Consider the following 57,671-nt stretch of genomic DNA (forward strand, 5'->3'; position numbering starts at 1 on the left):
ATACTACCGCGCTTCGCTTGCTTGCCCTGTCTTTGGTGTTGAAGTCTTGCGACTTCAACACCAAAGACAGGGTATATGTTCTCCCACAAACATTTTACTCTAACATTTAATTTAAATTATTCTCTGTAGAACACTTTCATTCAGAATCTACTATAAACCTACAATTATTTAATTTCCAACCTTTGCCAACTCTAAATATTGCCATTGCGAAATTAAATCAAACGATACATAATAAGACTAGATTGATAGAAGATTTCGGCAAATACAATTCAAAAAAACGGTAAAGAATTGCAGACCAATCATACTTACTGTTTGTGGAGTGTCAGGAAACAAAAGCGATACTTATTTCAAAAGACAAATTAACCTGCAATCCATTTATATTGTATAATAGAAAAGATTATATACGAGAGGGTGACGTAAATGAAAAAACAGCCAAGTAACATACCCATTTCCAAACTGGAAGATTTACATACTGCAGGAGCGGGTTTTGATGTGCTACGCTATATAGCGCTACCCGACCTTTTAGGGGAAGAATCACCTACCCTTTTATATTTCATAGGTAGAAATCTGGCTCGTAAATTTGAGATGGAATCCATAGATGATATCACAGTTATTTTTGATACATTAGGCCTAGGTAAATTAGAGTTAGTAAAAGAAAAGAAAAAAGAAAAGATTTTCCACTTACTTTCAGACTCAGTCGTGTTACGTCTCAAAGGTCCTTTCAATGCGGATTTCCGTTTGGAAGCGGGATTTTTGGCGGAAGCTATGCAACGTGTTGAAGGCGTTGAATGTGAATGTAGAGAAGAAATCAATCAGCGCATTCATCAAGTTCAATTTTCCGTACTTTATACAAATTAAGATTCATGAAAAAATGCGCACTGCTTTTTGATCATTCAAAAGTAGTGCGCATCCTTCATGGTGTCGGTTTGGTATCGCCTGTTTCAACAGCATCTGATTCATTCAAATGTTTAATAATCTCCATCGCTGTATTGGAGGGAATGCCTAGTTTTGTAATATCCTCTACACTAGCCATCTTCATTTCTTTCATAGATTTAAAATGTCGTAATAATAGTTTCTTGCGCTTTTCCCCGACACCCGGAATTCCATCAAGAGCTGATTGGAATAATCCTTTACTTCGAAGGTTTCGATGAAATGAAATAGCAAAACGGTGCACCTCATCCTGTATACGCTGCACAAGATAAAACTCATGCGATTGCCTTTCTAAAGGTACTATTTGTGGAGGAGAACCATATAACAATTCACTTGTTTTATGTCTATCATCCTTTACAAGACCCGCAATTGGAATATCCAATGCTAATTCATTTTCCAGAACATCTGTTGCAGCGCTGATCTGTCCTTTACCCCCGTCAACGATAATCAAATCTGGCAACGGTAAACCTTCCTTCAATACCCTTGAATATCTTCTACGGATCACCTCTCGCATCGTTTCATAATCATCAGGTCCTTCTACAGTCCGTATCTTATATTTACGGTAATCCTTTTTACTAGGTCGACCATCGACAAATACAATCATGGCGGATACTGGATCCGTTCCTTGTATGTTGGAGTTATCAAAGGCTTCAATTCGATGAGGAGTCTCAATGTTGAGTATCTCACCGAGTTTTTCAGTTGCGTCGATTGTTCTTTCCTCATCTCTTTCTATAAGCAGGAACTTCTCCTCTAATGCGATTTTTGCATTTTTTGTCGCCAATTCCACTAATTCTTTCTTTCTGCCTCGAAGTGGGGTTAGAGCTTGAACTCCCAACAACTCACTAACCAATTCTCGCTTGGTCCCAATCGGTAAAAGTATCTCTTTCGGTTTCAAGTGATTTTGATGGAGGTAGAATCTACCAATATAACTGAGGAATGCTTCTTCAGGATCATCATAAATTGGAAAGTGGCTTACATTCCGTTCAATTAGTTTTCCTTGTCTCATAAAGAAAACTTGAATACACATCCATCCTTTATCATAGGTGAAACCGAAAATATCACGATCTGTCCGGTCAGTCATTGTCATCTTTTGTTTTTCCATGACTACCTCGATATGCTGGATTTGGTCACGTAATTCCTTTGCTCTTTCAAAATTAAGTGCTTCACTAGCCTCAAACATTTTATTTTTTAGTTTTTCTTTTATATCTTTAAATCCACCTTGTAAAAATGAACTGATTTCTTGTACGATTTCCGCATAATCATCTTTTTTTGGAGGATTCTCACTACAAGCAAGACATTGATGCATATGATAGTATAAACAAGGTCTTCCTGGTGGATTATTGCATTTACGTAAAGGATACATCCGATCTAACAACTTTTTCGTTTCTCTTGCCGCAATGACATTCGGATACGGGCCAAAATATTTACCTTTGTCCTTTTTCACTTTCCTTGTTATTAGTAAACGTGGATGTCTTTCATTGGTTATTTTTAAATATGGATACGATTTATCGTCCTTCAGCATTACGTTATATTTGGGATCATATTTTTTTATGAGATTCATCTCTAAGATAAGCGCCTCTAATTCAGACGATGTGACGAAATACTCGAAATCGACTATTTCCTGTACAAGTCGTTGGGTTTTTCTATCATGTGCTCCTGTAAAATAGGAACGTACACGATTACGGAGCATCTTTGATTTACCGACATAAATGACCGTTCCATGCTTATCTTTCATGAGATAACAGCCGGGATTGACCGGGAGTATTTCTAGCTTTCTTTTTATGATTTCGTTCATACTCAATCATTCCTTTAAGTTTAAAAATCCCTTGTTCTGATGCAACAAGGGATTTTAAATTCTCGACTATTTAATTTTACACGAATTAAGCATGTTTGTTAATTAAATTCGTTAATGCTTCTTTTGGCTGGAAGCCGATTACTTGGTCAACAACTTCGCCATCTTTAAATAATAATAAAGTTGGAATGCTCATTACTCCAAATTTGCTTGCAGTTTCTTGGTTTTCGTCTACATCCAACTTAACGATTTTCACTTTATCAGACATTTCGCCATCAATTTCTTCAAGTACTGGAGCGATCATTTTACAAGGTCCACACCAAGGTGCCCAAAAATCAGCTAGTACTAAGCCTTCAGAAGTTGCTTCAGCGAAACTTTGATCTGTTACATTTTCAATTGCCATAAAATATTTCCTCCTTTATAGAAAATCAGCTTACTTTATAAGAGTATATCACCGTTATTATTTACTTCCTAATGATTTGCTTATTCATATAAAAGAGGGATAAAACAGACAAGAACTCTCTTTGTCCAGGAAATAATGCAGAATAGATTAGGCTTCTACGGTTACTGCTTTAATCTCCTCTATCAATAGCGGAATAACTTCAAACAAATCCCCTATAATACCATAATCAGCGATATTAAAAATATTCGCTTCTGGGTCTTTGTTAATCGCAACAATTACTTTTGAGTTGGACATTCCAGCAAGATGCTGAATTGCTCCTGAAATACCTACTGCGATATAGAGATCTGGAGTAACGACTTTACCGGTTTGACCAATTTGCAACGAATAGTCACAGTATTCAGCGTCACACGCTCCTCGGGACGCTCCAACCGCTCCACCTAAAACTTCCGCCAATTCATATAACGGCTTAAAACCATCTGCACTTTTAACACCTCGACCACCTGCGACTACTACTCGCGCTTCCGATAAGTCAACACCTTTACTTGCTTTTCGAACTACATCTTTAACAATTGTACGAATATCGGCAACATCGACTTCTTTTGTCGTTATATCACCACTTCTTGACTCATCTCGGTCGAGGATTGGAATGTTGTTCGGACGGATCGTTACAAAGGTCAAACCGTCTGTAATGATTTTCTTTTCAAAGGCTTTTCCTGAGTATATTGGTCTCGTATATTCCACCCGGTCTCCATTCACTTCAATATCAACTACATCGGATACAAGACCTGTATCCAATTTCGCAGCAAGTTTTGGAGTTAAATCCTTTCCGATCGATGTATGACCCATGACAATTCCGTCTGGTGATTCATCATTAACAATTGCGAGCACTGCCTGACCATAACCTTCTGAAGTATAGTTTTGCAACTTCTCATGAGCAATTGTAACAACACGGTCAGCACCATGGTAAATCAGTTCATTTGCTTTATCTTCCAGGTCATCTTTTCCCAAGACAACGCCAACAATCTCAGCATCCGATTTAATCTTTTTTGCAGCTGCAATTGCTTCGAATGAGACATTACGTAAAGCACCATCTCTACCTTCTGCGATAACTAATAATTTACTCATCACTCTTCCCCTCTCTCTATGATTTCCGTTTATAGTACTTTCTTCTCGTTTTTCAATAAGGAAACTAATTCTTTGACTTGATCTTGAACATCACCTTCAAGAACTCTTCCCGCCTCTTTCGCAGGAGGTAGAAAGACCTCAATTGTTTTTGTTTTCGGTTCTACGTCATCTTCGTCTAAATCAAGATCATCCAGCTCTAATTCTTCCAATGGTTTTTTCTTTGCTTTCATAATCCCCGGAAGTGATGGGTAACGCGGTTCATTTAAACCTTGTTGGCAAGTAACGAGTAGAGGCAAGGTTGTTTCTATCCTTTCTACATCCCCTTCTACATCCTTTTCAATACTTACATCTTCCCCATCAATGGTTAAGTTAGTGATAGTAGTTACATATGGTATACCAAGCGCTTCAGCCAACCTTGGCCCCACTTGTCCACTGGCTTCATCAATCGCAACATTACCAGCTAAAATAAGATCAACTTCTTTATCTTCAAAATACGCTTCTAGAATTTTAGCTGTTGTATATTGATCACCATCTTCAAGGTCTTCCTCCGTATTGATGAGAACAGCTTTATCGGCTCCCATAGCTAATGCCGTCCGTAACTGTTTTTCGGAATCCTCATCACCAATTGTAACGACTATAACTTCTCCACCATGTTCATCTCTTTGTTTGATAGCTTCTTCTACTGCATATTCATCATAAGGATTGATGATGAATTCTGCTCCATCATCATCAATCCTACCATCGTGAAGATTAATCTTCTCCTCTGTGTCAAATGTCTTTTTTAATAACACGTAAATGTTCATAATTGAGTCCTCCTCAGCCTATTATTTATCAATAAATTTAGGTTTTCTCTTTTCAATAAAGGCCTGAACGCCTTCTTTAGCATCTTCGGTACCAAACACTTTTCCAAATGCTTGTGCCTCCGCTTCGACACCTTTCAAGAATTTATCGGAGCGGCTATAATTCACAAGTTCCATGACTTGATTGATGGTAGGCCTACTTTTTGCCGCAATTTTCACAGCTAGTTGAGTAGCTGCTTCTAATACTTTTTCTTCGTGAACAGCTTGATTAGCCAGTCCGAAAGCAACTGCTTCCTCACCCGAAATTGGTTCACCTGTCAATATCATTTCATATGCTTTAGCAGGACCAACATATCGTGGTAATCGTTGAGTGCCAGCAAAGCCAGGTATGATTCCCAAATTTAATTCTGGTAAGCCAATTTTGGCGTTCTCAGCTACGACTCGCATATGGCAAGCCATGGCAAGTTCCAATCCTCCACCCAATGCTGCTCCGTGAATGGCCGCGATTACAGGTATCTTGAAATCTTCTAATCTTTGAAACACCCTTTGTCCATTTTTAGCCAGCTTTTCATAGTCTGAATGCGCTTGCAAAGAAGTGAACTCTTTAATATCAGCTCCAGCGGAAAAGAAACGTCCCTCACCGTGAAGGACAATCGCTTTCACTGTTGGATTTTCCTCAATTTGATCCAGAAGCTCATTCAAGTCCTTAATGATTTGACTTGAGAGCGCATTTGCCGGTGGACTCTGAATCGTCAAATACGCGATATGGTTTTCTACATTCAGAACAATTGTACTCAATGCCATCCCCCCTTGAATTCTATATTAATCGAAAAACAATTATATTGAAAATATTAACTATAAAAATCTATTTGTTTTTCTGTTCAACTACCCTACAAATTAATTAAATTAACTTCAACCCTTGTTTTAAAAATTTATGAACTTCTTCCGCTTGATCACCTAATTTATATTTTCTGTCTTTCATGATCCAATTTGTAACCACTTCATCCAACGTTCCGAAAATCATTTGCCGGATAAGCGCAGGATTGATGTCATCGCGAAATTGCTTATTATTTATTCCTTCTGCAATGACTTCATCTATCACAGTCAAGTAAGCCTTTAATACGTTATTAATTTGCATCCTCAATGTATAGTTTGATTGTCGAAGCTCAAGTTGAGTAACTATCGCAAGGTCTGGATTTTCTTCTAGTTGGGAAAAATGCATATTGATGAGGACCCTCAATTTACTTTCAGCATCACTTTGTTCACTAGTCGCCTTAGCAATCTTATCAATGAACTGTCCCATTTTTTCTTCAAAAACTGAAACGAGTACATCCTCTTTGTTTTTAAAATAAAGATATATCGTTCCATCAGCTACTCCCGCTTCCTTTGCAATCTTTGAAACTTGAGAAGCATGATATCCATTTTCTGCAATAACTTTCACTGCAGCTTCAATTATTTGTTGATACTTCGGTTTATTACTTTTCATCTTTTTCTCCTTAATAAGTAGAACGGAAATATGAATGACCATTCATTCATATTTCCATTTTATAAGTTTCTTACTTATCTGTCAATCATTTTAATACATGATCAAATATTATTCAGAAATCAATTGGTCTTCCTGTTTCTTCACCTCTTCTTCTATCAATTGCCTTCTTAAAATCTTTCCAACTACAGTTTTGGGAAGCTCCTCACGATATTCGTAACTGCGTGGAACCTTATAAGCAGCAAGATTCTCACGGCAAAAACTATTTAATTCATCTTCTGTTACTTGTTTCCCTTCTTTTACAACGACAAACGCTTTTACTGTTTCTCCGCGATATGGATCTGGAACTCCCACGACAGCCACTTCTTGGATTGCCGGATGTTCAAAAAGAACCTCTTCGACTTCTCGTGGATAAATATTATAACCACCTGCGATAATCATGTCTTTCTTTCGATCAACTATATAGAAGTAACCTTCTTCGTCCATATATCCCATATCACCAGTATAGAACCAGCCATCACGCAATACATTTTCCGTTTCCTCTGGATTATTCCAATAGCCCTTCATGACCTGCGGACCTTTTACAGCTATTTCGCCAACTTCGCCAATGTCTGCTTCTTCATCCGTACCTGCTCTTACAACTTTTGCATCTGTATCTGGCCAAGGCAATCCTATACTCCCATTTATTCGTTTCTCCCATACTGGATTAGCATGGGTAACTGGAGATGTTTCGGTCAGTCCATAACCCTCCACTAATCTACCACCACTGATCTTCTCAAACTGTTCTTGAACTTCAATCGGTAATGGTGCCGACCCGCTTAGACATGCCTTAATGGAAGATAGATCATATTTCTTTAAATCTGGATGATTTAGCAGTCCAATGTAAATCGTTGGAGCACCCGGAAACAGTGTTGGTTTCTGCTTATCAATAACTTTTAGTACATCCTCAGGATTGAACTTAGGCATCAGAATAATTTTCGAAGCTTGCTTGATTCCGAAATTCATTACAGTTGTCATACCATAGACATGGAAAAAAGGAAGCACAGCAAGTACAGTTTCCTCTCCAGGTTTAGATTTATATAACCACGCTTCGCTCATTTGAAGATTAGCCACCAAATTATAATGAGTTAACATAACACCTTTCGGAAACCCGGTTGTTCCACCTGTATATTGTAAGAGTGCCAGGTCTTCTTTCGGGTTAATATCTCTTTTTACGTAATTCGAATCAGCCGTTTTCATAATATTTTCCCACACATGTGTATCTTTGCTTTGCTCCACTTTTACGACCATATTGTATTCACGCTTTTGGATATACGGATAAATCAAGTTTTTAGGAAATGGCAAGTAATCTTTGATAGCGGTTACAATTTTGTGTTCCAGATTAGATTTTTTCTGTACCTTACTGACTCGTGGAACTAAAATATCCAAACAAATGATGACTTTTGCTTCCGAGTCATTAACCTGATACTCCAACTCCCTTTCTGTATATAGTGGATTAGTTTGCACTACAATAGCGCCAGCCATTAGTATCCCATAATAACTAATGACTGCTTGGGGACAGTTCGGTAACATAATTGCGACTTTATCATCCTTTTCTACTCCGAGCGATTGCAAATAATTGGCAAACTTTTTCGCTTGGTCAGAAAGCTCAGCGTAGGACATTTCTTTACCCATAAAATGAAGCGCTTTCTTTTCTGGGTACCGAGAAGCAGTTTCTTCAAGGTAAGCATATAAAGGCTTCTCATCGTACGGAATGCTTTTGGGAATCTCCTTTGGATAATTATCGTACCATTTCTTCACAGCTTCCAAATCATCTCCTCCTTTGTATATACTATAACCATTATACCGAGTAATTTCTATTTTTAGAAATTTTATTTATCTTTTTCAAGAAAAAATTATTGTATTTGTCAATTAAAGATATAGTATACACCAACAAGTAAAAATACAATCGCTACTCCGAACAAAATCTTTGCTAATCGCTCAAATACCACGCTGTCTCCTCCTTAAAAAGTAATGCTTGCACCAATTACAAAAGAAATCCCAATAGAAAAAACCATCGACAATAAACCAACAGCAATATTCCCTTTTCCTATTTCCTCATCAACTTTAATCGTTGGCAATAGAAATTCAAAAATGAAATAGGCAAACAATAAAAGGATAAAACCTAAGGTTCCCCAGCCAATCATTTGCAGCATAGAATCGTTATGTTCGATGGAATACCGGAAAATCGTAGCAATGCCAAAGATTTTCCCACCTGTGGCCATTGCTACGGCTACATTTCCTTTACGGATTTCTTCCCAATTTTTATACGATGTGACAAGTTCAAATATAGCTAGAAAAATAAACGTACATAGCACAACAACACTGTAACGTGCAGCTGTTACCACAATAATATGGTCCCAAAATCCCTCCATGTTAACATCCTCCAGTTATACTATTTCAACTCCAAGACGGTAACACCACTACCACCTTCACCACTGCCACCAGGTCTTGCTGACGAAATCGCAGGATGGTTTTTAACAAAAGTTTGTACACCTGTACGAAGTGCTCCGGTACCTTTACCATGAATGATTGTTACTTGGGAATACCCGGCAATCAAACAATCATCAATATATTTTTCCAATAGATGAATGGCATCCTCGTATCGTTCTCCCCGTAGATCGAGCTCTGTTTTTACGCGGTGACTTGAGCCCCTAATGGTTGTGACAACTCTTTCTGTTTCTAGCTTCTGTTTTCCAATATATTGCAGATCTTTACGTTTAGCCTTTACCTTCATAATTCCCACTTGAATCAAGTATTCTGAATCACTTAACTTCTCAAGAACAACTCCTTGCTGGTTGACTGTCAATAATTTGATCTCATCACCCGGAGTAAGAGACCCTTTTTCATCATTTTGATTTTCAGATGTTGCCTTGGATTTTTTGTTTAAATGCGGTTGCGCTTCCTCCAGCATTTTTTTCGCTTCGATCCATTCGTGTTCTTTCAATGCGGTATTATTCTTCATTTGCCGGATTTCATTAACAATAATCTCGGCTTCTTCACGTGCTTGAATAAGAGCTTTTTCAGCCTTTTCCTCTGCTTTCCTAAAGAGTTCTGCTTTTTTCTGCTCGAATGTTTGCCATTCTTTTTCAATTTCTTTTCTAAGTCTTTCGCTTTCTAGCAAGGTTTGATATGCTTCTTCATACTGCCTTTCTGCAGCGATTTTAGATTTTTCCAGAGAAGCTATCATATTTTCAACACTCTTGGAATCTACACCAACCAAGCTTTTTGCATAATCTATTATTTCAGGTCGCAATCCTAATCGTCTGGAGATATCGAATGCATTACTTCTTCCCGGTACCCCGATAAGCAAACGATATGTTGGCTGAAGAGATTCTACATCAAATTCTACCGATGCATTGACTACATTTTCACGATTATATCCATATGCCTTCAATTCCGGGTAGTGGGTGGTTGCTATTACCCTTGCTTTCCGATCGATAACTTCGTCTAAAATCGCCATGGCGAGTGCCGCTCCTTCACTTGGATCTGTTCCGGAGCCAAGCTCATCAAAGAGGACGAGAGACTTTTCGTTAACATGTTCCATTATCGAAACTATATTTTTCATATGAGATGAAAATGTACTTAAGTTTTGTTCAATGGACTGTTCATCCCCTATATCCGCAAAAACTTCTTCGAAAACAGCCAGTTGGCAATCATCAAATGCTGGTATTTGGAGACCGGATTGTGCCATTAAGGTGCAGAGTCCCACCATTTTTAGGGTTACAGTCTTTCCACCTGTATTTGGACCAGTAATAACTATCGCAGTATAATCCTCACCAATTTCAATATCATTGGCGACCACCTCATCTTCCGGAATAAGCGGATGGCGGGCTTGTTTCATTTTTATTACACCAGAATCATTCATAGTTGGTTTACTAGCTTTCATTTTCATAGCTAGCTTTGCTCTTGCATGAATAACATCAATCTTAGCTAAAATATCCAAGTTATACGTAAGCGCATGTTCAACCTCAGCAATTTGAACAGATAATTCGGATAGAATCCTTTCAATCTCTTGCCTTTCATTTAGAACTGCCTGCTGAAGTTTATTGTTTAAATCTACAACTGCTCTTGGTTCCATGAATAGTGTCTGTCCTGAAGAAGATTGGTCATGTACAATTCCACCAATCTGAGCTCGATATTCTTGCTTCACAGGTAATACATAGCGATCATTTCGGATAGTTACAATTGCATCAGAGAGCATTTTACTATGACTTCTCGTATAACTTTCTAGCTTTTCTCGTACATTTGCTTCAAATGCTCGGATTTGAGAACGGATGCTTCTTAATTTACTGGAGGCATTGTCTAACACTTCTCCATTATCATCAATGCAACGTCTAATAGCTTGTTCTAATTCCCTCAAGGAGGCGATATCATCCACTAAATCTTTCAGAATTGGTAACTCTTCTTCGAGACCAGTAATAAAGTTCTTCACTTGTCTGCCACCATAAACCGTATTAGCAATATCTAAACATTCTGATGCAGTTAGCACACCACCAATGACACTACGCTTCAGGCTTTCTCGTACATCACGTATGCCACCAAACGGAATTGCTTTATTTAGGCGTAGAATTTGAACAGCTTCATCGGTTTCTTCTTGCAATACATTTACTTTGGAAAGTTCTATCTCAGGGACGACCCTGCTTGTTTCTTCCTTTCCAATAGAAGTCTCAGCTTGCTCAATCAATTTATCAATTATTTTATTATATTCAAGTACTTGAAGTACACGTTGGTTCATAAATCCACCTCTATTTATTTCTACCTAGGAATTCTTTGATTTCAGTGAGAGGCATCGTATTTAACACTGTATCTTTTTTAATCCAACCTCTCTTAGCAGTACTCACACCATATTTCATAAACCTCAAAGTTTCGTAGCTATGTGCATCTGTGTTGATAGCAAGTTTCACACCTGCTTCTTGCGCTTGCTTTGCGTAATAGGAAGCAAGATCCAATCGATTCGGGTTAGCATTAATCTCTAAGGCAGTATCTGTTTCTTTCGCTTTTTCAATCAGTTTTTCTATATTTACCCGATAACCGTCGCGACGTCCTAGAAGTCTTCCAGTTGGGTGAGCTATTAAATGTACATAGGGATTTTCCAATGCAGTATATAACCGCTCCATAATTTTATCTTCACTTTGATTGAAGCTCGAATGAATAGAAGCTATGACAAAATCCATCTCTTTTAAAAACGAATCATGAAAATCAAGTGAACCATCAGGTAGGATATCCATTTCCACACCTGCAAAAATTTGAATCTCTGGATACTTCTCATTGAGAATTTCAATTTCTTCTCGTTGTTTTCGTAAACGATCTTCATCTAAACCATTTGCAACTCGTAAAAATTTGGAGTGATCTGTAATCGCAATGTAATCGTATTTTTTCTCAATTGCTTTGCGCACCATTTCTTCTAAACTTTGTGCTCCATCACTCCAAGTTGTATGCATATGCAAATCTCCACGAATATCCGAGAGTTCAATAAATTCTTGTTTATCCTTAAATAGTTTAAGTTCTCCAGCATCTTCCCTAATCTCCGGAGGGATGTAATGAAGATCAAAATGTTCAAAGAATGCTTGCTCATCAGTAAATGTCAAGACTTCTTTAGTGTCTTCCACCTCTACTCCATACTCACTAATTTTTTCTCCTCGGGATTTTGCAAGCTGGCGCATCGCGACATTATGTTCCTTTGAACCAGTAAAGTGATGTAAGGTAGTTGTGAATTCATCATCCTTAACGATTCGAAAATCTACATTGATGTCATATACTTCTTCCAAGGTAACAGATACTTTGGTCTCACCTTTAGCAATGATTTCCTTAATGGTAGGAAGTAATAACAACTCATCCCTTACTTCCTCAGGGTTATCTGTAGAAATGATGAAATCAATATCCCTTACCGTCTCTTTCATTCGGCGCAAGCTACCCGCAATGGAATAGCGTTTGATGCTTTCTATATTTGATAAAAATTGCTCGATTTTTTCCGCAACAGGTAGCATGATTGCTATGGATAAACGTTCAGGGCGTTTACCCACTTCCTCTAAAGCGGTCAAAATATTTTTCACAGTTTTAGGACCAAAGCCTGCGAGCTTTTCAACTTCTCCATTTTCACATGCAGCCTTTAAACTGTTTGCATCAATAACATTCAGTTCTTTATATAACTTGGATAATTTCTTTCCGCCAAGTCCTGGCAGTTGTAGTAATGGTATCAGACCTGCTGGAATTTCTTTTTGGAGTTGTTCAAGTTCTGACGATCTGCCTTCCATTATGTATTCATTAATGATTGCTCCTGTTCCTTTTCCAATGCCTTTTATTTTTGTTACATCATCAATCTCATCCAATGAGCGTTCGTCTGTTTCCAAACTCTGAGCAGCTCTACGATATGCACTTATCTTAAATGGATTGTCTCCTTTCAGTTCAAGATAAATTGCAATCTGTTCCAATAATTTTATGACATCTTTTTTATTAATCGCCAAAACACTCACCTGCTTAATATTTTTTACCTAAAAAAAGACCGATCCGGTATTGTTACTACTATTGTAAATGAAATCGAGTAGTAATACTAATACGACGAATTGATCTATGTTTATATCTGTTGAAGAATTATATGACATGAATTTAGTATCCTCTCTGGATTCGCAGCCCCCGATACACCTTCGCTTTCTGTGGGCGGCTGGTGAGCCTCTGACGCACAGAACGTGCTAGTGCAGACGTTGCCACAGGACGTGGCGGTTTTAGTCTGCCTCAGGCGCACGCGCCTTGCGGGGTCTCACCGATGCCTTCGCTCCCACAGGAGTCTCCGGTGTATCGGGGGCTGCTCCGAGGAGAACTATTAGCTGGTTCATTGCATACCATTTTTTGCATATACATTCGCAATATCCGGGAAATACTATTCATACCTATAAAACATTATATCTGTTATTAAAAATAAAACACCCAACGTCCAATTTACTATCGTCTGGGTCCAGTCAAATACCTCGAGACTCCTTCAAGAGAACAGTCCAAAGTGAGCCCCCGTCGCCTAGCACCGCGAGGTTAATTAGGAAAACTAGAAATACTTGGACTGGGGATCAGGATTGACTTCTTTGCTATTCAATTAGCTAGTTAACATCTTGTATAAGTATGTAAATAAGTTACTTATTTAGTTTTGATTATCCATAACATATGTTTGGATTAGTTCAAACAGTTTGTCTGAGAAATATGGTGTTTTTTCCAGCATGAATATTGCAATGGAAGAATCGTTAATCAATGTCTGAATAGTTTCAACTGGTGTTAATGCAAGTACAAATAAAATAACAAATGCGATTAGATAAATTTCCAAAAATCCTAAAGCTGCGCCTAATATTTTATTGACTGATTTGATTACTGGAATGGCAGCAACAAAGTCAAGCATAGTCGCAACAATTTGAAGGATTATTTTTACGACGAAAAATATGATTGCAAACGATACAATACTGTAAAAAGCAGATTCCACAGGCAGCATTTGTAAGAAGTCGGGCCACAATTCATGGTTGGTCAGCTCCTGATATGGAATCCATAATTTCAACTCTTCTGCAAGCTTTCCATAATACATCGCAGCAACAATAAAAGCCGTAATGAATCCAATTAAATGAAAGAATTGCAATATAAATCCTCGATTAAGTCCAATAAACAGACCAAATAATAATAAGATAAATAATATTAAATCAAGCATCAGCTACTTATCCTCTTTCCTCTTGATCGACCCTACCAATTTAGCGTAATCAGCTTTTAATTTCACATAGTCGTTCATTGTATTAACTGCTGTCAGTACTGCAAGTCTTGTAGTATCTAAATGTCCATTATGGCGTCTGATCTCATTCATTTTCTGATCGACAAGATCAGCAACTAGCTTCACATGACTAGCTGGTTCATCACCCATTATGGTATAGGTTTTATTATATATTTCTACGGTAATTCTATTTTTATCAGGTTCTGTCATGCTGTTCTGATCCCCCCGCCAAAATTACTACCATTTATCATATCATTATTTGTTTGTAAAAAGAAGTATTTTTACGGTATAGCCTATAGTAAATATCATGTTTTCCAGGATTCTTCGTTTACATATACGCATAAAAAAACACTTCAAACATGTAGAAAAAAGCGTTGTTGCCACATGACATGCAGCAACAACGCAGGATCCTTTACGATCTGACATAACCATTGAATTGACTTTCGACAGCCTTGACAATTTCTTGATATGAAGCTTCAACCTCTTCGTCTTTTAACGTCTTCTCTGGATCTTGATAAACGAGATGATAAGCGATTGACTTCTTACCAGTTTCTAAGTGTTCACCTTCATACAAATCAAATATTTCAACGGATTGAACCAATGGTGCGCCAACACTTTCAATTAGATTCTTTACATCACCCGCAGAAGTGCTCTTATCTAAGATAAATGCAATATCTCTGGAAATCGCTGGATATTTAGGAATCTCAACGTAGCTTGGCTCATTCTCATAAGCCTCGAGTGCTGAATCAAGATTGATATCAAATACGTATGTTTCTTTCAAATCAGCCTCTTTGGCGAGAATCGGGTGTAGTTGACCGAGAAAGCCCACAACTTGATCCTCTAACTTAATGACTGCGGTTCGCCCTGGATGCATATCTTCTAATTTAGCTTGCTCAAATTTCACTGTTAATTTTAATTGTTCAAATAACCCTTCCACAATTCCTTTTACTACGTAGAAGTCTACTGGCTTTACTTCACCTTGCCACTTATGATCCACCCAGTTACCCGTGACAGCACCAGCGACTCGTAAATTCTCCTGTGGCTGTTTCGTAATCTTCTCTTCCTTTGAGATGTAGACAGCACCTGTTTCATAATATGCAACATCTGCATGATTCCTTGCCAGATTGTATGTTAATGAACGGACTAAACCAGGTAAAATACTCAAACGAAGGTATTTGTGATCTTCACTCATCGGCTTGGCAAGCGCAATAGGAACCGGGTTCTGTTCACGAATTTCAGGGCTAATCAATTTATTTACGTCATGTTCACTGATTAGGGAATATGTTCGGTTTTCCATTAGACCGACACCTTGCAGATAAGCTCTAATTTTACGCTTCAATTGTTGATATTCAGTTAAAGCACCAACTTGGCCAGTTCCTTCAGGCAACGTAAATGGTAAGTGATCATACCCGTAGATTCTTGCAATTTCTTCTAGCATATCTTCAAATATCGAAATATCTTGCCTTCTTGTCGGAACATGAATCGTAAACTCGGATCCATCTTGTTCAAATGAAAATTGCAACCTTGATAAAATAGCAGCTATTTCATCATCTGAAATGGAAGAGCCCAGTCGGTTATTAACATGATTCGTTTCAATGACGACTGTTTTTTCTGAGTAATCAAGATCATCATATTCACTAACACCTTGAAGCACTTTACCCTCAGCATATTTCTCTAATAGGTAACAAGCTCTTAATCCAGCTCTTTTTACGCGTTCAGGATCTACTCCCTTTTCAAATCGTGTACTTGATTCACTACGTAAACCGGTTTTCTTAACAGTCCTTCTAACTGTAGTGCCATCGAAGTAAGCTGCCTCTAGCAAGATGGTTGAGGTTTCATCTGTAACCTCAGAATCCAAACCTCCCATTACACCAGCAAGTGCTGTCGGTACCAAACCATTCGTAATAACAAGGTCATCATTGCTAAGCTTTCTAGTTTGTCCGTCTAGTGTTACGATCCCTTCGCCATCATTTGCACGACGTACAAGTACTTTATCCGATGCAAATTTATCATAATCAAATGCATGCAGTGGCTGGCCATATTCCAACAGAACATAATTCGTTATATCAACGACATTGTTGATTGGACGGATACCCGCTGCCAATAAATAATTTTGCATCCAAAGTGGTGATGGCTTAATTACAACATCCTTAATGATAAAAGCACTATAGTATTTGTTGAGGTCATTTGCCTCCACTTCAACCGAAATATAGTCTTTAGCATCCTCAGATTCATTACTATTTGTGGTTTCTGTCGGCAAATCGACAGGTTTATCAAGGATAGCAGCCACCTCATAGGCCACTCCAAGCATACTTAATGCATCAGCGCGGTTTGCAAGAACATCAAGCTCAAGTACAGCATCATTTAGATTCAGTAATGGCGTGACATCTTGCCCAATCTCAACATCATCCTGGAAAATATAAATACCGTCTACAAACTCTTGTGGAACAAACTTCTCTTTTACACCCAACTCTTGGAGAGAACAAATCATACCATTCGATTCTACACCACGCAGTTTTACTTTTTTAATCTTAAAACCACCTGGTAAAACTGCTCCTGGCTTCGCGACTGCCACCTTCTGTCCTTCAGCGACATTTGGAGCCCCGCATACGATTTGTAACGTTTCCGTTCCAACGTCCACTTGGCAAAGACTTAACTTGTCTGCATTCGGATGTTGTTCGCATGATAAGACATGACCTACCACTACATCCGTAACTTTTTCACCAAAATATTCAATTCCTTCTATTTCAATTCCAGATTTTGTAATTTTCTCAGCTAGTTTTTCAGGAGATATTCCTCCCAAGTCAACATATTGGTTCAACCAATTATAGGATACGTACACTGTCATTTCCTCCTTAAGCGTGATGGTATTGTTTTAAGAAACGGATATCATTCGTATAGAAACTCCGAATATCACTAACACCGTATTTCAACATGGCAATTCTTTCTGGTCCCATTCCAAATGCAAATCCACTATATACCTTAGGGTCATATCCTCCCATCTCTAGAACCTTCGGATGAACCATACCGCCGCCTAGAATTTCAATCCATCCTGTCCCTTTACAAATGCTGCAACCTTCGCCGTTACACACCTTACAAGATATATCCATTTCAACAGATGGTTCTGTGAACGGGAAGAAACTTGGGCGTAAACGGATTTCACGGTCTTCACCAAACATATGTTTAGCAAACTTATCGAGAGTTCCTTTTAAATCACTCATGCGAACGTTCTTATCGACAAGCAGTCCTTCAATTTGAGTGAATTGATGTGAATGCGTTGCATCGTCACTATCCCGTCGATACACTTTTCCAGGGCAGATCATCTTGAAAGGTTTTTGACCCTTATAGGCTTCCATCGTACGCGCTTGTACAGGGGAAGTGTGGGTACGTAGCAATAATTCATTTGTGATATAAAACGAATCCTGCATATCACGAGCTGGATGGTCTTTCGGTAAATTTAATGCTTCAAAATTATAATAGTCCGTTTCTACTTCAGGACCTTCTTTCACTTCATACCCCATTCCTATAAACAAGTCTTCAATTTCTTCAACAATGCTGGTCAATAGATGCGGCCCACCAACATTGACCTTTCGACCAGGAAGAGTCACATCAATGGTTTCTTCTTCCAATTGCTTATTTAACGCAATTTCTTCAAGTTCAGCTGCTTTCTCTTCGACCGCTTCTGTAATCGCATTGCGTACATTATTAGCAACCTCCCCAATTACCGGGCGTTCTTCTGGAGAAAGTTTTCCCATTCCTTTTAAAACTTTTGTGATAGAACCTTTCTTGCCTAAATAAGCTACACGGATATCCTGAAGGTTTTTCATTTCATTTACGTCATTAATTTTTGCCAACGCCTCTTGCTGGAGTGCTTCCAACTGTTCCTTCATTACAAATTCCTCCTTTATTTAACCCAATTAAAATAAAAAAGCAGTGATGCTCGTCAGATTTACAAAATGGACAGACAGTGTAATAGCCGTTCTTGAAGCTCAGTTAAACACAAAAAAGCCCCATCCCTGAAAAGGGACGAGGCTATTGATCGCGGTACCACCCTTGTTGACAGTCATATAACTGTCCAACTCCATTTTGATAACGGACAAAAATCCGGATTCACTTTTACTTGCAAATGTGCAAGGTCCTAGTGCCAGCTCCAGAGTGAATTGGTCATATTCCAACATTAGAAATGTTTACAGTCTAGGACATTTCTTCCCTGTAATGTTGCTGTGAATACAACCGAGCTCCTTCAATGCTTTAAAATATTTTTATTGTTATTATTTATCACTAAATGTATTATAGATAATTTGCAACAAGCTTGCAAGCCTATTGTTTGATATGATACATCAGAATACCTGCTGCAATGCTGACATTTAACGATTCTGCTTTACCATAAATGGGTATCTTGATTCGCTTATCGGCAAGCTCAATTAAATCCGGATGTACTCCAGCACCTTCATTCCCCAAAATGATTGCAACCTTATCAGGCACCTCTACTTCATGATAGTAGTCTGCTTTTTCCAGAGCAGTTGCCCATATGTCGAACCCACCTTTTTGGAGCTCATCCACTTTATGCACTAAATCCGCTTCATAAATCGGGATATGAAACAGCGATCCCTGAGTCGCCCGAACAACTTTATCGTTGAATATATCTACAGTACCCTTTCCTAAAATAACAGCATCCATACCAGCCGCGTCAGCGGTTCGAATGATTGTGCCCAAATTTCCTGGGTCTTGAATGGCATCGAGTAAGACAAATTGATTACCTTTCATTTCCCGTTGTGGCTGAATTTGTACAACTGCTGCGATTCCTTGTGGTGTCATCGTTTGAGAAATATGTTCAAACACCTGTTTTGAAACCCGTTCTACCGGTATATTTCCACTCCATCTTGGCAATTCAACTGTTTCTTCTGCAATGATTTCTATAATAACTTGTTTACTATTCCAAGCTTCTTCGATCAAATGGAGACCTTCGACTAGAAATACTTTATTTTCTTTTCTTCCTTTTTTCTTATGCAGTTTTCGCCAATATTTCACTTTTTCATTTGTTAACGATGTAATCAACGTCTTCATCCTCTGACTCTTTTTTTATTATCATACATACTTTATCATCAATCGGTCAAACTAATCCTAATGATTACGAATCAAGGAGGAAAATTTTATGGATTTAAATTTACGAAAAGCGATACTCAGCAACATTTCTACAAATGACCAATCTCAGCTGGAAGCTACAATTGTTGATGCCATCCAAAATGGAGAAGAAAAAATGCTCCCTGGATTAGGTGTGTTGTTCGAATTAATTTGGCAACAAGCTGACGAAGAGATGAAACAAGAAATGGTAGAAAGCTTAGAGTCTGGAGTAAAAGAAGCAGCTGCACAAGGGTAAAGTGAGAAACCATATAATGAGCAAATCTTACTGTACATTTCCTTGACAAGGAATAAAAGCTAACAATTATTGAGAAAATCAATGATTGTTAGTTTTTTTAATTTCTTGGATTTCAACATATGAAATATTCATGATAAACTGGTGGTAAATCAACAAAAAAACGAAAGGGGTTATTTATATGTACAGAAAAGTAGACGACTTTATTAATGATTGGACATCGGCAAGTAATGGGACATTAAAAGTATTGGAGGCTATGACAGACGAATCGTTGAATCAAGCGATTGTAGAAGGTCATAATACTCTAGGCTGGCTCGGATGGCATCTCACTACTGCACCAGTTTACTTTGCGGGTCTTTTAAAACTAGATCTTACGAATCCAGATAATGGACAGAGCGTTCCAGCAACTGCCAGCGAAATTGTAAACGGCTATCAAGCGGTCAGCAGTGAATTAAGCGAGCTTGTAAGGAAAGAGTTTAACGATGCAAGTCTGATTGAAGAAGTAGACCAACACGGAAGACCGACTGCTCGAGGAGAAATACTTCGGACGTTAATAGACCATCAAACTCACCATCGTGGGCAAATGACGGTACTGCTCCGCCAAGCAGGACTTAAAGTTCCGGGAGTCATGGGACCGACAAAAGAAGATTTAGGAAAATAGATTCATTTAAAATAAAGCCTTACAGACTTATTTCTGTAAGGCTTTTGTCACGAAGCATTGAACTTCTTTCTAATAACTAGTAAAATGGTTAGTAGAAAAGGTAGGGATGACTCTCATGGAAATCAGAGATTTACAACAGGTTATGCAGTTCCAAGTATTACAAACAATGACTTCAAGTCCTTCCAGGACAAAGTCCACAGCTTCGTTTGCAGAACTTGCTTTTAAACAACTGCTTCAAGAAAAGATTAACCAAGCTAATATAATGAATCATTCAAGCATGACGCAAAACACTACTATGAAGCCCATGCAGTTGAATTATATCCAGCCAACCTACTATCCGACTCAAGTGAGCACTCAAAAATCAACTGATTTTGACGATTATATTAATGAAGCCAGTGAAAAGTATAAGGTCGATAAAAGCCTCATATACAGTGTGATTAAAGCGGAATCCAGCTTCAATCCTAACGCGACAAGTTCTTCTGGAGCTCAAGGTTTAATGCAGTTGATGCCCACCACCGCTCGAGGATTAGGTGTTGTGAATTCATTTGATCCTCGTGAGAATATTCTTGGGGGAACCAAATATTTAAGACAGATGCTTAATCGCTATAATCAAAATATTGAGCTGGCTCTTGCCGCCTATAATGCCGGACCAGGAAATGTCGATAAATATCAAGGTATACCGCCATTTTCAGAAACAAGAAATTATGTATCAAAGGTTATGAATAGTTATTTAGCATAGTAGAAAAAGCAAGGTGCTGAACCACCTTGCTTTTTCTACTTGTTTTATGCTAAAATTAACTCTTTTACCGTATCTCTATCAAGCTTTTTAATTACTTCCACGATTAATTTAACCGCATTTTCAAAATCATCCCGGTGCAGAATACCAGCATGGGAATGGATATAACGAGTTGCCACTGTAATAGACAATGATGGTACTCCATTTGCTGTTAAGTGGATTGCACCTGAATCTGTCCCTCCACCAGCAATCGATGTGTACTGATATGGAATCTCATTTTCATCCGCTGTTTTTACAACTAAATCACGTAAGCCTTTATGGGAAACCATAGAAGCATCATAAAGAACGATTTGCGGGCCTTTACCTAGTTTACTATCCGCTTCGTGAGAAGAAATACCAGGTGTATCACCAGCAATCCCTACATCGACTCCGAATCCGATATCCGGTTCAATTTGGTGAGCAGAAGTTCTCGCACCGCGGAGACCAACCTCTTCCTGAATTGTACCTACTCCATAAACTACGTTAGGATGATCAACATCTTTAAGTTGTTTTAAAACCTCAATCGCAATCGCCAAACCTATCCGGTTATCCCAAGCTTTAGCCATTAACATCTTCTCATTTTTTAATGGAGTGAACTCGAAGTATGGTACGACTGATTGTCCTGGTAATACACCGAACTCTTCTGCTTCTTCCTTACTTGAAGCTCCAATATCAATGAACATATTTTTGATTTCATATGGTTTTTTACGAGCTTCCGGCGAAAGTACATGAGGTGGTTTAGAGCCGATGACACCTGTAACATTCCCTTTCGAGCCCATGATTGTCACCCGTTGGGCAAGCATTACTTGATTCCACCAGCCACCAACCGTTTGGAAATATACAAACCCTTTGTCATCAATACGTGTTACCATAAACCCAATTTCATCCAAGTGACCCGCGACCATTATTTTAGGTCCATTTTCATCGCCTACTTTTTTCGCAATAGAACTACCTAGGTTATCTGTTGTCACTTCATCTGCATAAGGAGTAATATACTTTTCAAAGACTTCCCGCACTTCTCTTTCATTACCAGGAATTCCATTAGCATCTGTCAAATCTTTCAACATCGTCAATGTCTCATCTAATTTTGCCATAATTGTACATCCTCTCTTCTTAATCCTCCACTAGTATAAACCTATATCAGAGAAATATCAAAAATGAAAAAATTTTTATATTAGTAACCTTTGTCTTGTCGTTCAAAGTTAATTTCATTCTTTTTGACATACGCTTCATATACTTCTCTCTTTGTAAATCCGAGGACTTCTCCAAGGTTAATATATTCCTCGAATAAATTTTCATAGTTTTGGAAGGTAGGCTGTTGTTTAAACAATGCCCCAATCGAAAACACCTCATTAAACTGTTCTGTAGCTGTATTTTCTTTACCCTTTGAATCCAGTTGTTTAATCTGGTAACCAGTATCTAAACCGATAGATAATAAAAAGTGAATACCATCCACGTATTCTGCAAGAATTTCTTGTCTTTCACTAGATTTTTTTGTACTCCAATACTTAAAACAGCGCGTTTCATTGGCAAGTTCACCTAACTCAACAAGAAATGCTAAGTACTTTTCATTAAATAAGTCCCTATCTCTTAAATCATGATTTTCAAGTATGTAAGTATCAAGTTCTTTCTGCATGGAATAAAGTTTTTCCCAGTTCATTATATACACCTCATTTTTATCATTGTAGCATGTTTTTTTTATAAAAGTGAAACCTTTCTATCCCCTAATTCGTAGTGGAACTAGATAACAAGTAAGGAGACGATCACACATGCTTGTACTATTATTTCGTATTCTTATTCTGCTTGCAATTATTCTCCTTGTTTATACATGGGTTGAATACCTAAGAAGTCCAGAAAGAAAAATGCGGATTGCGAAGGATTTAAAACAATTTTATCTTTATGATGAACAGGGCAATAGTAAAAAAAATCTACGCTTCGTATATAAAGGCTGCGCGTTTGAAGGAGAAAAATATGTAGGAGTTGCAGAAAACTCTTTTGAAGTGACTAATATCCATATTACTGTGTCTAATTCTATTGAGTTAAATGGAATCACGAGAGAAGATTTGTATTTCTTAGAAAATGAATTACTTATCCGGTATCCATATGCAAAAATTGAATGGAAGCATCCGATCAGCAAGCTAGTCCTGACACCGATAGATTAGTGCAAGTCTCCATATGAAAAAAACACACATCAAGCTTTGATTGATGTGTGTTTTGCATTTTCTATAGAGAAAAAGTCTTGCCATTTAATAATAATTTCTCTTCTACGCAATAAATAAAGGAACAGTAATAACAGGGCCAATAATGCGGTAATCATGTATGGAGATAAATTAGATATCGTTCCACCAATGGATGTGTAGACAAATGCTAAGGGGATATTTGATAATACGGAGGCTTTTGTGTAATCTCTAAAACTGGATGAAATCTCTATTAGGCAAAGGGATAATAAATGAAAATGAATAAATGGCACTAATCGCAGCAAGATAATTTGTGACCTGGTGAACGCTTTATTTTCACCGATAATACGCTGTTTCAACCGAAGGATTCTTTGCATTGCTTTTGGCATTTTCGTATACATTCCATAAAACAAGATACTTGATAATGTAATACCTACCAATGAGTACAAACTGCCGGCAACAGGTCCAAAAATAACCCCGCCAGATATACAAATGAACACGACGGGAATGAAAAATAACGGCCTCAGCAAATGAAAGCAAATAAATAACAGCGGTGCGAATAAACCTCCAATTTCCACATAGGTGAGAAGATTCGCTCCCAACGCCTCCATGCCTCTCCTCCTTCCTTCGTATTCAATTTGATACTTATCTATATGACGGACTCTGTCTAGATTATGCCACATTGCTGATTATGTAGATAAATGCAAAAGCATTCCAAATAATTAAGACCGGTATACCAATTGTGAATCTCTTATGTTTTGTTTTATGTCGAAATAGTTTCATCCCTAAAAAAGTACCGATGGCTCCACCTAAAAAGGATAATAAAAAGAATGTCCTCTCCGGGATCCGATACTGTCCTTTTATTGCTTTTTGTTTATCTATCCTCATTAGGAATAACGTAAACACATTTACAGCAATCACAAATAAAAGAATCGAATCATTCATCATAAAGCTCCTTTTTCTGTTATTTTCTTAGTTTATCATAAACAAATTACTTAAGATAATATTTAAATAGATTGAAGACACTTTCTTCCCGAGGCTCGCATCCCCCGATACACCTTCGCGCATCCTAAGGCGGCTGATGAGCCTCCTCGGGCTATCGCTCTGCGGGGTCTCATCGATGACTATCCTCCCGAAGGAGTCTTCGGTGTATCGGGGGCTGCTTCCAGTGAAAACATATTTGGATCATGGTTCCAATTTATTGAATAACTCATAGTGGTTTATTTAAATTTCACGGAAGTAGACAGTCATTTTTATTAAACAAAATCCGCTGAGCTTAAAAAACGTATAGCATGGAGCAGTCCAAATACCTCGAGACTCCTGCGGGAGTAAAGGCCAGGCGAGACCCCGCAGCGAGCTTGCTCGCGAGGAGGCTTCCCAGCCGCCCGCGAAAAGCGANTGTATCAACATCATAAATATCCTAATTAAAAAAGGTCAAATTCCAATTAAATGGAACTTGACCTTTGAATTATTTGCTTAGAGCTTCTTTAGCTTTATCAGTTAGTTGTGTAAATGCTTGTGCGTCACTGATTGCAAGTTCAGAAAGCATTTTACGGTTAATATCAATGCCAGCTAATTTTAGACCGTGCATTAATTTGCTATATGAAATATCGTTCATACGTGCAGCAGCGTTAATACGTGCGATCCATAATTTACGGAAATCACGTTTTTTCTGTCTGCGGTCACGATATGCATATTGACCTGATTTCATTACTTGTTGTTTTGCAACTTTAAATAAATTACCTTTTGAACCATAATAACCTTTTGCTAATTTAAGTACGCGTTTACGACGCTTACGTGTTACTGTTCCACCTTTTACACGTGCCATTTTAAATTCCCTCCTAGTACAATTCTAATCCGATTTATTTCAGTTTCTCCACAACTTAAGGAATCATGGAGTCGATGCGACGTTGGTCTCCTGCAGAAACCATTGCACCTTTACGTAGTTTACGTTTTTGTTTTTGAGATTTGTTCGCAAATAAGTGACTTGTATATGCATGAGATCTTTTAATTTTTCCAGATCCAGTTCTCTTAAAACGTTTTTGTGACCCTTTGTGGGTTTTCATCTTTGGCATGCTAAATTCCTCCTAAAGTAAAATTAAACAGTTATTGCTGTGATTATTTTTCGCTTAATGGGGCAACCATCATAAACATATTACGGCCTTCCATTTTAGGCTTTTGCTCAACTGTTGCAATATCTTTTACTTCTTCAGCAAAGCGGTCGAGAACTTCACGTCCTAACTCTTTATGAGTGATTGCTCTACCTCGGAAGCGAACTGCAACCTTGACTTTATCGCCTTTTTCAATAAATTTTCTAGCATTTTTTAGTTTTGTTTCAAAATCATGGTCACCAATTCCAGGTGTAAGGCGCACTTCTTTCACATTAATGACTTTCTGTTTTTTACGTGCTTCCTTTTCCCTCTTCTGCATTTCGAAACGGAATTTTCCATAATCCATGATTCGGGCAACTGGCGGTTTCGCATTCGGAGCCACTAACACTAAATCCAGATTTCTCGTTTGGGCTATTTGCATCGCCTCTTTATGCGACTTAACACCAAGTTGATCACCATTGGAATCGATTAGACGCACCTCTCTAGCGCGAATCCTCTCATTAACTAAATTATCTTTGCTAATCTCTAGCCACCTCCAAATAATTTTTGTTACTGATCATTTAGACAATATATTATTACTCACATAAAAAAAGTGTCGGTACACAATGCACCCACACGTCTCCCCATCATTTAAGAACAAACTTATCAGGAACCAGTCAACTGCACATCGGCGTCGATCAGGTGAGAAGCGGGTGCTTCTACTTGTCTTCAGATCATATTAAATTGATTCAACTTTTAAAGTATAGCACGGATAGATAAACATGTCAACATTCCAATTTGAAATTCAATAAAGCGCTATGTTCAACCACCTTTAGCTACTTGTCCATCTTATCATAGGTCATTCTAACATGCAAACTGCTATCTTCCTTATCTTTGAAGATTTTAATAGTTTACTATATACTACAAATGTTAGATAAATCGAGGTGGATGGTATGAATATGAAAGAAATCAATTGGCCTTTATTTTTATTAGCATTATTAGTTGTTGCTATGTTCTTTGGAGTAGGATTTGCAATTGCCTTGCGGAATATCTGGTTGATTATCCTATTTCTTCTGCTCGGTTTTGCATTGATGGGGTATGGAATTTCATTAAAAAGAAAACGAAAGTGACTGAACCCGAACAGTCACTTTCTTCCTTTCTTAATATAGGTGAGCAACTGCTCTTGAATTTGTGGATTGCATGTCAATAAACTATTAATTTCTAGTAAATTTAGTGGTTTACCATCAAGGTTTGTTGAAATTCCGCCAACCTCATTTACAATCACAATGCCTGCAGCGATATCCCAAGGTGCCAAACGCATTGATAAGTATCCATCAATAATTCCTTCTGCTACATATGCGAATTCCAATGCAGCAGATCCATATGTCCTACTTCCTCGCACAGCACGAATGAGCTGTTGCATGACTCCCTCATCCACCATACGATTTTGACAGAGGAAATAATGGTTCATACCTAACAACGATTCTTCAAACTTCAAATCCTCATTTAGAGCCGAAAGCTTTTCCTCATTTTTGTAAGCACCTTCTGAGCGCTTCGCATGATAGAGCACATCAGACATCACATCATATATTAACCCAATTTCACCTACACCATCCTGAAAAACACCAACTGAGATGGCGAAATTTTTCCGTTGATGGACAAAGTTCATTGTCCCGTCAATTGGGTCAATGATCCAAACCGTGCCTTCCAATGAAGTTAATTCATCACCATAACCCTCTTCCCCGATAATACAGTGTTCAGGATATGTTTCTTTAATCTTCCCAACCAGAAAGGCCTCAATTTGTTTATCCATCTCTGTCACAAGATCATTAGGGTTTGACTTTGTCCCAATGATCCTCGGCTCATTAATTTGGTTTCTAATCTGTTGTCCCGCTTCCAAAACCCACGCTCTAGCATTGAGATATATACTGTTTCTTTTGTCGTCTATCATCTATTATTCCCCCATTTAGTGCCACTTATATAATTGTACCAAAACATTGGATTATATTTACAGCAAAAGGACTTCGCATTTATTAGACCATCGTGACCCGATACCCGAATAAATACGAAGTCCTATTAGCAGTTACTCATCTTCATCCTCAGTAATTTCAATTAATTGATGACGCAGTTCGCTAAGTCGTTGTTTGGCCTTGATGATTCCCGTCTTATCTTCCGCTTGCATGGCATCATAAAGATTCATTAGTTCGTAATCTATTTCCATTCGAATGACCGGTAACTTTAATTTTGCTTCTTGTTTTTCAATTGCCTGCATTAGATATTTCACCTTCATCACACCTTTCTAAGTGCTAACGTATGACTTTACTTTAGTTTATGAATATTTTTGAAGGAAGTTCGTCTATTTTTTAGCTATCTTCTTAGAAATAGCTTTACCCAAAATGAAGCCCATTTAAACATAAATGGAACTCTTACTTAGTGCCTATCCGTTGACAAATGAACATATTAGCTTAATAATAATTATTATAAATTAGTAGAAAGGATGGATAGAATGAAATTCACGGGGTTTAATAAAGAAGATTTCGATACGTTTTTAATAGATGGTCTTGATGCAAGAATGGAAGCAATACAAACTAGAATTCAACCAAAGTTCCAAGAAATTGGTACAGAACTTGCTGATGACCTTTCCATGAAATTAGGTAATGAAGTTTATTTACATATAGCGAAACATGCCCGAAGAACGGTAAATCCACCAAACGATACTTGGCTTGCTATCTGCGATAATAAGAGAGGTTATAAAAAACATCCGCATTTTCAAGTTGGTCTGTTTGATGATCGCCTATTTATTTGGCTTGCACTTATTTACGAATTACCAAACAAAAGTAAAATAGCAGAGGCTTTCATCGAACAATTTGACGTCATCAAAAGTCTTCCGGAAGACTTTGTAATATCCCTTGATCACATGAAAAAAGACTCCATCCCGCTGAGCGATTTAGATTACTCACACCTAGAACGTTTTCGTGATGTGAAGAAAGCAGAGTTCCTGATTGGAAGGAATTTGGATAAAGATGATGCGCGAATAAAAGATGGAGAGAAGCTATTAGATACGGTAAAGTCAACGTACGACGATTTGATACCACTATACCAATTGGCATTAAAAGAACGTTAAAAAGGGAAACTGCATTCAGCTTCCCTTTTACATTTTTATCGTTTTACTTTGAGAATCTCTTGCTTTCTTTATCACTTGATATGGTGTGTAGCCTGAGGATTTATTGAACTCAGCAAACAACTGCTTTTCCTCACTTTTCGATGGAACGATTTCTTTAAAACGGCGGTAAACCGTCAACAAATCTTCCCTCGACACCTGATGTTCATAAGCCTTCTCAATTAAAGAAAAGAAATTAACAACATCGATGATTTCCTGTTTAGACCAGGATTCATCGAAAGGATAAGAATAACTCATTTTTACACCTCAACTTTAGCCCATTTTTCGCGTATTTGATTTGCCTCTCGAATAATCATTTGAATTAATTCTTCGACTGGAAGGATTTCATTGATTCTCGCAACAGACTGGCCTGCCCAACCAAATCCTTCAGCATCGTTTCCTTCAAGAATATATTTCTGATTGAATTTTCCGCTAATGTAATCTTTTAACGACTCATAACCAAGATTTTTTTCTTCTATTTCTAATATTTTATCTGTCCATGGTCCTATTAAAGCACGGGCAGGCGCACCAATGGAACGCTTAATTACAGTCGTACTATTTTCATCAGCATCAAGTATTGCTTGTTTATAATTATCATGTGCATGACATTCTTTAGTCGCAATAAAACGCGTTCCCATTTCTATTCCTTCTGCTCCCAAACTGAAAGCAGCCATAAGTCCTCTACCATCTGCGATACCTCCAGAGGCGATAACAGGTATGGAAACAGAGTCAACTACCTGTGGAGTAAGAACAAGGGTACCAACATCACTTCGCCCCAAATGTCCACCTCCATCTTGACCAACGACCATGACGGCATCTGCCCCTAACTCTTCTGCCTTTACCGCTTGTCTCCGAGCAGCAACAAGCACAAGTTTCTTTATATTATGCCCTTGGACCATGTCAAGTACACCTTTAGGATTCCCGCCTGTAACAGATATAGCAGGGACCTGTTCCTCTATAGCTACATTCACCATCTCTTCAAACGGTCTGCCATGTTGTCCTATCGCATAATTTACTCCAAACGGCTTGTCTGTCAAGGTTCTTACTTTCCTGACTTCTTTCCTCAACGCATCAGGTGAAGGAAGAGTCATCGCAGTTATTTGACCGAGCCCTCCTGCATTGGATACTGCTGCAGCCAAATCAGCATACGCTAGGTAAGCCAGCCCTCCTTGTATAATCGGGTACTTAATATCAAGCAGTTTTGTTACTCTTGTTTCAAAAACCATCTTCACTTTCCCCTTTCTCTGTATTAAAATGTTAACAAATTGAAATCATTCACTTTCCTCATTTAACAACCTAATGAGATTCGGATCCACAATTTCATAGCCTTGTTCTCGAAGCCCGTTTACAATTCGCTCAAGCGCTTCATTTGTCCACTCCCGATCGTGCATCAATAAATTTGCTCCAGGCTTTAATAAAGAATACGAAACACCAACTTCAGGGCCTTCCCCTGTTATCATGGCTTCTGCCAGTTTATCGGCATCCATATAGGGTTGAAAATAATCATAACCGTAAGTCCAATTCATCAACACCATTTCTTCTTCAGCTGCAACTTGCTCGGAAAAATCTGTATTCATTCCATTTGGTGCCCGGAAAAATTTAGGTCTCTCCCCGATGATTTCTTCAACTCGATCACTTAGTTTTACGATTTCTTCACGCTGCTCATCCTCTGAAATATCTGTTAGTAATGGATGATTATATGTATGGTTTCCTATTAAAAACCCCATTTCGTGAAGTTGTTTCAGTGCTTCCTCCTCTTCTGGAGTATCAAGATAATGTCCATTTACAAAGAATATTGCATTGGCATCCAACTTCTTCAAAGTTTCAGCTATTTCCAATGAATAGGTGTGAGGCCCATCATCAAACGTTAAAAGTACAACTTTTTCATTGACATCTTTTGTTATAGGGACGACTGTCGCATCATCTGAAATATAATATTCCGGGTCTATTGATGCACCCTCAGTACCCTGAACAGCGTCCTCAGCCGGCATCTCCTCTTCCTGTTCTTCCGACTCATGCTCCTTAGAACTATTTTTAACTGTTTCCTCTTGCTCATTTTCACCGTTACACGCTGAGATAAAAAGCATTGCAATAAGTGTGATGATGATGAATTTTCTCATTTTGCATCCTCCTGGTGTCTATTTGCTTCAATTATAGTAGTGATAAAATATGATGACAATGAAAAGCCATATCAAACTACTAAACTGTCATAAAAAAATGGCGGCTAATATATATAGCCACCATTTTAAAAACTATTTTATAACATATGAATTGGTTTTCCGAGCGCAACTTCTGCTGCTTCCATTGTGATTTCACCTAATGTTGGGTGTGGGTGAATCGTTAGCGCAATGTCTTCTGCAGTCATGCCGGCCTCAACAGCAAGGGCGATTTCTGAAATCATGTCACTCGCATTAGGACCAGCGATTTGACCGCCAAGTACAAGTCCATCTTCTTCACGTGTGATCAGTTTCAAGAAACCATCCGTGCTGCCTAGTGATAGAGCACGTCCATTTGCGCCGAATGGGAATTTACCTACTTTAACTTTGTATCCTTTATCTTTTGCTTCTTGTTCAGTCAAACCAACTGTCGCTAGCTCTGGATCTGTAAAGGCAACTGCTGGAATACCGATATAGTCAATCTCAGATTTCTCACCGCTGATTGCTTCTGCTGCAATTTTACCTTCATAAGAAGCTTTGTGGGCAAGCTGAGGTCCTGCTGTAACATCACCGATTGCGTAGATATTATCAACAGAAGTACGGCATTGTTTGTCAGTCTTGATAAGACCTCTATCGTCAAGTTCAATACCAACTTGTTCTAAGCCGATTTCTGAAGTGTTTGGTCTGCGTCCCACAGTGACAAGTACGTAATCAGCTTCAACAGTTTCTTCCTTACCTTTAACTTCATACGTTACTTTCACACCATTTTTTGTTTCCTCTACACCTTTTGCCATCGCTTCTGTAACAATTGTTGCACCTTTTTTCTTAAGGCGTTTCTTCACAAGTTGTGTCATTTGTTTTTCGAATCCACCTAGAATATCTTTCGTTCCTTCTAGGAAAGTTACTTCAGTACCAAAATTCGCATACACAGATCCGAGTTCACTTCCAACGTACCCGCCGCCAATAACAACAAGCTTCTCAGGAACTTCTTTCAAATTCAGAGCACCTGTTGAATCTAAAACACGCTCAGAAAACTTAAAGCTCGGGATTTCGATTGGACTTGAACCAGTCGCGATAATACAGTTTTTGAATTTATAAGTCTGCGAGCTTTTATCATCCATTACTTTAGCAGTATTGGCATCTACGAAGTAAGCTTCGCCACTTACGATGTCCACCTTATTACCTTTCAGTAAGCCTTCAACACCGGAAGTAAGTTTATTTACGATAGAATCTTTCCATTCTTGAACTTTGGAGAAATCAACGGAAACATTCTCTGCTTTTATACCAAGTTCATCAATCCCTTGGGCTTCTGCAGCTTTATGTCCTGCAGAAATTAAAGCTTTAGAAGGAATACATCCTACGTTCAAGCAAACTCCGCCTAAAGCACCTTTGTCAACGATAGTTACTTTTTGACCAAGCTGTGCAGCACGGATTGCAGCAACGTATCCTCCAGGACCAGCTCCTACAACAAGTGTGTCTACTTCTACTGGAAAATCTCCTACTACCATATTCTTACGCCTCCATCATTATTAATTGTGGATCATGTAGTACCCGTTTAATTTGGTTCATTGCAAGTTGTGCGGTTGCACCATCAACGATACGATGATCAAAGCTTAAAGATAACGCAAGTACTGGAGCAACAACAACTTCTCCATTACGGACAATTGGCTTCTCAGCAATTCTACCAATTCCTAAAATTACCGCCTCAGGATAGTTGAGTACTGGTGTGAACCATTGACCACCAGCAGAACCAATATTCGAAATCGTGTTTGAGGCTCCTGACATCTCTTCAGGTTTCAGTTTACCATCTCTAGCTTTTTCTGCCAAGGAGTTGATTTCTGCTGAGATTTCAAAGATAGATTTTCTGTCTGCATCCTTAACAACAGGTACGAGTAATCCTCTGTCCGTGTCTGCAGCAATTCCAATGTTATAGTAATGCTTCTGGACAATTTCATCCGTCTCTTCATCGATTGAAGAATTAATAATCGGATATTTTTTAGACGCAGAAATCAATGCTTTCACTACATATGGAAGATAAGTTAGTTTCACATCTTGTTCCGCAGCAATAGCTTTGAATTTCTTACGATGCGCAACAAGTTCTGTAACATCGATTTCGTCCATTAACGTAACATGTGGTGCTTTTGTTTTCGAATTGACCATTGCTTTAGCAATTGCTTTTCGGATGGATGACATTTTTTCACGAGTTTCTGGATATGCTCCTTGTGGTGCAACGATTTCTTTTTCAGCTGTTGTTACAGTTTCTTCAACTTTTTCTTCAGTTACTGCCTCAGGTTGAGTATCACCACTTAAGAAAGCGTCAATATCCTCTTTAAGAATTCGGCCATTTTTTCCTGTTCCTGTTACTTCCTTAATATTAACTTCTTTTTCACGAGCATATTTCCTTACAGAAGGCATAGCAATGACACGATTTGTCTCGCTATCTTCTTGGTTGTCAGCTGACTGTGCTTCTTTCTTCTCTTGAACTTCTTCTTTCTGTTCTTCCGGTTCTTTAGACGCTTCAGTTTCATCACTTTCATCCGACTCATAACCTTCTGCGTCAATCGTAACAAACACATTACCTACGTTTGCTACTTCCCCTTCTTGAACATATATTTTTTTGATTGTGCCATCTACTGGAGAAGGAATTTCAACTACCGCTTTATCATTTTGCACTTCAACGAGAACATCGTCTTCTTTCACTTCATCGCCTTCAGCAACGAACCACTTGACAATCTCGCCTTCAGCTATACCTTCACCGATGTCTGGAAATTTAAATTCAAATGCCATACTATTTTACCTCCTGTACGAATTTTAGAAGTTGATTACTTGATTTACTTTTTCAACGATGTCTTTATGGTTTGGCAACCATACTTCTTCTGCTTCTGCAAATGGGTAGACAGTGTCTGGTGCAGTTACACGCAACACTGGCGCTTCTAAATGCAGAATAGCTCTTTCTTGGATTTCTGCCGCAACAGCCGCTGCTACTCCAGCTTGACGTTGCGCTTCTTGTATAACGACTACACGATTTGTCTTCTCAACGGAAGTGATGATTGTCTCATAATCTACCGGAGATACTGTACGAAGATCGATAACCTCAGCTTCAATTCCATCTTCGGCAAGTTCATCCGCCGCTTTCAGGGCAGCATGTACCATTGCACCGTATGCAATCAATGTAACATCCTTACCTTCTCTTTTCACAGCTGCTTTTCCTATTGGAATCGTATATTCTTCCTCTGGTACTTCTTCACGGAAGGAACGATAAAGTTTCATATGCTCCAAGAAAACAACTGGATCATTATCACGAATTGCAGAAATCAATAACCCTTTTGCTTCATATGGAGTAGATGGGATTACAACTTTAAGACCTGGTGTCTGTGCAACCAATCCTTCTAACGAGTCCGCATGAAGTTCTGGTGTACGAACACCGCCACCGAATGGAGCGCGAACCGTAATTGGTGAGTGATGTGTGCCACCTGAACGGAAACGTGTTCTTGACATCTGACCAGCTATGGAATCCATTACTTCAAAAAGGAAGCCGAAAAATTGAATTTCAGGGACTGGACGATATCCTTGAGTGGCAAGTCCAATTGCAAGCCCCCCGATACCTGATTCAGCCAGTGGGGTGTCAAATACACGCTCTTCTCCAAACTCAGCTTGAAGACCTTCTGTCGCTCGGAAAACTCCACCATTTTGTCCAACGTCTTCACCGAAAACAAGTACGTTTGGATCATTTTTCAGTTCAGTACGCATTGCATCTGTAATTGCTTGAATCATTGTCATTTGCGCCATGATTTATTTCGACTCCTTTGCTTCATATTCTTTCAGCTGCTCCTGTAAGTTAAGTGGGAGCTCTTCATTCATATAATTAATAAAATCAGTAACTTTTTGTTTTGGATATTGGTCAGCTTTCTTGATTGCTTCTTTAATATCCTCTTTCGCTTCTTCGATTACTCTATTTTCATCTTCTTCGCTCCATAATTTTTTCCCTTCAAGGAATTTACGGAAACGTACAAGTGGGTCTTTCTTTTCCCATTCTTTATCAAGATCGTCTGAACGGTAGCGAGTCGGGTCGTCCCCTGACATCGTATGTGGACCGAAACGATAGGTCATTGTCTCGATTAATGTTGGACCTTCACCGTTAACTGCGCGATCACGAGCATCCTTCGTCGCCGCATAAACTGCAAGCACGTCCATACCATCAACTTGAATACCTTCAATTCCTGCAGCAACAGCTTTCTGTGCTAGTGTTTTTGCAGCAGTTTGCTTTTCAACTGGTACAGAAATAGCAAATCGGTTATTCTGCACGATGAAAATTGCCGGAGCTTGGTAAGCACCTGCAAAGTTGATTCCTTCATAGAAATCCCCTTGAGATGTTCCACCATCACCAGTATAAGTAATTGCAACATTCTTCTTACCACGAAGCTTCATACCTAAAGCAACACCGGCTGCTTGTACATATTGTGCACCGATAATAATTTGAGGAGCAAATGCTTGCAGTTCCTCTGTATATTGGTTTCCATGAAAATGTCCTTTAGAGAATAAGAAAGCTTGATACAATGGCAGACCTTGCCAAATTAGCTGTGGCACATCACGGTAGCCAGGTAGGATGAAGTCCTCTTTCTCAATAGCAAAATGACTTCCTAACTGTGAAGCTTCTTGTCCTGCCGTTGGTGCGTAGAAACCTAGTCTTCCTTGACGGTTTAGAGCGATGGAACGTTGGTCTAGAATTCTTGTATATACCATACGACGCATTAATTCTCTTAACTCATCATCGGATAGATCCGGCATAAACTCTTTATTAACAACTTCACCATCTTCATTTAGAATCTGGAACATTTCAAATTTGCTTTCCACATCTTTTAATACATGTTTCAAGGTGGTCACCTCTCCTTATAAATAGATTATTATGATTGGAAGCAGGGAACTTCCATTTGCTTCTTCCATATTATTTCACAGTTCTCCTTTTTTGAAACTGTTATATAGTTTCGCTAAAAAATACTGGTACAAACTGTGTACTACTAAATACTAGCTCATAATCGCATTTAGGTCAAACACTTTAACTCAGGCGAATTATATAACATGTAAGCCTAACCATTCTTTACTGTTGTAACACACCGTTCTTTTCTGTATCTGTTTCATGACAGAAAGTCGATAATAACTAGTACAGATAAAACACTCCTTACCTCTCCATACCATTTATGGAGAATTGTTAAACAAAAAGGACTTTATGCAATAAATATTTATTGCATAAAGTCCTTATTAATCTTCCCCTTCAAAGGTTACTTCTATACCAGCCTCTTCATAGAATTCTTGCTTTAAGTTATTGTATTCTATCGTCAGCTCATTAAATTCATCATTGGCGTCCAAAATCTTTCCATATGTTTCATTAACCATCTCAATATGATCATTTAATTCCTGTTGCTCTACTCCTTCTTCTTGGAGCATCGTATAAAGTTCATTTTCTAGTTTGAGGGATTCCTTATATGCTTCATACAATTCGTCATAAATGTCATATCGTGCAACCATCGTTTGATACATTTCTTCCCCTTTAGTTCGTACGTTCTCTGCTTCAATATCTTCAAGGAGGCCTTCAATCTGCTCGAACTCTTCTCTCGCACTGACAATACTTTCTCGTTCAGCGTCAATTTTTTCACTGCGTTCCTCTATAATCTTAATCGCTTCCTGTGAAAGTTCGGTAATCTCATCAAATTCTTCCATACTTAAATCAATAACTTGAGCATAGATTTCTTGTTCCTGCTTTTCCAGTTCCGTGATATCACTTTGTTGAGCTTCAAACTCCTGTTCTAATACGACCGTTTCCTCTAAATGGGAATGTATTTGTTCTTCTACTCTTCCACCACTACACGCTGATAATATAATCAAGAAGAGTCCAATTGTAAGTAAAACTTTATTCCGTGACATCCACTGTTACCTCCTAAAGTCATAACGTAATTATGGAATGAGTATATCATAAAGCCTCTTAAATTCGATAGGCCCAAACTCAAACATTCCATATAGTAGAAAAGATATGCTATAACTATTTCATATATGATAAGATAGAGCAAGAAATAGTTTATAACAACCAGACTAATTCAAGGTCAAAGTGCCTCTGGTTGTACGTGAAAAAAATAAAGTAAGGAGTAATAAATATGATTACAATGAAGGATATTGTTCGTGAAGGTCACCCTTCCTTGACAAAAGTCGCTCAACAAGTCGACATTCCTATTACTGAAGAAGAAAAACAACTTTTGAAAGATATGCTTACTTTCTTAAGAAATAGCCAGGACGAAGAGATAGCAAAAAAATATAAATTACGAGCAGGTGTAGGGCTCGCCGCGCCACAACTCGGTGTCGAAAAACAGATGTTCACAGTCTATTACGTAGATGAAAATGAGAAAGTACATGAATATGCACTTGTTAACCCAAAAATCGTCTCTCATTCCGTAGAAAAGACATTCTTACCTACAGGTGAAGGTTGTCTTTCGGTTGACCGTGAAATTGAAGGATATGTTCCTCGATACTCAAGAATTACTGTAAAAGCTTTCGACATGGACAATAATCCAGTAAAACTACGATTAAAAGGTTATTTAGCAATTGTTTTTCAACATGAAATTGATCATCTAAATGGAATCATGTTCTATGATCATATTAATAAAGAAAACCCATTTCATATCCCTGATAACGCCAAACCACTTGATTAATCAAGTGGTTTTTTATTCTGACAAAATTTATCGATGATCAGTTTCATCATCTTCACCCATGATAAATTAAAGACCGTTCCCTGGAAATCTCCCTTACACTAGTCAAATTTCATTTATTAGTCATAAGCAAACTACCTTGCGCTCATGCATAAATTATAGTGAATGGTAAAAAATACAACTACAATTAGCAAGCAGCAAACGTAAAGGAAACCAATATTTTACTTAACAATACCAAGGTTTTCCTGTTAAATAATAAAGAAAAATAGAACTCGTTTAATTTTATTTCTCTATTTTCATTTCAAATTTTGCTCATTCGTACTATAATATACTTAAGAGGATTGGATCGGAAAAATGTTTTTGCTGCTTTTCTTAATTTTTGAAAGGAGACGTGTGTCAACATGTTAAAGCGCCTTAGAGAAAAGCTGAAGAAACGTTGGAAAGATTTTATAGGTCAAAAAGGACGTGTACCTACAACTTATAAATAGAATTGTATTTCTATAGCCGAATCAACTAGAGTCTTCTTGCATGCTACGGAATATTCAGGAGGATAAATAACATCACTTGTACATGCTAAGCGCACGAAAACCGTGCGCCCAGCATGTCTTATTTGAAACGCCAAGAAATAAAAAAACTGTTAGGAGAGATCATATGATATATAAAGTACTGTATCAGGAACTTGAAGACGAAGTACCTGTACGTGAACGCACACAAAGTTTATATATTGAAGCAGACTCTGTACGAGAGGTCCGCAATAAACTAAAAGATCGAAATTACAATATTGAATACATCCAAGAACTAGATGAGGCACATCTAAATTATGAAAAACAATCCGAGAAATTTAAATTGGAGAATGTCTGATTATGAAGTTTGTTAAAAATGACCAAACCGCAGTCTTTGCATTAGGCGGACTCGGTGAAATTGGTAAAAATACGTATGCGGTCCAATTTCAAGATGAAATCATTATCATCGATGCTGGAATTAAATTCCCAGAGGACGAGCTTCTTGGGATTGATTATGTCATTCCAGACTATACGTATTTAGTACAAAACCAAGATAAAATCAAAGGATTATTCATAACACACGGACATGAGGATCATATTGGTGGAATCCCTTATTTGTTGCGTGAAATAAATGTGCCGATTTATGGAGGTAAACTAGCTCTAGGTTTGATAAGAAACAAATTGGAAGAGCATGGTTTGCTTAGAAATGCCAAGCTAATTACGATTCAAGAAGATGATGTTATTAAATTCCGTAAAACTTCTGTAAGCTTTTTCCGTACTACCCATAGTATTCCTGATTCCTATGGTATTGTAGTAAAAACCCCTCCAGGGAATATTGTCCATACTGGAGATTATAAATTCGACTTTACTCCAGTAGGAGAGCATGCTAACCTTACGAAAATGGCTGAAATAGGTAAAGAAGGCGTACTTTGCTTGTTATCAGATAGTACAAACAGTGAGGTTCCAGGGTTTACCATGTCTGAGAAAGTCGTTGGTGAAAGTATCAACGATATTTTCAGCCGAGTTGATGGGCGTTTAATATTCGCTACCTTTGCCTCGAATATTTTCCGATTGAGCCAAGTCATTGATTCAGCTGTGAAACACAACAGAAAAGTAGCTGTTTTTGGCCGCAGTATGGAAAATGCCATTAATTTAGGGCTGGAGCTTGGATATATTCAAGCACCAAAAGAGACCTTCGTTGATAGTAATCAAATTAACCGTCTTCCCGCTAATGAAGTAACCATCTTGTGTACAGGATCCCAAGGGGAAGCGATGGCGGCACTTTCTAGAATTGCGAATGGTACACACAAACAAGTCCAATTGATACCTGGTGACACAGTTGTATTTTCTTCTTCTCCAATCCCTGGAAATACAATTAGTGTTGGCCGAATCATTAATAAACTTTACCGTGCAGGAGCAGAAGTAATACACGGACAATTAAGCAACGTCCATACCTCTGGACACGGTAGCCAAGATGAACAAAAACTTATGCTTCGCTTAATGAAGCCTAAGTACTTCATGCCGATTCACGGTGAATACCGTATGTTGAAGGAGCATGTGAAACTTGCAGTTGACTGTGATGTTGAACTAGATAACTGCTTTACCCTCGATAACGGGGATGTTTTAGCGCTCGGCAAAGATACAGCAGAGGTAGCAGGAAAAATTCCTGCTGGCACTATTTATATTGATGGCAGCGGAATTGGCGACATCGGGAATATCGTTCTTAGAGATCGCCGCATTCTTTCTGAAGAAGGACTCGTTATTGTTGTTGTAAGTATAAATATGAAAGAATTTAAGATTGCCGCTGGGCCTGATATTATTTCTCGCGGCTTCGTATATATGCGTGAGTCCGAGGACTTGATAAAAGAAGCTCAAGAACTGGTTACACAACATCTAACAAAGGTAATGGAACGGAAAACGACGCAATGGTCCGAAATTAAGAATGAAATTACAGATACAATTGCACCGTTCTTATACGAACGTACAAAACGTCGTCCTATGGTATTGCCGATTATCATGGAAGTTTAATTCAAATAAAGCATTCAAATAAAGCATTAGTAGTCATTTTTGACTTCTAATGCTTTTTGATTTAATCAATAATAAGATTTCTTTCAAATCGATTGATGTCTTTATCCTTTCCAACTACTAGGAGGACATCTCCATGTGCAAAAATATATTCCGGGTTAGGCGTGACTTCAATCTCTTCCCCTCTTTTGATTGCAACGACATTGCAACCATACTTCGCGCGTATATTTAACTCCAGTAACGACTTTCCTATCATTTTAACTCCTGCTTTTACTTCTACAATACTATGGTCATCGGATAAATCGAGATAATCTAAGATATTGTTGGAAATAACATTGTGAGCAATTCTTCTTCCCATTTCCCTCTCCGGATGGACAATACGATTGACACCAAGTTTCCTCAAGATTTTTTCATGATAATCATTTTGTGCCTTAACGGTTATTCTCTCTACTCCTAAATCTGTTAATATTACTGTTGTCAAAATACTTGCTTGAAGGTTTTCTCCAATGGCAACAATCACATGTTCAAAATTTTGAATGCCGATTTCCTTTAATGACTCTTCATCGGTTGAGTCAAGGATGACTGCGTGAGAGACAATATTTTTAAATTCATTTACTTTCATTTCATCACTATCGATCGCAAGTACTTGTTTTCCTTCTTTGCTCAACTCACGACAAATGCTACCACCGAACCTCCCAAGACCAATTACCGCAAAATCTTTACTCATCTCTATCCCTCCAGAATCTTATGTAAAATAGTATATCTTTTTAAGCGACGAATAACAAAATAATTATAGATTCACTTTTAACAAACTGCTGATTTAGTGAATAGTGGATATTGGGTCGTATAACAATAAATTTTTTAAAATAGTAAAGACGGGTAATTTCATTTTGAAATCACCCGCCTTCTCTATTTAGCATCAAGCATAGTAAATTGGGATTTTACTAATTCATAGTACTTGCCTTTTTTATCAAGTAAAGATCGATGGTTGCCACTTTCTAATATTTTACCATTTTCGAGCACAAAAATTTTATCTGCTTCACGGATCGTGGAAAGTCTATGTGCGATGATGATGGATGTTCTTCCCTTCAATAATCGTTTCAAAGCTTTTTGTATCTTTATTTCCGATTCGGTATCAATACTTGCTGTTGCCTCATCTAATATAATGATACGCGGATTGGCGAGTAACGCCCTTGCAAAAGATAACAATTGACGCTCTCCAGCTGAGAGAATGTTCCCCCGCTCTTCTACTTCTGTAAAATAACCATTGGAAAGCCGCTTTATAAAATCATCTGCACCAACAACTTTAGCAGCTTCCATAACTTCATCGTCGCTTGCATTAGGCCGGCCGAACCGAATATTTTCCATGATTGTTCCCGAGAAGATAAATGTATCCTGTAACACGACACTAATTTTTTCTCGTAAGCTTGCCAGCTCCACATCTAAGAGATTCTTGCCATCAATCTTTACCGAGCCTTTTGTCGGATCATAAAAACGGCTGATTAAATTCGCAATGGTGGATTTCCCGCTACCGGTATGCCCCACTAACGCGATAGTTTCACCGGCTTTAATATTTAACGATATATCATGGAGGGCAATCCGGTCATTGTCATAAGAAAATTGCACCTTATCAAAAACAATATGTCCCTCCATTTCATCAAAACGGTGAGCATTCTTTTTTTCCTTGACATTTGGTTGTTCATCAAGGAATTCAAAAATCCTCTCCGACGATGCCATCGCCATCAACAGTTGAGTATACATTTGGCCTAACCGTGAAATGGGCTCCCAAAACATTCCTGTGAAAGTAGCAAAGGTCACAAAAGTCCCAATGGCAATCCCACCGTTTTCTTCACCTTTCAAGATGAGATATGAACCAAATGCAATTAAAATAATCGTACCTACTGCATCGCTGATATCAACAAATGGACGGAAATAAGCACTTTTCTTCGCTGCATTTCTAAAACTATGAAAGTAACCTTTATTCACTCCATCAAAGAACTCTGCATTTTCATTTTCCTGAGAAAAGGACTGGGTTATTCTCATCCCTTGTATCCCCTCATTTAGGTGAGAGTTCATTCTGGATTGATTAATACGCACTTCTTGCCAAGAACGTCGGATGTTTCTTCTAAGTCTTGTTGAGATATAAAACATAATTGGCACTACAATTAAAACAGCAATAGCCAATTGTGGACTCAATACAAACAAGATGACCATGATACCAACAAGCGTAAGTGTATCCATTAATAAATTAATAATTCCACTTGTGAACAGCTCCTGCAAAGAGTTGATATCATTTAAAATTCTTACTAGTATGGATCCCGCTGAACGATTATCGAAAAATCGATGCGAAAGCCGTTGTACATGAGAGAACAAATGATGCCGCAGATCATAAATGACATTTTGTCCAAGTTTGTTTACCCACCTAATTCGGAGAGTATTTGCAACATAGTTTAATACATATAAGACACCTATCAGCACAACGAGCCAAGTCAACAAACTCGTATCTTTATTAAAGATGGCAATATCTATCGCCACTTTACCAATTAATACGGGAACTGTTAGACGAACAATCATCGAAACAAGCATTGCGATGATTGCGGCCGGCAGATAGCTTTTCGAATATGGCTTTAGATAAGTTAATAACCTTAACATCTGCTTCCAGTTGAAAGGCTTTTCTATTACCTGTTCCACCGTGTAATGAAACCGAGTTAAATAACTCTTTTTCTCAACTTTCGCGTTGGACATCTTTTCCCCTCCTCCTAATGACTTACAGTTTCCATAATTTCTTCCCGATCTTGGTATTGGATATCATATATTCTTCGATAGATTCCATTCAATTCCAATAACTCAGCATGATTACCACGTTCTTTTATTTCCCCCTTATCCAATACTAATATCTCATCTGCATGTTTAATGGATGAAATACGGTGTGCAATGATAAATGATGTTCTGCCGTTCATCACTTCTTTTAAAGCTGATTGGATCTTAAATTCAGTTTCCATATCTACAGCCGAAGTGGCATCATCAAGGATTAATATGCTTGGGTCGATACAGAGTGCACGGGCAATAGCAATGCGTTGCTTTTGACCACCAGACAACCCCATCCCTCTTTCTCCCAATAACGTATCGTATCCCTTTGGTAATTTCATAATAAAATCATGGGCTTGCGCACGTTTGGCAGCAGCAAGCACTTGTTCATCTGTCACTTCTGGCCTTCCATAAGCAATATTTTCACGTATTGATGTGGAAAATAAAAACGGTTCCTGAAGAACAAAACCAATATGACTCCGAAGTGTTTTAAGTTTATAGTCAGAAACATGCAGACCATCAACAAGCACTTCTCCAGCTTCTGCTTCGTAGAACCTAGTGATCAGCTGTGTAATACTTGTTTTTCCGGAACCTGTAGCACCAATCAATCCGATGACTTTCCCAGGGGGAGCATCAAAACTGATATTTTTTAAAGCTGCATCGTCATCTTCTACATATTGGAGTGTTACATTTTTAAATGTCACATGGCCTTTAATTGGACGATCAATGGCATGCTCATTTTCCAGGATGTCCTCTTCTCTATCTAAAATTTCAATTAATCGTTCTCCAGACGCTTTAGCTTGCGAGAACATATTCACAACGAAGCCAAGGTTCATAAGTGGTCCAAGTATATACCAAACAAGACTGAAGAATGCGACTAACTCTCCTAAAGCCAACCGTTCTGTGATGACAAGATATCCACCAAAACCTAACAGAGACACCACTGCGATATTTCCGATAAACTCCATTAACGGAAAGTATTTAGCCCATAACTTAGCCGTATTCAAGTAATTCTGTCGGTAGTCATCATTGCTAGAAGAAAATCTTCCAATCTCAAAGTCTTCACGTGATAGTGACTTAACGGTATTCATTCCACTAATATTCTCCTGCACTCTTGTATTCAATTTTCCAAAAGATTTTCTTACACTTCGGAAGGCAGGGTGGACTTGTTTATCAAACCTAAAGACAATCATCCCTAGGAAAGGCATCGCTAGCATCGTTACAACTGCAAGCGGAATGGAGTAATAAAACATAACACTTAAACTGACTCCTATTAAAAGAATGATTCGGATCAACTCCGCAAATCCTGCAGATAAGAAGAAACGAAAACCTTCTACATCCGCCGTCATTCTCGACATGATATCCCCTGTCTTTGAATTATCGTAGTATTTAAAGGATAAAGCCTGCAGTTTATTGTACAAAGCATTCCGCAAATGATAAACCGACGTCATGCCAAACAGCTCACTCAAATATTGAAATGAAAATGTGGAGATTCCTTTAATTAACATTAAACCGAAAAAAATAAATGAAATATATATAATTAGTTCATATTGATTTTGCATGACAACTTCATCAATAGTTATTTGTAAAATAATCGGATAAGCAACGGTGATACAGGTAAGGATGATTAAGAAGAATAATGACCACAGAAAGTAGTGTTTATGAGGCCAATAGAATTCTTTTAATCGTTCAAAAGTTTTCATTTAATTCCCCCTTCAAAATTATCAGTATATATTAATATAACGGAAACCGAAATAAATAGCTATAATAAATTCATTTTTATGGTAAATTTTTTAAAATAAAAATGAGACATAGGATTAATCCTATGTCTCACAAAAGTCCTGTTAGGGACACCTACTCATTTTTTGTAATTTTTAATATAATAATCTTTCTTTAACTCTTTTAAAATTGCTCTGCGAGTTAATATTCCGTCAAAGTAGCCATCCTCATCGACTACACAAACAAATGCATGATCAATTAATGCATTTAGACCATCCAATAATGTATGTTCCTTGGTAATACGAGGGATATCGCTCTTCATAACTTCATGTACACGCATATCAGAAAGCTTTTCAATTTCAAAGCGCTCGAGGCCCAATATCTCATTTAAAATTACTGTCTTTCCAATAATACCAACTAACTTATACGATGAATCCAGTACAGGTACTGCAGCGTATCCTGATTTAACCAATACAAGCAACGCATGTTCTAAAGGATTGTTTAGTTGAACGTGAGCTACCTTTTCTGAAGAGATCATTAATTCTTCTACTAGGATATTCTGTATTTCTCTTTCTTGCATAGTACTCAACAACATTACCCCCTTATTAAAATAAACAACGAAATTTTTAATCGGGTTGCTTCCTATATCTTGTCCTTTGTATGATACAAATTAACTTGCCATTTCATTCCATTTATTATTTTTTAAGCAGTCATCTATAACTATTGTAACAGAAGTGATGGGTATTACGAAGTCTGGATCGTGGAGATGTGCAAATCAACGGACATTTGCACGGACAACAATTATTTAATCAAAAAAATTCCCTTATACTATGAGCATATGTACCAATTAAGCTAACGTGTAGTAAATTAGACTATAGTACAAGTTTCCCAATGATCATTATACCTATTAATGATGGTGAAGGCTATTTTTACCAAAAGTATTTCTTTTAAATCGGGATTCACTTCAAGAATACTTTACTCAAAGCATTTACTTTATATAAATACAAAGCAAGGATTACACTGACTTTCTCCTATACCCAAATTAACGAATAATTAAACTTATATTGAAGCTGAATTCAAATATATCAACAAATAGATTAAAATGGATACCCTGTCCCCCAGTTAGAATACATTCCTTCTACAACCCTGTCGTTGAGGAGTTTTCAAACCCGTTATACTTTACTTGACTAAAGTATATCGGTTTCTAGGTTAAATGTCAATAATTTAACTGATAATTTAGATTATAACAACACTTCAAAAGTTATTTTAAAAAAATGATCATTCGTATACGCGGTTTTTAATTATCCATGCTATAATCGTTAGGTAACATTGACTTTTTATGTCAAGATTGTTGTAGAAAGGTTTGACCAAGATGAACCGACGCGCCTTTTTAAAAAGAGCTGGTGCCTTTACTCTGGCTTTATTAGGGTTGAGTGGTGGGACGATTTATTACGGTAGGGAAATTGAACCCTCCAGCCTTGAGATAAGAAAAGAAGCAATACTTTCCAATAAACTACCTTCTGTGTTTCACAACAAGAAAATCCTCCAATTTTCCGATACCCATCTCGGTTTTAATTATTCGGTAAAGGATTTAAAAAAACTTGTAAATCTAATGAATAGCCGAAACCCGGATATCATTGTATTTACTGGTGATTTAATCGATAATCCAAAATACTTGGAGGACCATAATCATACAGAAATCATTAATGCACTTCAGCCATTAGAGGCCCCCTTGGGTAAATATTGGATTTACGGAAATCACGATCATGGCGGATATGGGACTGAAACTTTATTCGAAATTATGGAAAGCTCGGGATTCAAACTGCTGCAAAACAGCCACGTTAAAATTAGCGAGCAAAATCAATCCCTTATTTTAGCTGGCATAGATGATATGATGCTTGGTAAACCAGATTTGCAAGCAGCACTTCATCAAGCAAATCCTGATTTATTCACCATTTTATTAGCCCACGAACCTGATTTTGCCGATGAGGCTGTCCATTATCCAATTGATGTACAATTATCAGGTCATAGTCACGGCGGGCAAGTCCGACTTCCAATCATTGGACATTTATACACTCCTCTTTATGCTGAAAAGTATGTGCTCGGTAAATATGTTATAAATAATAAGTTAGAGCTTTACGTAAATGCTGGAATCGGCACGACAAGACTCCCCTACAGGTTATTTTGTAAACCAGAAATCCACGAATATACACTACATGCGAAAATGTCATAAAGCTTTCACATGAAGAACGGTCTCTCCAGTAAAATCTTCTTTCGATAAGTGTTATACTTAATATACAGAGCTATATATATACAGAAAGGAAGATTGTCTTTCATGAAACGCTTGCTATTATTCGTGGCACTCTCCCTTTTCCTAGTCGGCTGTGGGGAAGCAATTGAAACAAACATGAACGAAGATATGATTGATTTTGAGTTTACGAATCAGGACAATGAACCATTCAGCCTCGAAGACTTAAAGGGAAATTATTGGATTGCAGATATGGTCTTTACGAACTGTACTACTGTCTGTCTTCCAATGACATATAATATGAAAACTCTTCAGGATAGTTTAGCTGAAGAAGGATTTGATGATATACAATTAGTTTCATTCACTGTTGATCCGAATTATGACACTCCAGAGGTATTAAAAGAGTATGGAGAAAGTTATGAGGCTGATTTCAGTAATTGGAACTTCTTAACAGGTTATGACTTCGACACCATTAAAGAGATTTCCATCAAAAACTTTAAGAGCCCTTTAATCGAAGCACCTGAAGAAAGTGATCAAGTGACCCATGGAACCAGATTCTATTTAGTCAATCCTGAAGGTACAGTTATAAAACATTATGACGGGGTTAAATCTGAAAGTATGGATACAATCCTAAACGACATCAAAAAAATATATAATGATTAACATCATCTAAAAGCATTTTCTACAAATGCTTTTTTTCTTTCCATTTTTTAATAAAACAACAGTAATCGATATAAATTGCTAACATACTGAACTGAGAAGAAAAACCTTTAGCTGTAATCCGTAGTCCAAGGCCCCTTCTCTTTCCGCAGACGGCAAGTTGCCTCAGATGTAAATGAAATGGTAGTGTAAATCTTTTTGGTAGGACGAGGAATCTCAGCCCCAGACATTGCCACAGGACGGGGTCTCATTCTAACCTCCACTTTTACAGGATTCCGAGTTATCTGGATTGCTCCGTACATGAAGTCCATTGAAGCATAATTGTAAACGATATATTACTTTATTCAATGCTCCACAAAAAGTTTTGCTCAAAGCAGCCCCCCGATACACCGAAGACTCCAGTGGGAGCGCTAGGCTGGTGAGACCCCACAAGGCGCTTACGCCTGAGGCAGACTAAGAACGCCACGTCGTGTGGCAACGTCTGCACTAGCACATCCTGTGCGTCGGAGGCTTATCAGCCACCCACGGAAAGCGAAGGTGTATCGGGGGGCTGCGGAACTACAAAAGAAATCAATTAGCCTAAATTCATTTTATCAGTATTCTATTTCTACCATTGATTAAACGCTTTCTTTAAGGTACGATAGAATTATATTAGAGGTGAAGCAAGGAGTGACTATATGAGTGCTGATATAGATCTGCAAGAAATAGCACAAGCCATATTTACAGTAAACCGGCACGCAAAAACAGCGCCTGAGCCACAACATTTATATTATATTAAAAAGGAAGCAATCAATAAACTACTGAGGGAGAAACACGCAGAAAAAATAGGACTACATTTCTCAGATAGGCCAAAATATAGTAATCAACATTCAACTCTACTTGTAAAAGTAGCTAATTATTATTTTCACATCCCACCTTCCAAAGAAGACTTCAAGGAATTGGAACATCTTGGGTCATTAGATAAAAACTATCGAAATCCCCAATCAAAGATGTCACTATCACAGGCAAAGCGTATATTGTATCCTTATATCAACTATAAGCCTGTAACTAGGCAGAAAAGGAGCCACGCTTATTCATCTTCCTACTATACTCCTTCATCCCTTGGCAAAATGGAATGGCCACCAACGAAAAAGCATTAAGATCACCGATTCAGCTCCTAGTATGATAGTAGTTGAATAATCATATTTAAAAAGGCGTGAAACAAAGTTCACGCCTTTTTATTAATCAATCGTTTATATAGTGATTTAAAACCTTTTACAGTAATTAATAGAAAACCGTACACACCTATAATTTGCAATAGATATGGAAGAAATATTATTGCCTGTGCTTCTTCATTTCCAATCACTAAAATAAAGAAAAAGAGATTTAGAAAAAAAAGACTACCTAGGACAAAGCTGAGCAGATATCCACTACCAGTTTTCATGCCCCATTTTATCAATCGATTTGCCAATACAAACGCACAACCGAGAAATAAAAGTCCAGCGATTAAAAAAATATAATGATGGTGAAATACAATCCAGTTAGTGAAGAAGTCATCCATCAAAGGAACCCCCACCCACAATTTAACATTCTACTTCTAAATTATTCCCAATTCTTAACATTCCCATACATTTTTATTAATTGATAATGTTATAATAGTAGACAACTTATTGGAAAGGCAGCGATCAAGTTGAATAAAGCTTTTGTTTGCATTCTAATTGGAGCGGCATTATGGGGGACTATAGGGTTCTTTGTAAAAAATCTTTATGGCTTTAATTTTACACCAATGGAAGTAGTAACCTTAAGAGTATGGAGTTCAGCAATGATCCTGGTACTATATTTACTCCTTACTGCACCGAAACAACTTGCTCTACATAAGCTTATTGATATTAAATACTTTGTTGGAACTGGGATTTTCAGTATTATATTCTTTAACTATTGCTTGTTCACAGCTATTGAAATTTCTTCTATCCCAGTTGCGACGGCATTGTTATACACCGGACCAATGTTTGTAACTATCTTTTCGTTCTTTTTATTTAAGGAAAGCCTTACGAGAGTTAAAATCCTTTCTCTCTTCATTACTTTATTCGGAACTAGTCTCGTCGTAGGGCTGATTCCCTTCGATAAAAATGCTTTTAAAGTGGGAGCAATTATATTTGGTATTGGTTCAGGAATTGGATACGCGCTTTATAGTATCTTTAGTAAATATGCATTAGTAAAGTACTCCAGTCTTTCGATCACAACATTTACATTCCTAACAGCAGCAATCGCTCTTATCCCCTTTTTTCCATACAGAGAAAAAGCTGGATTGTTGATGGACCCTATGGTACTTATGTATGCATTCGGTTTAGGCTTATTGCCGACTGCCGTAGCATATATCGTATATACTTATGGATTAAATCAGACAGAAGCATCTAAGGCTGCAATATTGACAACGATTGAACCAGTCGTTGCAACCTTGATAGGAATCACCATCTTCACAGAGCCATTCTCTATCTTTCAAATGATAGGAATGCTATGTATCATCGGAGCAGTAATCATCGTTCAACTTTATAGTAAAAAAGAACTTACTATGATAGATAAAGCAGGATAAAATAAAAAACGAAGGGAAGAATTCACTTCCCTTCGTTTTTTATATATTATCTTTCGTTAGAGTAGAACTCAGCGTCTTGATCACGTTTTTTCCGCGTGAGAGCTTCATGCCTCTTCTCAATTCTCATTTCAAGCTGGTTTAAACTATTTTCATCATCTAGTAATTCCCTAATATTTTGGTTTACTAGTTGTTCGAAACTTAGACGTTTTGGTCTCATTTTTCGCACTCCTTTGTACATTCTATTTTTATTATACCCAATTCTCCTTCTTTTTAATCGAAATTATTTGAACATTTTCGGAACTTTTGTTCAAAATTAAAGGAAAATTTAATATTTCATTTTTATTATATGATATTTACATTGAATTTTCAAATAAATCACCCTTTTAAAAGCACTATGCGCAATTTAACAAACACTTTCATGGATATTTTAACTTAGGTCTTACGCTCCGCATGATGTTTCTATCTTTATTTCTTGTTTCTATTTGAGCAATCTAGTACATTCTGGTAAGAAATTCTGCCCATAATTTACAGAAACAAATGATTCTATAGAATAAATTAACGTAATTATCATCGATTATGACCTTCATATATGCTAGTATAAAAATGAATGAGAAATAGAAAAGGGTGGCATCAGTTGGCTTCAAAACAAAAAAATGAATGGATCCAGTGGCTAAAAGCCATGGTACTTGCAATCGTGATTGCACTTTTTGTACAAAACTTCATTTTCGCCACGTCTATAGTTGAAGGAGATAGCATGGAACCAACACTGGAAGATGGCGAGAGATTAATTTTTAATAAGATTGTCTACTTCATTGATGAGCCTAAGCGTGGAGATATCATCATTATTCAGCAACCAAATAAGAATTATGTAAAACGGATTATTGCATTACCCGGAGAAATAATTGAAATAAGAAATAGTGAATTATATATCAATGGTGAAAGATATATAGAAACGTTTCTAAGCGAAGAAGTCCGTGGTAAGACAGGAGAGTATGGCCCGATTCGTGTCCCTCAGAACAGTTACTTTGTTATGGGAGATAACCGTGCAATAAGTAAGGATAGCAGGAATGGTTTGGGTTATATTCACAGAGATGAAATAATCGGTAAATCGGAACTGATCATCTACCCATTTACCGAATGGGAACGTACAGAATAATAAAAGTAAACAGGGCAGTCACTAGTTGATCTGCCCTGTTATATTGACTATTTTTCATTATCCAAAATGCAAAATCCGATATTTAAAATAAGAACTCCAAAAAGAACTACAGCAAAAATTGTCTCCATTTAAATCCTCCCTCTCACACTAGACGTTATGATTAAACATTTTTAATTAAAGTTAATGCTATGTACCTTATCATCCCTTCTATCATAACAATTTTTTTCTCCTAAATAAAGTATATTGTGATAAAATGATGAAAGATTGTTGGAGGTGATATCATGTATTATTGTCCGAATTGTGGAACTAAAGTAAATCAGGATGAACACTATTGTATAAAATGTGGCAAGGCGCTCCCAGATATAGAATCACGCCTTCATACGAAACAGTTTAATAAGTGGTGGATTCTTCCTATTGTTACTGTTGCTGTTGTAATTATAGTTATTGGAGTTTTTTATCTCTATTTAAATAATCAATCCGCAAAAGCAATGGAGTTATATAATGAGGCTGAAAATCTTTTACTTGAAGAGGAATATAAAAAAGCAGGTGAATTGCTGCAAGAATCCCTTCAGCATAGAAAAGACTTTACCCAAGCTCAAATTGCCCTACGATTCTCAAAAGATGCTCTAAGAATTGAAGAGCAGTTGGATAAAGCTAAACAAACTTTAGAAAATGAAGATTATAATCATTCATTAGAACTTATACACGAAGCAGAGAATAACTTAAACACTTATCATGGTTCACTTGTAAGTACGCTAGTAGAAAAAATTGATGAATTTCAGGCGTTGGTGCGTCTTCAAGAGCTACAGGCAAAACTATCTCAGACACCTTCTATCGATGAAATTAGAATATTGATTTGGGAAGCGGAAGAAATAAAGCATCCTGACGCAAATGAAATTGCTTTACAATTAAGAGAACAACTGGTTGATTACACCTTTTCAAAAGCAAGTGAAGCATTGAATGACAAGCAGTTTAATGATGCATTATTGATTACGGAAGACGGTTTGAAATATGCTCCAGATTCCGAAAAACTACAAAGCTTGCTGACAAATATCAATAAAGAAAAGCTATCGTTTGAATCAGCTATTAATGAGCGACTGGAACAAGCGATGGATACAGCATATAAAGAAAATCAGATGAACAAAAACGATGCAATAGAACTGGTTTCTGTTGACGTGGAAAATGATAAAGATGGAAAAATTGTCATTAAAGGTGAAGTGAAAAGTAATGCCACAGTACCTATAAATTCTATTCTTGTTGAATACTCCCTATCCCGGAATGAAGAAGAATTTTTATCAAATGAGATTTATGTTTTCCCGGATGTTCTTTATCCAACTGAACACGGAAGATTTGAATTCACTCACTTCGATCTAGAAGATAAAAGTTCAGATATATCAGCGGAAGTCAAAAAAATCACATGGTATACCGAATAATAATACGGTCATGAATAATGAGGTGAAAAGAATTGAAACAAAGAAGCATTATCGCAATAGCATTATCCATCACCTCCCTACTGCTTGGGATATTCATTATGATAAAAATGTATTCCGATTGGAAAGCTGATGAGCTTACAGTAAATCAACCTGTTATAAATCTTATACAGGAAAACAGCGGTAGTTTGGATTTAAAATCAATCATCCATGAAGCTGAAAAAAGTGTCATTCAAATTGAGGGGCATAACGAACATCAGACTATTACTGGATCTGGTTTCTTATATAATGATAAAGGTGATATTATTACGAATGCCCATGTTATTGAGCATGCAGAGGCAATTTACGTAAAAACAGCAAATGCAAGATTTTACCCTGCTGCTGTTATAGGTATAAGTGAGGTAACTGATATTGCAGTGATTCGTGTACCCCAATTAGCCAATGGCGATCCACTCCCCCTCTCAGAAGAAGTAGCAGAGATTGGAGATGAAGTGATTGCACTAGGCAGTCCTCACGGTTTTCAGAATACAGTTACATTAGGGATCATTTCCGGTACAGAACGCAATTTTGAAGTAGATGGTTACAATTATTCCGACGCATACCAAATTTCTGCCCAGATTACCCATGGTAATAGCGGAGGGCCACTCATTCATAGAGAGACCGGTGAAATTATTGGAATAAATTCAGTAGGTACGCAAGATGGATTAATTGGATTTAGTATACCGGTTCATGAAGTAATCGATGAAGTGAAAGAATGGTCCAATCAGGCAAAAAATGATGAATTGAATTTCGCAAGCATAACCGATATCGTGAATACGATAAATGAAGAGCAAGGATTAGAAGATGCAATTTATCTTACAGAGTACTTCTGGGACAGCATAGCCATCCGTGACTATATTAGTGCTTATTCACTCCTTGGAAGTGGACTGCAACAAAGCGCTTCTTATTCAGATTTCAGAAATCGTTATATTCACATTGTTGACTTGAGGATTAAAGATACAGACAGTGAGTTATTGGATAATAATCAAATTCAATCTACAATAGAAGTGGATATCATAAAACGTGAGGATAACCAAGAGGATGAACTGACAACGTCGAAGAGCTTTCAGTTTACATTTTCGTATGAAAATGATCAATTAAAGATAACAAATATTAAAGAAATATCGAATTAATTTTTTGTAACAGCTTGTACTTTCTGTGTATTCGTCTATACGTTTTTCCCCCATTTGCATATAGTAACACTGTAGATATGGGAGGTGAAACGTATGGGCTTTGGATATGGCGGAGGATGCTATGGCGGCGGCGGTTACGGATACGGCGGTTATAATAACTTCGCTCTAATCGTCGTGCTTTTTATCTTGCTTATTATCGTCGGAGCAGCATTTTTCTACTAAAAAAGAATGATAGCTTGTGCATATACCCTCATGCACAAGCTATTTTGTTTTATAAGCGAATAATTTATGTTATCTATTTAGCCAATGATCATTCTCTCTTTAGGGTAATGGATATTTGACATTGTGGCTTTTGGTTGGAACATAAGCAGGAAAGTGATGACCCCCACCCTTCCAATAAACATAAGTATCATCAACACTATTTTACTGGCGACGCTGAGCTCTGCTGTAATTCCCATAGAGAGGCCTACTGTACCGAATGCAGAGCTGACCTCAAACAGGATCTGCATTAAGGTTAAATCCTCAATTGCCGATACAAATAAAATTGATGCAAATACAAACATTCCTGCTCCCATAGTGATGATCATCGCTTTTTTAATATCGTCTTCATGCACTTCCCTCTGAAAAATCCGTACATGCTTTTGTCCTCGCATATATGAATAGATAAATAAGATCAACAGGGCGAAAGTAGTCGTTCTGATGCCACCGCCAGCACTGCTCGGTGAAGCACCGATAAACATCAAAAACGACAAAAATAATTGATTCGCTTCTGATAACAAGCTTACATCCAGTGTAGCGAGTCCACCACTCCTTGTCGTAACGGACTGGAATAGAGAGTAAAAGAAAGCTTCGTGCCAGATCATATTTTGGAAAAAATCTTTACGATCGAAAATATATATACCTATAGTACCTATAAAAACTAGTACACCGAATGTAATTGTCGTCACTTTAAAAAACAAACTGAAACGAAAAATTGTCTTGTTTTTCCGTCTGTATAATATGTATTCCTTTAGTTCAATTAACACAGGGAAGCCAATTGCCCCAAAAATAATTAAAAAGATAGTGATCAGCTGATAAAAATAATCATTTTTAAAAGGAATCATCGATGCACCAGTCAGATCAAATCCCGCATTGGATATTGCAGTAATCGTGCTGAAATAGCCGTGAAAAAATGCTTCTTGCAACGGAATCCCGTAATAAAGTGAAAAATATGTGCCCAGAACGAGAACAAAGATGAATTCAACAACCAGAATTAGGATGATAATTTCCTTTATTAAACGGACAATCCCTTCAAAACTTGTCTGATTTTGATCAGTCATAATCAATCTTCTTTCATTCAGACCAATCTTTTTCCCAAATAGCAGCCAAATCAATGTACTCATCGCCATGACTCCAACTGCGCCAAGATGTAATATTATCGTCAAAAAGATAATTCCCGTCGTACTGAATGTATCTACGATGGAAATCGAGCTTAATCCCGTTATGCTAAGCGCGCTGACAGCAGTAAATAACAGATCGATAAATGGGATGGAGACTCCCTCTTGATATGAAGGGGGTAATGCAAGTAAAATAGTTGAAACTGCTACTGCAGCGATATAAAAAAGCAGTAATAATTGTACTGGTGTTAAACGGTTTAACCAGAGAATTCTTCCATATCTGTTGTTCATAATTAAATACCCCTATGCTAATTCGAATTAGAAATCTGATTTAAACTTTTTTAAAAGCTCCTCTCCCCTATAATCTTCATTGGTTAACTTGACTAATTCATTTTCCAATTTTGCAGTTCGTCTGTCAACCATTTTTCCCAATAGAAGGACGTTCATATGGTCACCAATTTTATTTATTCCAATAATAGAAGCAATGCATGTAGCCAATTCATTGGATTCAGTAGTAATTCTTACATGGATAATCAATTCCTCATATTTACTTTTCAAGTCTTGAAAGTAGGGCATTTGTCTACCTTCCACATAGGCCTCGACCAACCAACGATTTTCATTATCTTCTCTATTGATGATCAACCCATCAAGAAGTGGAACAGATGTATATTCATATGTATCTGATTCCAAATCGACAATATGCAATTGTTTTAATTTAAACGTCTTCATCCTTATTCTCCCCCGCATATTTTGTTACTTGAAGTGTATCAAAAATATGTACAAATGAAAATGAAAGGAATAGACTGATTGTATAATTTTAAGAAAATCACGATAAATGCAGGAAATTTGAAAGTGGTGTACAATTGTAATGTCATTATACAGCTGGGAGCGGGTAAACATGCGGGTCATAGCCTTTATTCTTTTATTATTCGTATTAACAGCTTGCTCTGGAAACGATTCTGCTATTCCTCTACAGAAGGTGGAGACTAAAAGTCAGGCAGAAGAATTCCACGAGGAAGATTCTGATGTATGGAGTGATGAGGAACCAGAGAAAATTGGTGATTTTCTCGAATTTATGATTGAAGATGAAGTTGTGTCCATTTCGATAACGGAAATTCCGATTCTTCATGAGTTTATACAAGCTCAAAAAAATCCACAACAAGCGATTGAGGGAATGCAACTGGACAAACATGAAGTCGCTTTACAGCAATTCTATTTACTTCAGTTTTCCTGCTATAAAAATCATTGTTCACATATTATTTTACATCCCGATAAAAACAAATCTGCAATTCTAATTGCAGATATGGCGAGATACGAAACATTCACTATCTCACCAGATGAATCAAAAATTGCCATTCTGTTTAGCCGTCTAGGAGAACAAGAAGTTCCCCTTGGTGATATCGTTGTATTTGATCTTACCAATTGGTCATCAATAGCCCTCATAAATGATTCTAAGGACAAAGATATGCTTGGTTATAAATTTCCGATTCTTAGTGTTGAATGGCAAAGTGACGATTCCATCGCAATCAGCTACCCAGATTTAATTGAAACTAGCAAAGAATATTGGGATGCATGGAGTGTGGCCGAAGAGAACTCAAAAACTATAGAAACATTCCATTTACAAACAGACTAAACAACAGAAAGGGAGAAATAATAATGAACGAAACTATACAATTACTTCATAATCATCGATCCATTCGTAAGTTCACATCTGAAAAATTAACAAATGATGAAGTAAGAACGATTGTTAAAGCTGGTCAACGTGCGTCAACATCGAGTAATGTCATGGCTTATTCCGTAATAGGAGTAACGGATGAACATTTAAAAAAGGAATTACGAGCAGTTTCAGGTCAGAAATATGTGGAAAACAATGGCTATTTATTCGTTATCTGTGCTGATTTAAGTCGTATCGCCAAATTAAATAAAGAAAAGGAAAATATCAGGAAGAACCTGGAAAGTACAGAGCAGTTTATTGTAGCAACTGTGGATGCAGCATTAGTAACGCAGAACATGGTTATTGCTGCTGAATCAATGGGCTTAGGTGCCTGCTTTTTAGGTAGTTTACGTAATGATATTAACCGTGTAGATGAACTTCTTCAGCTTCCGGAGTATGTCATCCCTCTATTCGGTTTGGCAGTTGGACATCCTGATCATAAACCAGACATCAAGCCACGTTTACCTTTTGAAGCAGTTTTCCATGAAAATACATATGATAAAGATAAGAAAGAATTTGTTCAAGCATATGATGAAATTCTTTCCGACTATTACCAAAAACGTGATTGCAATAACAGAGATGATAATTGGACCAATCAAATGATCAAAAAATATAGTGTGCTGACACGGATGGATGTTTCAGCATACGTACAAAAGAAAAATTTCAATAAACATTAAGATGTCAGGGGAAAAAATACCCCTGATTTTTTTATGATTATTTTTGCAGGAAGTATTTTCCAAGTATATTTTCATTGCAAATTCTAATACTAAAACTGTAAGTTGAAGTACCCCTACAATTTAACTAATCTTTATCATACGAAGAAAGATGTGATTGTTTTGAAAAGAACTTCGACAATTTTTCTCTTTTTCATCGTTTTACTT

The 57,671-nt window shown here is 37.5% G+C and carries 60 protein-coding genes, 1 pseudogene and 1 other annotated feature (1 of these 62 running past the window's edge); of the genes and pseudogenes, 21 read left to right on the forward strand and 40 right to left on the reverse strand.

From position 1 onward, the window contains the following. The first annotated feature begins 420 nt into the window (after positions 1-420). The gene (locus tag ACFSBH_RS10685) at positions 421-858 is read left to right on the forward strand and encodes a DUF2507 domain-containing protein (protein WP_251512579.1); all 438 of its coding nucleotides are present in this window, start codon (positions 421-423) and stop codon (positions 856-858) included. A gap of 55 nt (positions 859-913) precedes the next feature. On the opposite strand, the gene uvrC is transcribed toward ACFSBH_RS10685, so the two are convergent. The 15 genes from uvrC to ACFSBH_RS10760 all read right to left on the reverse strand — a co-directional run bounded on the left by uvrC (position 914) and on the right by ACFSBH_RS10760 (position 19,380). Continuing rightward, positions 914-2,725 (reverse strand): excinuclease ABC subunit UvrC, encoded by a 1,812-nt coding sequence (gene uvrC / locus ACFSBH_RS10690; RefSeq protein WP_379597454.1) that lies wholly within the window; start codon positions 2,723-2,725, stop codon positions 914-916. Between the two features lie 85 nt (positions 2,726-2,810). Further along, the gene (gene trxA / locus ACFSBH_RS10695; protein WP_251512575.1) at positions 2,811-3,125 is read right to left on the reverse strand and encodes a thioredoxin; all 315 of its coding nucleotides are present in this window, start codon (positions 3,123-3,125) and stop codon (positions 2,811-2,813) included. A gap of 147 nt (positions 3,126-3,272) precedes the next feature. After that, positions 3,273-4,253: an electron transfer flavoprotein subunit alpha/FixB family protein gene (locus ACFSBH_RS10700; protein ID WP_251512572.1), complete on the reverse strand. Its 981-nt coding sequence runs from the start codon at positions 4,251-4,253 to the stop codon at positions 3,273-3,275. A 26-nt stretch (positions 4,254-4,279) separates the two neighbouring features. Then, positions 4,280-5,053: an electron transfer flavoprotein subunit beta/FixA family protein gene (locus tag ACFSBH_RS10705; RefSeq protein ID WP_251512570.1), complete on the reverse strand. Its 774-nt coding sequence runs from the start codon at positions 5,051-5,053 to the stop codon at positions 4,280-4,282. A 21-nt stretch (positions 5,054-5,074) separates the two neighbouring features. Continuing rightward, a complete protein-coding gene (locus tag ACFSBH_RS10710; protein WP_379597457.1) occupies positions 5,075-5,848 on the reverse strand; it encodes an enoyl-CoA hydratase in 774 nt (257 codons plus the stop codon). Positions 5,849-5,951: 103 nt separating this feature from the next. Then, on the reverse strand, positions 5,952-6,536 hold the full coding sequence (locus ACFSBH_RS10715; RefSeq protein ID WP_251512566.1) for a TetR/AcrR family transcriptional regulator: 585 nt from the start codon (positions 6,534-6,536) through the stop codon (positions 5,952-5,954). Between the two features lie 108 nt (positions 6,537-6,644). Next, complete coding sequence (locus ACFSBH_RS10720) at positions 6,645-8,342, reverse strand: long-chain-fatty-acid--CoA ligase (RefSeq protein ID WP_251512564.1); 1,698 nt, start codon at positions 8,340-8,342, stop codon at positions 6,645-6,647. Between the two features lie 194 nt (positions 8,343-8,536). Continuing rightward, positions 8,537-8,947 (reverse strand): DUF350 domain-containing protein, encoded by a 411-nt coding sequence (locus ACFSBH_RS10725; RefSeq protein ID WP_251512563.1) that lies wholly within the window; start codon positions 8,945-8,947, stop codon positions 8,537-8,539. A 20-nt stretch (positions 8,948-8,967) separates the two neighbouring features. Further along, on the reverse strand, positions 8,968-11,310 hold the full coding sequence (locus tag ACFSBH_RS10730; RefSeq protein WP_251512562.1) for an endonuclease MutS2: 2,343 nt from the start codon (positions 11,308-11,310) through the stop codon (positions 8,968-8,970). Positions 11,311-11,320: 10 nt separating this feature from the next. Then, positions 11,321-13,039, reverse strand: coding sequence for a DNA polymerase/3'-5' exonuclease PolX (gene polX / locus ACFSBH_RS10735; RefSeq protein ID WP_251512561.1), 1,719 nt, complete (start codon positions 13,037-13,039; stop codon positions 11,321-11,323). A 665-nt stretch (positions 13,040-13,704) separates the two neighbouring features. Beyond that, positions 13,705-14,256, reverse strand: coding sequence for a CvpA family protein (locus ACFSBH_RS10740; protein ID WP_251512560.1), 552 nt, complete (start codon positions 14,254-14,256; stop codon positions 13,705-13,707). Between the two features lie 3 nt (positions 14,257-14,259). Next, on the reverse strand, positions 14,260-14,523 hold the full coding sequence (gene zapA, locus ACFSBH_RS10745) for a cell division protein ZapA (protein ID WP_251512559.1): 264 nt from the start codon (positions 14,521-14,523) through the stop codon (positions 14,260-14,262). 202 nt (positions 14,524-14,725) lie between these two features. Then, positions 14,726-17,155 carry a phenylalanine--tRNA ligase subunit beta gene (pheT, locus tag ACFSBH_RS10750; RefSeq protein ID WP_251512558.1) on the reverse strand — a complete coding sequence of 810 codons (2,430 nt, stop codon included), beginning with the start codon at positions 17,153-17,155 and terminating at the stop codon, positions 14,726-14,728. 13 nt (positions 17,156-17,168) lie between these two features. After that, the gene (gene pheS / locus ACFSBH_RS10755; protein WP_251512557.1) at positions 17,169-18,203 is read right to left on the reverse strand and encodes a phenylalanine--tRNA ligase subunit alpha; all 1,035 of its coding nucleotides are present in this window, start codon (positions 18,201-18,203) and stop codon (positions 17,169-17,171) included. Between the two features lie 430 nt (positions 18,204-18,633). Continuing rightward, a complete protein-coding gene (locus ACFSBH_RS10760; RefSeq protein WP_349774324.1) occupies positions 18,634-19,380 on the reverse strand; it encodes a TrmH family RNA methyltransferase in 747 nt (248 codons plus the stop codon). Positions 19,381-19,468: 88 nt separating this feature from the next. On the opposite strand from ACFSBH_RS10760, the gene sspI reads away from it, so the two are divergent. From sspI to ACFSBH_RS10775, 3 genes are all read left to right on the forward strand, one after another. Continuing rightward, positions 19,469-19,693, forward strand: coding sequence for a small acid-soluble spore protein SspI (gene sspI, locus ACFSBH_RS10765; protein WP_251512556.1), 225 nt, complete (start codon positions 19,469-19,471; stop codon positions 19,691-19,693). Positions 19,694-19,871: 178 nt separating this feature from the next. Further along, the gene (locus ACFSBH_RS10770) at positions 19,872-20,351 is read left to right on the forward strand and encodes a DinB family protein (protein WP_251512555.1); all 480 of its coding nucleotides are present in this window, start codon (positions 19,872-19,874) and stop codon (positions 20,349-20,351) included. A gap of 115 nt (positions 20,352-20,466) precedes the next feature. Next, positions 20,467-21,090, forward strand: coding sequence for a lytic transglycosylase domain-containing protein (locus tag ACFSBH_RS10775; protein ID WP_251512554.1), 624 nt, complete (start codon positions 20,467-20,469; stop codon positions 21,088-21,090). A gap of 44 nt (positions 21,091-21,134) precedes the next feature. Here the strand turns inward: ACFSBH_RS10775 and ACFSBH_RS10780 are convergent, their stop codons facing one another. Further along, complete coding sequence (locus ACFSBH_RS10780) at positions 21,135-22,220, reverse strand: M42 family metallopeptidase (RefSeq protein ID WP_251512553.1); 1,086 nt, start codon at positions 22,218-22,220, stop codon at positions 21,135-21,137. A gap of 80 nt (positions 22,221-22,300) precedes the next feature. Further along, positions 22,301-22,786: a dUTP diphosphatase gene (locus ACFSBH_RS10785; protein ID WP_251512552.1), complete on the reverse strand. Its 486-nt coding sequence runs from the start codon at positions 22,784-22,786 to the stop codon at positions 22,301-22,303. A gap of 109 nt (positions 22,787-22,895) precedes the next feature. On the opposite strand from ACFSBH_RS10785, the gene ACFSBH_RS10790 reads away from it, so the two are divergent. Beyond that, the gene (locus ACFSBH_RS10790; protein WP_251512551.1) at positions 22,896-23,288 is read left to right on the forward strand and encodes a sigma-w pathway protein ysdB; all 393 of its coding nucleotides are present in this window, start codon (positions 22,896-22,898) and stop codon (positions 23,286-23,288) included. Positions 23,289-23,317: 29 nt separating this feature from the next. Here ACFSBH_RS10790 and ACFSBH_RS10795 read toward each other — a convergent pair whose 3' ends face one another. From ACFSBH_RS10795 to infC, 5 genes are all read right to left on the reverse strand, one after another. Further along, complete coding sequence (locus ACFSBH_RS10795) at positions 23,318-23,914, reverse strand: TVP38/TMEM64 family protein (protein ID WP_251512550.1); 597 nt, start codon at positions 23,912-23,914, stop codon at positions 23,318-23,320. Positions 23,915-23,975: 61 nt separating this feature from the next. Further along, complete coding sequence (locus tag ACFSBH_RS10800) at positions 23,976-24,248, reverse strand: DUF1294 domain-containing protein (protein ID WP_251512548.1); 273 nt, start codon at positions 24,246-24,248, stop codon at positions 23,976-23,978. A gap of 523 nt (positions 24,249-24,771) precedes the next feature. Beyond that, the gene (rplT, locus tag ACFSBH_RS10805) at positions 24,772-25,131 is read right to left on the reverse strand and encodes a 50S ribosomal protein L20 (protein WP_251512547.1); all 360 of its coding nucleotides are present in this window, start codon (positions 25,129-25,131) and stop codon (positions 24,772-24,774) included. Positions 25,132-25,186: 55 nt separating this feature from the next. Further along, the gene (gene rpmI / locus ACFSBH_RS10810) at positions 25,187-25,378 is read right to left on the reverse strand and encodes a 50S ribosomal protein L35 (RefSeq protein ID WP_251512546.1); all 192 of its coding nucleotides are present in this window, start codon (positions 25,376-25,378) and stop codon (positions 25,187-25,189) included. Positions 25,379-25,421: 43 nt separating this feature from the next. After that, a complete protein-coding gene (gene infC / locus ACFSBH_RS10815) occupies positions 25,422-25,937 on the reverse strand; it encodes a translation initiation factor IF-3 (protein ID WP_349774326.1) in 516 nt (171 codons plus the stop codon). A gap of 57 nt (positions 25,938-25,994) precedes the next feature. Further along, positions 25,995-26,124: a sequence feature (ribosomal protein L20 leader region), on the reverse strand. A 222-nt stretch (positions 26,125-26,346) separates the two neighbouring features. Between infC and ACFSBH_RS10820 the strand changes: the two genes are divergently transcribed. Then, positions 26,347-26,523, forward strand: a complete 177-nt coding sequence (locus ACFSBH_RS10820) for a DUF5325 family protein (RefSeq protein ID WP_251512544.1) — start codon at positions 26,347-26,349, stop codon at positions 26,521-26,523. A gap of 14 nt (positions 26,524-26,537) precedes the next feature. On the opposite strand, the gene ACFSBH_RS10825 is transcribed toward ACFSBH_RS10820, so the two are convergent. Both ACFSBH_RS10825 and ACFSBH_RS10830 read right to left on the reverse strand, forming a co-directional pair. Further along, positions 26,538-27,344, reverse strand: a complete 807-nt coding sequence (locus ACFSBH_RS10825; RefSeq protein WP_251512543.1) for an inositol monophosphatase family protein — start codon at positions 27,342-27,344, stop codon at positions 26,538-26,540. 132 nt (positions 27,345-27,476) lie between these two features. Further along, complete coding sequence (locus tag ACFSBH_RS10830; RefSeq protein WP_285853603.1) at positions 27,477-27,683, reverse strand: hypothetical protein; 207 nt, start codon at positions 27,681-27,683, stop codon at positions 27,477-27,479. A gap of 216 nt (positions 27,684-27,899) precedes the next feature. Here ACFSBH_RS10830 and ACFSBH_RS10835 point away from each other — a divergent pair, with 216 nt between their 5' ends. Beyond that, positions 27,900-28,517 (forward strand): YktB family protein, encoded by a 618-nt coding sequence (locus tag ACFSBH_RS10835; protein ID WP_251512541.1) that lies wholly within the window; start codon positions 27,900-27,902, stop codon positions 28,515-28,517. Between the two features lie 27 nt (positions 28,518-28,544). Here the strand turns inward: ACFSBH_RS10835 and ACFSBH_RS10840 are convergent, their stop codons facing one another. From ACFSBH_RS10840 to ACFSBH_RS10875, 8 genes are all read right to left on the reverse strand, one after another. Further along, a complete protein-coding gene (locus ACFSBH_RS10840) occupies positions 28,545-28,811 on the reverse strand; it encodes a UPF0223 family protein (protein WP_251512540.1) in 267 nt (88 codons plus the stop codon). A gap of 2 nt (positions 28,812-28,813) precedes the next feature. Continuing rightward, entirely contained in the window at positions 28,814-29,779 is a 966-nt protein-coding gene (locus ACFSBH_RS10845; RefSeq protein WP_251512539.1) for an NAD(P)H-dependent flavin oxidoreductase, read from the reverse strand. A 45-nt stretch (positions 29,780-29,824) separates the two neighbouring features. Further along, positions 29,825-30,673, reverse strand: coding sequence for a polysaccharide deacetylase family protein (locus tag ACFSBH_RS10850; RefSeq protein WP_251512538.1), 849 nt, complete (start codon positions 30,671-30,673; stop codon positions 29,825-29,827). 137 nt (positions 30,674-30,810) lie between these two features. Continuing rightward, positions 30,811-32,217 (reverse strand): dihydrolipoyl dehydrogenase, encoded by a 1,407-nt coding sequence (gene lpdA / locus ACFSBH_RS10855; RefSeq protein ID WP_251512537.1) that lies wholly within the window; start codon positions 32,215-32,217, stop codon positions 30,811-30,813. 4 nt (positions 32,218-32,221) lie between these two features. Then, a complete protein-coding gene (locus tag ACFSBH_RS10860) occupies positions 32,222-33,496 on the reverse strand; it encodes a dihydrolipoamide acetyltransferase family protein (RefSeq protein WP_379597468.1) in 1,275 nt (424 codons plus the stop codon). A gap of 24 nt (positions 33,497-33,520) precedes the next feature. After that, positions 33,521-34,498: an alpha-ketoacid dehydrogenase subunit beta gene (locus tag ACFSBH_RS10865; protein WP_251512535.1), complete on the reverse strand. Its 978-nt coding sequence runs from the start codon at positions 34,496-34,498 to the stop codon at positions 33,521-33,523. Positions 34,499-34,501: 3 nt separating this feature from the next. Next, entirely contained in the window at positions 34,502-35,545 is a 1,044-nt protein-coding gene (gene pdhA / locus ACFSBH_RS10870; protein WP_251512638.1) for a pyruvate dehydrogenase (acetyl-transferring) E1 component subunit alpha, read from the reverse strand. A gap of 423 nt (positions 35,546-35,968) precedes the next feature. Then, on the reverse strand, positions 35,969-36,631 hold the full coding sequence (locus tag ACFSBH_RS10875; protein ID WP_251512534.1) for a YkyA family protein: 663 nt from the start codon (positions 36,629-36,631) through the stop codon (positions 35,969-35,971). Between the two features lie 227 nt (positions 36,632-36,858). On the opposite strand from ACFSBH_RS10875, the gene def reads away from it, so the two are divergent. The 3 genes from def to rnjA all read left to right on the forward strand — a co-directional run bounded on the left by def (position 36,859) and on the right by rnjA (position 39,938). Then, the gene (def, locus tag ACFSBH_RS10880; RefSeq protein WP_251512533.1) at positions 36,859-37,410 is read left to right on the forward strand and encodes a peptide deformylase; all 552 of its coding nucleotides are present in this window, start codon (positions 36,859-36,861) and stop codon (positions 37,408-37,410) included. A 648-nt stretch (positions 37,411-38,058) separates the two neighbouring features. Continuing rightward, positions 38,059-38,268 (forward strand): DNA-dependent RNA polymerase subunit epsilon, encoded by a 210-nt coding sequence (locus tag ACFSBH_RS10885; RefSeq protein WP_251512532.1) that lies wholly within the window; start codon positions 38,059-38,061, stop codon positions 38,266-38,268. Positions 38,269-38,270: 2 nt separating this feature from the next. Further along, positions 38,271-39,938 carry a ribonuclease J1 gene (rnjA, locus tag ACFSBH_RS10890; RefSeq protein ID WP_251512531.1) on the forward strand — a complete coding sequence of 556 codons (1,668 nt, stop codon included), beginning with the start codon at positions 38,271-38,273 and terminating at the stop codon, positions 39,936-39,938. 61 nt (positions 39,939-39,999) lie between these two features. On the opposite strand, the gene ACFSBH_RS10895 is transcribed toward rnjA, so the two are convergent. The 4 genes from ACFSBH_RS10895 to cbpB form a co-directional block, all read right to left on the reverse strand. Continuing rightward, positions 40,000-40,662 (reverse strand): potassium channel family protein, encoded by a 663-nt coding sequence (locus ACFSBH_RS10895; RefSeq protein WP_251512530.1) that lies wholly within the window; start codon positions 40,660-40,662, stop codon positions 40,000-40,002. A gap of 182 nt (positions 40,663-40,844) precedes the next feature. Continuing rightward, complete coding sequence (locus ACFSBH_RS10900; protein WP_251512528.1) at positions 40,845-42,680, reverse strand: ABC transporter ATP-binding protein; 1,836 nt, start codon at positions 42,678-42,680, stop codon at positions 40,845-40,847. 14 nt (positions 42,681-42,694) lie between these two features. Further along, positions 42,695-44,446 (reverse strand): ABC transporter ATP-binding protein, encoded by a 1,752-nt coding sequence (locus ACFSBH_RS10905; RefSeq protein WP_379597473.1) that lies wholly within the window; start codon positions 44,444-44,446, stop codon positions 42,695-42,697. A gap of 155 nt (positions 44,447-44,601) precedes the next feature. Continuing rightward, entirely contained in the window at positions 44,602-45,051 is a 450-nt protein-coding gene (cbpB, locus tag ACFSBH_RS10910) for a cyclic-di-AMP-binding protein CbpB (protein ID WP_251512523.1), read from the reverse strand. A gap of 783 nt (positions 45,052-45,834) precedes the next feature. Between cbpB and ACFSBH_RS10915 the strand changes: the two genes are divergently transcribed. The 3 genes from ACFSBH_RS10915 to ACFSBH_RS10925 all read left to right on the forward strand — a co-directional run bounded on the left by ACFSBH_RS10915 (position 45,835) and on the right by ACFSBH_RS10925 (position 48,509). Beyond that, on the forward strand, positions 45,835-46,695 hold the full coding sequence (locus tag ACFSBH_RS10915; protein WP_379597476.1) for a metallophosphoesterase: 861 nt from the start codon (positions 45,835-45,837) through the stop codon (positions 46,693-46,695). A gap of 102 nt (positions 46,696-46,797) precedes the next feature. Beyond that, positions 46,798-47,373: an SCO family protein gene (locus ACFSBH_RS10920; RefSeq protein WP_251512518.1), complete on the forward strand. Its 576-nt coding sequence runs from the start codon at positions 46,798-46,800 to the stop codon at positions 47,371-47,373. A gap of 674 nt (positions 47,374-48,047) precedes the next feature. Beyond that, the gene (locus ACFSBH_RS10925) at positions 48,048-48,509 is read left to right on the forward strand and encodes a YkyB family protein (protein ID WP_251512515.1); all 462 of its coding nucleotides are present in this window, start codon (positions 48,048-48,050) and stop codon (positions 48,507-48,509) included. Between the two features lie 68 nt (positions 48,510-48,577). Here ACFSBH_RS10925 and ACFSBH_RS10930 read toward each other — a convergent pair whose 3' ends face one another. After that, positions 48,578-48,910: a hypothetical protein gene (locus ACFSBH_RS10930; protein WP_251512514.1), complete on the reverse strand. Its 333-nt coding sequence runs from the start codon at positions 48,908-48,910 to the stop codon at positions 48,578-48,580. Between the two features lie 129 nt (positions 48,911-49,039). Between ACFSBH_RS10930 and ACFSBH_RS10935 the strand changes: the two genes are divergently transcribed. Then, positions 49,040-49,942 (forward strand): DMT family transporter, encoded by a 903-nt coding sequence (locus ACFSBH_RS10935; protein WP_379597479.1) that lies wholly within the window; start codon positions 49,040-49,042, stop codon positions 49,940-49,942. A 46-nt stretch (positions 49,943-49,988) separates the two neighbouring features. Here ACFSBH_RS10935 and ACFSBH_RS10940 read toward each other — a convergent pair whose 3' ends face one another. Further along, on the reverse strand, positions 49,989-50,159 hold the full coding sequence (locus tag ACFSBH_RS10940) for an FbpB family small basic protein (protein WP_251512512.1): 171 nt from the start codon (positions 50,157-50,159) through the stop codon (positions 49,989-49,991). A 390-nt stretch (positions 50,160-50,549) separates the two neighbouring features. Here ACFSBH_RS10940 and lepB point away from each other — a divergent pair, with 390 nt between their 5' ends. The 4 genes and pseudogenes from lepB to ACFSBH_RS10960 all read left to right on the forward strand — a co-directional run. Beyond that, positions 50,550-51,098 (forward strand): signal peptidase I, encoded by a 549-nt coding sequence (lepB, locus tag ACFSBH_RS10945; protein WP_379597481.1) that lies wholly within the window; start codon positions 50,550-50,552, stop codon positions 51,096-51,098. 281 nt (positions 51,099-51,379) lie between these two features. After that, positions 51,380-52,531 (forward strand): zinc ribbon domain-containing protein, encoded by a 1,152-nt coding sequence (locus ACFSBH_RS10950; protein ID WP_379597483.1) that lies wholly within the window; start codon positions 51,380-51,382, stop codon positions 52,529-52,531. 32 nt (positions 52,532-52,563) lie between these two features. Further along, a complete protein-coding gene (locus tag ACFSBH_RS10955; protein WP_379597485.1) occupies positions 52,564-53,700 on the forward strand; it encodes a S1C family serine protease in 1,137 nt (378 codons plus the stop codon). Between the two features lie 144 nt (positions 53,701-53,844). Then, positions 53,845-53,922, forward strand: a pseudogene (locus ACFSBH_RS10960) (YjcZ family sporulation protein); the annotation flags it as partial. A gap of 77 nt (positions 53,923-53,999) precedes the next feature. Here ACFSBH_RS10960 and ACFSBH_RS10965 read toward each other — a convergent pair. Beyond that, the gene (locus ACFSBH_RS10965; RefSeq protein ID WP_379597487.1) at positions 54,000-55,367 is read right to left on the reverse strand and encodes a TrkH family potassium uptake protein; all 1,368 of its coding nucleotides are present in this window, start codon (positions 55,365-55,367) and stop codon (positions 54,000-54,002) included. Between the two features lie 27 nt (positions 55,368-55,394). Next, a complete protein-coding gene (locus ACFSBH_RS10970) occupies positions 55,395-55,805 on the reverse strand; it encodes a YwpF family protein (RefSeq protein WP_379597489.1) in 411 nt (136 codons plus the stop codon). A 169-nt stretch (positions 55,806-55,974) separates the two neighbouring features. On the opposite strand from ACFSBH_RS10970, the gene ACFSBH_RS10975 reads away from it, so the two are divergent. The 3 genes from ACFSBH_RS10975 to ACFSBH_RS10985 form a co-directional block, all read left to right on the forward strand. Further along, positions 55,975-56,709, forward strand: a complete 735-nt coding sequence (locus tag ACFSBH_RS10975; protein WP_379597491.1) for a hypothetical protein — start codon at positions 55,975-55,977, stop codon at positions 56,707-56,709. 23 nt (positions 56,710-56,732) lie between these two features. After that, positions 56,733-57,467 carry an oxygen-insensitive NADPH nitroreductase gene (gene nfsA, locus ACFSBH_RS10980; RefSeq protein ID WP_251512504.1) on the forward strand — a complete coding sequence of 245 codons (735 nt, stop codon included), beginning with the start codon at positions 56,733-56,735 and terminating at the stop codon, positions 57,465-57,467. A 159-nt stretch (positions 57,468-57,626) separates the two neighbouring features. After that, positions 57,627-57,671 carry the 5' portion of a YhcN/YlaJ family sporulation lipoprotein gene (locus ACFSBH_RS10985; protein WP_251512503.1) on the forward strand. The gene runs 405 nt beyond the window's last position, so only the first 45 of its 450 coding nucleotides appear in the window; the start codon lies at positions 57,627-57,629; its stop codon lies off the right edge, out of view.

The organism is Oceanobacillus luteolus (assembly GCF_042678205.1).
Classification (GTDB): domain Bacteria; phylum Bacillota; class Bacilli; order Bacillales; family Amphibacillaceae; genus Oceanobacillus; species Oceanobacillus luteolus.

Bases quoted from the DNA above. Each gene is read 5' to 3' on its own strand.
- ACFSBH_RS10685 (WP_251512579.1), top strand. From the start codon at position 421: ATGAAAAAACAGCCAAGTAACATACCCATTTCCAAACTGGAAGATTTA.
- uvrC (WP_379597454.1), bottom strand. From the start codon at position 2,725: ATGAACGAAATCATAAAAAGAAAGCTAGAAATACTCCCGGTCAATCCC.
- trxA (WP_251512575.1), bottom strand. From the start codon at position 3,125: ATGGCAATTGAAAATGTAACAGATCAAAGTTTCGCTGAAGCAACTTCT.
- ACFSBH_RS10705 (WP_251512570.1), bottom strand. From the start codon at position 5,053: ATGAACATTTACGTGTTATTAAAAAAGACATTTGACACAGAGGAGAAG.
- ACFSBH_RS10715 (WP_251512566.1), bottom strand. From the start codon at position 6,536: ATGAAAAGTAATAAACCGAAGTATCAACAAATAATTGAAGCTGCAGTG.
- ACFSBH_RS10725 (WP_251512563.1), bottom strand. From the start codon at position 8,947: ATGGAGGGATTTTGGGACCATATTATTGTGGTAACAGCTGCACGTTAC.
- ACFSBH_RS10730 (WP_251512562.1), bottom strand. From the start codon at position 11,310: ATGAACCAACGTGTACTTCAAGTACTTGAATATAATAAAATAATTGAT.
- ACFSBH_RS10740 (WP_251512560.1), bottom strand. From the start codon at position 14,256: ATGCTTGATTTAATATTATTTATCTTATTATTATTTGGTCTGTTTATT.
- zapA (WP_251512559.1), bottom strand. From the start codon at position 14,523: ATGACAGAACCTGATAAAAATAGAATTACCGTAGAAATATATAATAAA.
- pheS (WP_251512557.1), bottom strand. From the start codon at position 18,203: ATGAAGGAACAGTTGGAAGCACTCCAGCAAGAGGCGTTGGCAAAAATT.
- ACFSBH_RS10760 (WP_349774324.1), bottom strand. From the start codon at position 19,380: ATGAAGACGTTGATTACATCGTTAACAAATGAAAAAGTGAAATATTGG.
- sspI (WP_251512556.1), top strand. From the start codon at position 19,469: ATGGATTTAAATTTACGAAAAGCGATACTCAGCAACATTTCTACAAAT.
- ACFSBH_RS10770 (WP_251512555.1), top strand. From the start codon at position 19,872: ATGTACAGAAAAGTAGACGACTTTATTAATGATTGGACATCGGCAAGT.
- ACFSBH_RS10775 (WP_251512554.1), top strand. From the start codon at position 20,467: ATGGAAATCAGAGATTTACAACAGGTTATGCAGTTCCAAGTATTACAA.
- ACFSBH_RS10780 (WP_251512553.1), bottom strand. From the start codon at position 22,220: ATGGCAAAATTAGATGAGACATTGACGATGTTGAAAGATTTGACAGAT.
- ACFSBH_RS10785 (WP_251512552.1), bottom strand. From the start codon at position 22,786: ATGAACTGGGAAAAACTTTATTCCATGCAGAAAGAACTTGATACTTAC.
- ACFSBH_RS10790 (WP_251512551.1), top strand. From the start codon at position 22,896: ATGCTTGTACTATTATTTCGTATTCTTATTCTGCTTGCAATTATTCTC.
- ACFSBH_RS10795 (WP_251512550.1), bottom strand. From the start codon at position 23,914: ATGGAGGCGTTGGGAGCGAATCTTCTCACCTATGTGGAAATTGGAGGT.
- ACFSBH_RS10800 (WP_251512548.1), bottom strand. From the start codon at position 24,248: ATGAATGATTCGATTCTTTTATTTGTGATTGCTGTAAATGTGTTTACG.
- rplT (WP_251512547.1), bottom strand. From the start codon at position 25,131: ATGGCACGTGTAAAAGGTGGAACAGTAACACGTAAGCGTCGTAAACGC.
- rpmI (WP_251512546.1), bottom strand. From the start codon at position 25,378: ATGCCAAAGATGAAAACCCACAAAGGGTCACAAAAACGTTTTAAGAGA.
- ACFSBH_RS10820 (WP_251512544.1), top strand. From the start codon at position 26,347: ATGAATATGAAAGAAATCAATTGGCCTTTATTTTTATTAGCATTATTA.
- ACFSBH_RS10825 (WP_251512543.1), bottom strand. From the start codon at position 27,344: ATGATAGACGACAAAAGAAACAGTATATATCTCAATGCTAGAGCGTGG.
- ACFSBH_RS10830 (WP_285853603.1), bottom strand. From the start codon at position 27,683: ATGAAGGTGAAATATCTAATGCAGGCAATTGAAAAACAAGAAGCAAAA.
- ACFSBH_RS10835 (WP_251512541.1), top strand. From the start codon at position 27,900: ATGAAATTCACGGGGTTTAATAAAGAAGATTTCGATACGTTTTTAATA.
- ACFSBH_RS10840 (WP_251512540.1), bottom strand. From the start codon at position 28,811: ATGAGTTATTCTTATCCTTTCGATGAATCCTGGTCTAAACAGGAAATC.
- ACFSBH_RS10845 (WP_251512539.1), bottom strand. From the start codon at position 29,779: ATGGTTTTTGAAACAAGAGTAACAAAACTGCTTGATATTAAGTACCCG.
- ACFSBH_RS10850 (WP_251512538.1), bottom strand. From the start codon at position 30,673: ATGAGAAAATTCATCATCATCACACTTATTGCAATGCTTTTTATCTCA.
- lpdA (WP_251512537.1), bottom strand. From the start codon at position 32,217: ATGGTAGTAGGAGATTTTCCAGTAGAAGTAGACACACTTGTTGTAGGA.
- ACFSBH_RS10860 (WP_379597468.1), bottom strand. From the start codon at position 33,496: ATGGCATTTGAATTTAAATTTCCAGACATCGGTGAAGGTATAGCTGAA.
- ACFSBH_RS10865 (WP_251512535.1), bottom strand. From the start codon at position 34,498: ATGGCGCAAATGACAATGATTCAAGCAATTACAGATGCAATGCGTACT.
- pdhA (WP_251512638.1), bottom strand. From the start codon at position 35,545: ATGTTCCAGATTCTAAATGAAGATGGTGAAGTTGTTAATAAAGAGTTT.
- ACFSBH_RS10875 (WP_251512534.1), bottom strand. From the start codon at position 36,631: ATGTCACGGAATAAAGTTTTACTTACAATTGGACTCTTCTTGATTATA.
- def (WP_251512533.1), top strand. From the start codon at position 36,859: ATGATTACAATGAAGGATATTGTTCGTGAAGGTCACCCTTCCTTGACA.
- ACFSBH_RS10885 (WP_251512532.1), top strand. From the start codon at position 38,059: ATGATATATAAAGTACTGTATCAGGAACTTGAAGACGAAGTACCTGTA.
- rnjA (WP_251512531.1), top strand. From the start codon at position 38,271: ATGAAGTTTGTTAAAAATGACCAAACCGCAGTCTTTGCATTAGGCGGA.
- ACFSBH_RS10895 (WP_251512530.1), bottom strand. From the start codon at position 40,662: ATGAGTAAAGATTTTGCGGTAATTGGTCTTGGGAGGTTCGGTGGTAGC.
- ACFSBH_RS10900 (WP_251512528.1), bottom strand. From the start codon at position 42,680: ATGTCCAACGCGAAAGTTGAGAAAAAGAGTTATTTAACTCGGTTTCAT.
- ACFSBH_RS10905 (WP_379597473.1), bottom strand. From the start codon at position 44,446: ATGAAAACTTTTGAACGATTAAAAGAATTCTATTGGCCTCATAAACAC.
- ACFSBH_RS10915 (WP_379597476.1), top strand. From the start codon at position 45,835: ATGAACCGACGCGCCTTTTTAAAAAGAGCTGGTGCCTTTACTCTGGCT.
- ACFSBH_RS10920 (WP_251512518.1), top strand. From the start codon at position 46,798: ATGAAACGCTTGCTATTATTCGTGGCACTCTCCCTTTTCCTAGTCGGC.
- ACFSBH_RS10925 (WP_251512515.1), top strand. From the start codon at position 48,048: ATGAGTGCTGATATAGATCTGCAAGAAATAGCACAAGCCATATTTACA.
- ACFSBH_RS10930 (WP_251512514.1), bottom strand. From the start codon at position 48,910: ATGGATGACTTCTTCACTAACTGGATTGTATTTCACCATCATTATATT.
- ACFSBH_RS10940 (WP_251512512.1), bottom strand. From the start codon at position 50,159: ATGAGACCAAAACGTCTAAGTTTCGAACAACTAGTAAACCAAAATATT.
- lepB (WP_379597481.1), top strand. From the start codon at position 50,550: ATGAGAAATAGAAAAGGGTGGCATCAGTTGGCTTCAAAACAAAAAAAT.
- ACFSBH_RS10950 (WP_379597483.1), top strand. From the start codon at position 51,380: ATGTATTATTGTCCGAATTGTGGAACTAAAGTAAATCAGGATGAACAC.
- ACFSBH_RS10965 (WP_379597487.1), bottom strand. From the start codon at position 55,367: ATGAACAACAGATATGGAAGAATTCTCTGGTTAAACCGTTTAACACCA.
- ACFSBH_RS10970 (WP_379597489.1), bottom strand. From the start codon at position 55,805: ATGAAGACGTTTAAATTAAAACAATTGCATATTGTCGATTTGGAATCA.
- ACFSBH_RS10975 (WP_379597491.1), top strand. From the start codon at position 55,975: ATGCGGGTCATAGCCTTTATTCTTTTATTATTCGTATTAACAGCTTGC.
- nfsA (WP_251512504.1), top strand. From the start codon at position 56,733: ATGAACGAAACTATACAATTACTTCATAATCATCGATCCATTCGTAAG.